At 36.3% G+C, this 57,287-nt stretch carries 65 protein-coding genes and 3 other annotated features (1 of these 68 running past the window's edge); of the genes, 17 read left to right on the top strand and 48 right to left on the bottom strand.

The features are described from left to right. Positions 1-1,247: the 5' portion of an oxaloacetate-decarboxylating malate dehydrogenase gene (gene malS, locus BAMA_RS05810; protein ID WP_034637043.1), read on the bottom strand. It extends 466 nt beyond the left edge of the window; the window shows 1,247 of its 1,713 coding nt (coding positions 1-1,247); it begins with the start codon at positions 1,245-1,247; its stop codon lies beyond the left edge, outside the window. 315 nt (positions 1,248-1,562) lie between these two features. On the opposite strand from malS, the gene pgaC reads away from it, so the two are divergent. The 3 genes from pgaC to BAMA_RS05795 are packed head-to-tail and all read left to right on the top strand — an operon-like array spanning position 1,563 to position 4,135. Next, on the top strand, positions 1,563-2,822 hold the full coding sequence (pgaC, locus tag BAMA_RS05805; protein WP_235184416.1) for a poly-beta-1,6-N-acetyl-D-glucosamine synthase: 1,260 nt from the start codon (positions 1,563-1,565) through the stop codon (positions 2,820-2,822). Continuing rightward, on the top strand, positions 2,780-3,262 hold the full coding sequence (gene pgaD / locus BAMA_RS05800; protein ID WP_084157899.1) for a poly-beta-1,6-N-acetyl-D-glucosamine biosynthesis protein PgaD: 483 nt from the start codon (positions 2,780-2,782) through the stop codon (positions 3,260-3,262). Before pgaC ends, pgaD begins: the two co-directional genes overlap by 43 nt. Continuing rightward, positions 3,263-4,135 (top strand): polysaccharide deacetylase family protein, encoded by an 873-nt coding sequence (locus BAMA_RS05795; protein WP_051758872.1) that lies wholly within the window; start codon positions 3,263-3,265, stop codon positions 4,133-4,135. Positions 4,136-4,156: 21 nt separating this feature from the next. Here the strand turns inward: BAMA_RS05795 and BAMA_RS05790 are convergent, their stop codons facing one another. The 7 genes from BAMA_RS05790 to BAMA_RS05760 form a co-directional block, all read right to left on the bottom strand. Beyond that, positions 4,157-5,365 (bottom strand): phospholipase D-like domain-containing protein, encoded by a 1,209-nt coding sequence (locus BAMA_RS05790; RefSeq protein ID WP_034637041.1) that lies wholly within the window; start codon positions 5,363-5,365, stop codon positions 4,157-4,159. A gap of 76 nt (positions 5,366-5,441) precedes the next feature. After that, positions 5,442-6,140 carry a prolipoprotein diacylglyceryl transferase family protein gene (locus tag BAMA_RS05785; RefSeq protein ID WP_034637039.1) on the bottom strand — a complete coding sequence of 233 codons (699 nt, stop codon included), beginning with the start codon at positions 6,138-6,140 and terminating at the stop codon, positions 5,442-5,444. Between the two features lie 6 nt (positions 6,141-6,146). Continuing rightward, positions 6,147-6,710: a TlpA family protein disulfide reductase gene (locus BAMA_RS05780; protein ID WP_034637168.1), complete on the bottom strand. Its 564-nt coding sequence runs from the start codon at positions 6,708-6,710 to the stop codon at positions 6,147-6,149. 26 nt (positions 6,711-6,736) lie between these two features. Beyond that, the gene (locus BAMA_RS05775) at positions 6,737-7,450 is read right to left on the bottom strand and encodes a cytochrome c biogenesis CcdA family protein (RefSeq protein WP_034637037.1); all 714 of its coding nucleotides are present in this window, start codon (positions 7,448-7,450) and stop codon (positions 6,737-6,739) included. 58 nt (positions 7,451-7,508) lie between these two features. After that, positions 7,509-8,321 carry a M56 family metallopeptidase gene (locus tag BAMA_RS05770; protein ID WP_034637035.1) on the bottom strand — a complete coding sequence of 271 codons (813 nt, stop codon included), beginning with the start codon at positions 8,319-8,321 and terminating at the stop codon, positions 7,509-7,511. A 4-nt stretch (positions 8,322-8,325) separates the two neighbouring features. Beyond that, entirely contained in the window at positions 8,326-8,739 is a 414-nt protein-coding gene (locus BAMA_RS05765; RefSeq protein ID WP_034637034.1) for a BlaI/MecI/CopY family transcriptional regulator, read from the bottom strand. Between the two features lie 246 nt (positions 8,740-8,985). After that, positions 8,986-9,909 carry an NAD(P)-dependent alcohol dehydrogenase gene (locus BAMA_RS05760; RefSeq protein WP_034637033.1) on the bottom strand — a complete coding sequence of 308 codons (924 nt, stop codon included), beginning with the start codon at positions 9,907-9,909 and terminating at the stop codon, positions 8,986-8,988. 386 nt (positions 9,910-10,295) lie between these two features. On the opposite strand from BAMA_RS05760, the gene BAMA_RS05755 reads away from it, so the two are divergent. Continuing rightward, positions 10,296-10,625: a class I SAM-dependent methyltransferase gene (locus BAMA_RS05755; RefSeq protein ID WP_051758871.1), complete on the top strand. Its 330-nt coding sequence runs from the start codon at positions 10,296-10,298 to the stop codon at positions 10,623-10,625. A gap of 100 nt (positions 10,626-10,725) precedes the next feature. Then, a complete protein-coding gene (locus tag BAMA_RS05750) occupies positions 10,726-10,989 on the top strand; it encodes a methyltransferase domain-containing protein (protein WP_051758870.1) in 264 nt (87 codons plus the stop codon). A 253-nt stretch (positions 10,990-11,242) separates the two neighbouring features. Here BAMA_RS05750 and mqo read toward each other — a convergent pair whose 3' ends face one another. The 8 genes from mqo to BAMA_RS05710 form a co-directional block, all read right to left on the bottom strand. Further along, positions 11,243-12,745: a malate dehydrogenase (quinone) gene (gene mqo / locus BAMA_RS05745; protein ID WP_034637032.1), complete on the bottom strand. Its 1,503-nt coding sequence runs from the start codon at positions 12,743-12,745 to the stop codon at positions 11,243-11,245. 281 nt (positions 12,746-13,026) lie between these two features. Further along, positions 13,027-14,322 (bottom strand): 3-phosphoshikimate 1-carboxyvinyltransferase, encoded by a 1,296-nt coding sequence (aroA, locus tag BAMA_RS05740; protein WP_034637029.1) that lies wholly within the window; start codon positions 14,320-14,322, stop codon positions 13,027-13,029. Between the two features lie 19 nt (positions 14,323-14,341). Beyond that, complete coding sequence (locus BAMA_RS05735) at positions 14,342-15,442, bottom strand: prephenate dehydrogenase (protein ID WP_034637027.1); 1,101 nt, start codon at positions 15,440-15,442, stop codon at positions 14,342-14,344. Continuing rightward, positions 15,435-16,535 carry a histidinol-phosphate transaminase gene (gene hisC / locus BAMA_RS05730; protein WP_034637025.1) on the bottom strand — a complete coding sequence of 367 codons (1,101 nt, stop codon included), beginning with the start codon at positions 16,533-16,535 and terminating at the stop codon, positions 15,435-15,437. The genes BAMA_RS05735 and hisC overlap by 8 nt, the downstream gene beginning before the upstream one ends. Positions 16,536-16,550: 15 nt before the next feature. Continuing rightward, complete coding sequence (gene aroC / locus BAMA_RS05725) at positions 16,551-17,723, bottom strand: chorismate synthase (protein ID WP_034637023.1); 1,173 nt, start codon at positions 17,721-17,723, stop codon at positions 16,551-16,553. Between the two features lie 52 nt (positions 17,724-17,775). After that, positions 17,776-18,009, bottom strand: a binding site (T-box leader). 9 nt (positions 18,010-18,018) lie between these two features. Beyond that, positions 18,019-19,095, bottom strand: a complete 1,077-nt coding sequence (locus tag BAMA_RS05720; RefSeq protein ID WP_034637021.1) for a bifunctional 3-deoxy-7-phosphoheptulonate synthase/chorismate mutase — start codon at positions 19,093-19,095, stop codon at positions 18,019-18,021. Between the two features lie 127 nt (positions 19,096-19,222). Then, positions 19,223-19,457: a binding site (T-box leader), on the bottom strand. A gap of 55 nt (positions 19,458-19,512) precedes the next feature. Further along, positions 19,513-19,746: a binding site (T-box leader), on the bottom strand. A gap of 109 nt (positions 19,747-19,855) precedes the next feature. Beyond that, positions 19,856-20,197 carry a GIY-YIG nuclease family protein gene (locus BAMA_RS05715; protein WP_034637019.1) on the bottom strand — a complete coding sequence of 114 codons (342 nt, stop codon included), beginning with the start codon at positions 20,195-20,197 and terminating at the stop codon, positions 19,856-19,858. Between the two features lie 84 nt (positions 20,198-20,281). Next, positions 20,282-21,046, bottom strand: a complete 765-nt coding sequence (locus BAMA_RS05710) for a DUF2087 domain-containing protein (protein WP_034637017.1) — start codon at positions 21,044-21,046, stop codon at positions 20,282-20,284. Positions 21,047-21,250: 204 nt separating this feature from the next. Here BAMA_RS05710 and BAMA_RS05705 point away from each other — a divergent pair, with 204 nt between their 5' ends. Further along, positions 21,251-21,871 carry a hypothetical protein gene (locus BAMA_RS05705; RefSeq protein WP_034637015.1) on the top strand — a complete coding sequence of 207 codons (621 nt, stop codon included), beginning with the start codon at positions 21,251-21,253 and terminating at the stop codon, positions 21,869-21,871. Positions 21,872-22,033: 162 nt separating this feature from the next. On the opposite strand, the gene BAMA_RS05700 is transcribed toward BAMA_RS05705, so the two are convergent. From BAMA_RS05700 to BAMA_RS05655, 10 genes are all read right to left on the bottom strand, one after another. Further along, positions 22,034-22,480 (bottom strand): GNAT family N-acetyltransferase, encoded by a 447-nt coding sequence (locus tag BAMA_RS05700; protein WP_034637012.1) that lies wholly within the window; start codon positions 22,478-22,480, stop codon positions 22,034-22,036. A 28-nt stretch (positions 22,481-22,508) separates the two neighbouring features. Then, positions 22,509-23,243 carry a UMP kinase gene (gene pyrH, locus BAMA_RS05695; RefSeq protein WP_034637011.1) on the bottom strand — a complete coding sequence of 245 codons (735 nt, stop codon included), beginning with the start codon at positions 23,241-23,243 and terminating at the stop codon, positions 22,509-22,511. A gap of 219 nt (positions 23,244-23,462) precedes the next feature. Beyond that, positions 23,463-24,851, bottom strand: a complete 1,389-nt coding sequence (fumC, locus tag BAMA_RS05690; protein WP_034637010.1) for a class II fumarate hydratase — start codon at positions 24,849-24,851, stop codon at positions 23,463-23,465. Between the two features lie 178 nt (positions 24,852-25,029). Then, positions 25,030-25,533, bottom strand: a complete 504-nt coding sequence (locus tag BAMA_RS05685) for an NUDIX hydrolase (protein WP_034637009.1) — start codon at positions 25,531-25,533, stop codon at positions 25,030-25,032. Between the two features lie 57 nt (positions 25,534-25,590). Then, positions 25,591-25,860, bottom strand: coding sequence for a hypothetical protein (locus tag BAMA_RS05680; protein WP_034637008.1), 270 nt, complete (start codon positions 25,858-25,860; stop codon positions 25,591-25,593). Between the two features lie 317 nt (positions 25,861-26,177). Beyond that, positions 26,178-27,578, bottom strand: coding sequence for a Na+/H+ antiporter NhaC (gene nhaC, locus BAMA_RS05675; RefSeq protein ID WP_034637007.1), 1,401 nt, complete (start codon positions 27,576-27,578; stop codon positions 26,178-26,180). Positions 27,579-27,772: 194 nt separating this feature from the next. Further along, on the bottom strand, positions 27,773-28,525 hold the full coding sequence (locus BAMA_RS05670) for a TIGR03943 family putative permease subunit (protein WP_415782933.1): 753 nt from the start codon (positions 28,523-28,525) through the stop codon (positions 27,773-27,775). A gap of 65 nt (positions 28,526-28,590) precedes the next feature. Next, complete coding sequence (locus BAMA_RS05665) at positions 28,591-29,571, bottom strand: permease (RefSeq protein ID WP_034637006.1); 981 nt, start codon at positions 29,569-29,571, stop codon at positions 28,591-28,593. Between the two features lie 247 nt (positions 29,572-29,818). Further along, positions 29,819-29,983, bottom strand: a complete 165-nt coding sequence (locus BAMA_RS05660; RefSeq protein ID WP_034636998.1) for a Fur-regulated basic protein FbpA — start codon at positions 29,981-29,983, stop codon at positions 29,819-29,821. Between the two features lie 219 nt (positions 29,984-30,202). Next, positions 30,203-30,751 (bottom strand): GNAT family N-acetyltransferase, encoded by a 549-nt coding sequence (locus BAMA_RS05655; RefSeq protein WP_034636996.1) that lies wholly within the window; start codon positions 30,749-30,751, stop codon positions 30,203-30,205. 163 nt (positions 30,752-30,914) lie between these two features. Here BAMA_RS05655 and BAMA_RS05650 point away from each other — a divergent pair, with 163 nt between their 5' ends. From BAMA_RS05650 to BAMA_RS05640, 3 genes are read left to right on the top strand one after another with little or no spacing between them, the layout of a single operon-like run. Then, the gene (locus BAMA_RS05650) at positions 30,915-31,325 is read left to right on the top strand and encodes a MarR family winged helix-turn-helix transcriptional regulator (RefSeq protein ID WP_034636994.1); all 411 of its coding nucleotides are present in this window, start codon (positions 30,915-30,917) and stop codon (positions 31,323-31,325) included. Then, positions 31,309-31,638, top strand: a complete 330-nt coding sequence (locus tag BAMA_RS05645) for a DUF3147 family protein (protein ID WP_034636992.1) — start codon at positions 31,309-31,311, stop codon at positions 31,636-31,638. The genes BAMA_RS05650 and BAMA_RS05645 overlap by 17 nt, the downstream gene beginning before the upstream one ends. A gap of 12 nt (positions 31,639-31,650) precedes the next feature. Next, entirely contained in the window at positions 31,651-32,541 is an 891-nt protein-coding gene (locus BAMA_RS05640) for an alpha/beta fold hydrolase (protein WP_034636991.1), read from the top strand. 3 nt (positions 32,542-32,544) lie between these two features. On the opposite strand, the gene BAMA_RS05635 is transcribed toward BAMA_RS05640, so the two are convergent. The 5 genes from BAMA_RS05635 to BAMA_RS05615 all read right to left on the bottom strand — a co-directional run bounded on the left by BAMA_RS05635 (position 32,545) and on the right by BAMA_RS05615 (position 37,118). After that, positions 32,545-33,489 (bottom strand): MBL fold metallo-hydrolase, encoded by a 945-nt coding sequence (locus BAMA_RS05635; protein WP_034636990.1) that lies wholly within the window; start codon positions 33,487-33,489, stop codon positions 32,545-32,547. Positions 33,490-33,559: 70 nt separating this feature from the next. Beyond that, positions 33,560-33,928 (bottom strand): hypothetical protein, encoded by a 369-nt coding sequence (locus BAMA_RS05630; RefSeq protein WP_034636989.1) that lies wholly within the window; start codon positions 33,926-33,928, stop codon positions 33,560-33,562. Positions 33,929-34,016: 88 nt separating this feature from the next. Beyond that, positions 34,017-34,580 (bottom strand): histidine phosphatase family protein, encoded by a 564-nt coding sequence (locus BAMA_RS05625; protein WP_034636985.1) that lies wholly within the window; start codon positions 34,578-34,580, stop codon positions 34,017-34,019. A gap of 99 nt (positions 34,581-34,679) precedes the next feature. After that, positions 34,680-35,759: a serine hydrolase gene (locus BAMA_RS05620; RefSeq protein ID WP_034636975.1), complete on the bottom strand. Its 1,080-nt coding sequence runs from the start codon at positions 35,757-35,759 to the stop codon at positions 34,680-34,682. Between the two features lie 99 nt (positions 35,760-35,858). Next, a complete protein-coding gene (locus BAMA_RS05615) occupies positions 35,859-37,118 on the bottom strand; it encodes an MFS transporter (RefSeq protein WP_034636972.1) in 1,260 nt (419 codons plus the stop codon). A 264-nt stretch (positions 37,119-37,382) separates the two neighbouring features. Here BAMA_RS05615 and BAMA_RS05610 point away from each other — a divergent pair, with 264 nt between their 5' ends. The 4 genes from BAMA_RS05610 (at position 37,383) to BAMA_RS05595 (ending at position 40,842) form a co-directional block, all read left to right on the top strand. After that, positions 37,383-38,582 carry a helix-turn-helix domain-containing protein gene (locus BAMA_RS05610; RefSeq protein ID WP_034636971.1) on the top strand — a complete coding sequence of 400 codons (1,200 nt, stop codon included), beginning with the start codon at positions 37,383-37,385 and terminating at the stop codon, positions 38,580-38,582. Positions 38,583-38,636: 54 nt separating this feature from the next. Then, positions 38,637-38,816: an H-type small acid-soluble spore protein gene (locus BAMA_RS05605; RefSeq protein WP_034636970.1), complete on the top strand. Its 180-nt coding sequence runs from the start codon at positions 38,637-38,639 to the stop codon at positions 38,814-38,816. A gap of 138 nt (positions 38,817-38,954) precedes the next feature. Then, on the top strand, positions 38,955-40,088 hold the full coding sequence (locus BAMA_RS05600; RefSeq protein ID WP_034636968.1) for a helix-turn-helix domain-containing protein: 1,134 nt from the start codon (positions 38,955-38,957) through the stop codon (positions 40,086-40,088). After that, the gene (locus tag BAMA_RS05595) at positions 40,072-40,842 is read left to right on the top strand and encodes a CPBP family glutamic-type intramembrane protease (protein WP_084157897.1); all 771 of its coding nucleotides are present in this window, start codon (positions 40,072-40,074) and stop codon (positions 40,840-40,842) included. Before BAMA_RS05600 ends, BAMA_RS05595 begins: the two co-directional genes overlap by 17 nt. A 64-nt stretch (positions 40,843-40,906) precedes the next feature. Here the strand turns inward: BAMA_RS05595 and BAMA_RS05590 are convergent, their stop codons facing one another. After that, positions 40,907-41,656, bottom strand: coding sequence for a hypothetical protein (locus BAMA_RS05590; protein WP_034636967.1), 750 nt, complete (start codon positions 41,654-41,656; stop codon positions 40,907-40,909). A gap of 172 nt (positions 41,657-41,828) precedes the next feature. Between BAMA_RS05590 and BAMA_RS05585 the strand changes: the two genes are divergently transcribed. From BAMA_RS05585 to BAMA_RS05575, 3 genes are read left to right on the top strand one after another with little or no spacing between them, the layout of a single operon-like run. Next, positions 41,829-42,149 (top strand): antibiotic biosynthesis monooxygenase family protein, encoded by a 321-nt coding sequence (locus BAMA_RS05585; protein ID WP_034636966.1) that lies wholly within the window; start codon positions 41,829-41,831, stop codon positions 42,147-42,149. Positions 42,150-42,152: 3 nt separating this feature from the next. Further along, positions 42,153-42,740 (top strand): dienelactone hydrolase family protein, encoded by a 588-nt coding sequence (locus BAMA_RS05580; RefSeq protein WP_034636964.1) that lies wholly within the window; start codon positions 42,153-42,155, stop codon positions 42,738-42,740. A 13-nt stretch (positions 42,741-42,753) separates the two neighbouring features. After that, entirely contained in the window at positions 42,754-43,113 is a 360-nt protein-coding gene (locus BAMA_RS05575; RefSeq protein ID WP_034636962.1) for a hypothetical protein, read from the top strand. 49 nt (positions 43,114-43,162) lie between these two features. Here BAMA_RS05575 and BAMA_RS23810 read toward each other — a convergent pair whose 3' ends face one another. The 15 genes from BAMA_RS23810 to BAMA_RS05505 form a co-directional block, all read right to left on the bottom strand. Beyond that, complete coding sequence (locus BAMA_RS23810) at positions 43,163-43,333, bottom strand: DUF3951 domain-containing protein (RefSeq protein WP_084157895.1); 171 nt, start codon at positions 43,331-43,333, stop codon at positions 43,163-43,165. 84 nt (positions 43,334-43,417) lie between these two features. Then, the gene (locus tag BAMA_RS05570; RefSeq protein ID WP_034636960.1) at positions 43,418-43,729 is read right to left on the bottom strand and encodes an AzlD domain-containing protein; all 312 of its coding nucleotides are present in this window, start codon (positions 43,727-43,729) and stop codon (positions 43,418-43,420) included. Further along, positions 43,714-44,445, bottom strand: coding sequence for an AzlC family ABC transporter permease (locus tag BAMA_RS05565; protein ID WP_034636958.1), 732 nt, complete (start codon positions 44,443-44,445; stop codon positions 43,714-43,716). The genes BAMA_RS05570 and BAMA_RS05565 overlap by 16 nt, the downstream gene beginning before the upstream one ends. A 15-nt stretch (positions 44,446-44,460) precedes the next feature. Further along, on the bottom strand, positions 44,461-45,273 hold the full coding sequence (locus BAMA_RS05560; RefSeq protein WP_034636955.1) for a TrmB family transcriptional regulator: 813 nt from the start codon (positions 45,271-45,273) through the stop codon (positions 44,461-44,463). A 138-nt stretch (positions 45,274-45,411) separates the two neighbouring features. Continuing rightward, a complete protein-coding gene (locus tag BAMA_RS05555) occupies positions 45,412-46,221 on the bottom strand; it encodes a flagellar hook-basal body complex protein (protein ID WP_034636952.1) in 810 nt (269 codons plus the stop codon). A gap of 42 nt (positions 46,222-46,263) precedes the next feature. Next, complete coding sequence (locus BAMA_RS05550) at positions 46,264-47,562, bottom strand: AAA family ATPase (protein WP_034636949.1); 1,299 nt, start codon at positions 47,560-47,562, stop codon at positions 46,264-46,266. Between the two features lie 15 nt (positions 47,563-47,577). Next, a complete protein-coding gene (locus BAMA_RS05545; RefSeq protein WP_034636946.1) occupies positions 47,578-49,644 on the bottom strand; it encodes a flagellar biosynthesis protein FlhA in 2,067 nt (688 codons plus the stop codon). Between the two features lie 21 nt (positions 49,645-49,665). Further along, entirely contained in the window at positions 49,666-50,712 is a 1,047-nt protein-coding gene (gene flhB / locus BAMA_RS05540) for a flagellar type III secretion system protein FlhB (protein ID WP_034636944.1), read from the bottom strand. Between the two features lie 10 nt (positions 50,713-50,722). After that, positions 50,723-51,484 carry a flagellar biosynthetic protein FliR gene (locus BAMA_RS05535; RefSeq protein ID WP_034636942.1) on the bottom strand — a complete coding sequence of 254 codons (762 nt, stop codon included), beginning with the start codon at positions 51,482-51,484 and terminating at the stop codon, positions 50,723-50,725. A gap of 15 nt (positions 51,485-51,499) precedes the next feature. Next, positions 51,500-52,204, bottom strand: coding sequence for a flagellar biosynthetic protein FliQ (locus tag BAMA_RS25365; protein WP_034636939.1), 705 nt, complete (start codon positions 52,202-52,204; stop codon positions 51,500-51,502). Then, positions 52,201-52,521: a hypothetical protein gene (locus tag BAMA_RS05525; RefSeq protein WP_034636937.1), complete on the bottom strand. Its 321-nt coding sequence runs from the start codon at positions 52,519-52,521 to the stop codon at positions 52,201-52,203. The genes BAMA_RS25365 and BAMA_RS05525 overlap by 4 nt, the downstream gene beginning before the upstream one ends. Positions 52,522-52,533: 12 nt before the next feature. Beyond that, positions 52,534-52,887 carry a FliM/FliN family flagellar motor switch protein gene (locus BAMA_RS05520; protein ID WP_034636936.1) on the bottom strand — a complete coding sequence of 118 codons (354 nt, stop codon included), beginning with the start codon at positions 52,885-52,887 and terminating at the stop codon, positions 52,534-52,536. Positions 52,888-52,903: 16 nt separating this feature from the next. Next, positions 52,904-53,890: a flagellar motor switch protein FliM gene (gene fliM / locus BAMA_RS05515; protein ID WP_034636933.1), complete on the bottom strand. Its 987-nt coding sequence runs from the start codon at positions 53,888-53,890 to the stop codon at positions 52,904-52,906. 14 nt (positions 53,891-53,904) lie between these two features. Then, a complete protein-coding gene (locus BAMA_RS05510) occupies positions 53,905-54,129 on the bottom strand; it encodes a flagellar motor switch protein FliN (RefSeq protein ID WP_034636930.1) in 225 nt (74 codons plus the stop codon). 63 nt (positions 54,130-54,192) lie between these two features. Next, positions 54,193-54,906, bottom strand: coding sequence for a lytic transglycosylase domain-containing protein (locus tag BAMA_RS05505; RefSeq protein WP_034636928.1), 714 nt, complete (start codon positions 54,904-54,906; stop codon positions 54,193-54,195). A gap of 379 nt (positions 54,907-55,285) precedes the next feature. Here BAMA_RS05505 and BAMA_RS05500 point away from each other — a divergent pair, with 379 nt between their 5' ends. After that, the gene (locus BAMA_RS05500) at positions 55,286-56,098 is read left to right on the top strand and encodes a flagellin N-terminal helical domain-containing protein (RefSeq protein WP_034636927.1); all 813 of its coding nucleotides are present in this window, start codon (positions 55,286-55,288) and stop codon (positions 56,096-56,098) included. Between the two features lie 148 nt (positions 56,099-56,246). Here the strand turns inward: BAMA_RS05500 and BAMA_RS05495 are convergent, their stop codons facing one another. Next, on the bottom strand, positions 56,247-57,197 hold the full coding sequence (locus BAMA_RS05495; protein WP_034636925.1) for a glycosyltransferase family 2 protein: 951 nt from the start codon (positions 57,195-57,197) through the stop codon (positions 56,247-56,249). Between the last annotated feature and the right edge of the window lie 90 nt (positions 57,198-57,287).

The following is a 57,287-nucleotide window of genomic DNA, read 5'->3' as shown; positions in this document are numbered from 1 at the left end:
AAAATAATTGGGCGCTCTACATGCGAAGCCATTTCTTTCACAATCTCTTCACTGAACGCACCTGCTACTGTTGATGTACCAATTAAAATGGTTGGTTTCACATGCTTTACAACATCAGCAAGCCCAATTGTACCGTTTTGCTTCCAATCTTCTACTTCACTTACTTTACGTGCATATGGAACTTGGAAGTTCAATAAGTTATCCATATCATCTGTTAATAAACCAGGACGATCAATGCACCAGAAACGTCCGTTTGCTTCTTCCTCTGTTAAACCATCACGCACCATTGCATCACGTACTTGATCTGCAATTCCAATTCCAGCTGTACCAGCGCCAAATACAACAACGCGGTGTTCACATAATGGCATACCTGAAGCTTTTACCGCAGATAATACAGCCGCAAGTGAAACAGCTCCAGTTCCTTGAATATCATCGTTAAACGTACATACTTCATCACGATATTTATCTAAAATTCTACGTGCATTTTGAGAGCTAAAATCCTCCCAATGAAGCATTGCATTTGGAAACTTGTTACATACTGTTTTCACAAACTTATCGATGAAATCATCGTACATTTCACCCGTTACACGTGGGTGGCGATTTCCAATATAGAACGGGTTCGTTAATAGATCTTCACGGTTCGTACCAACATCTAAGATTACTGGTAATACGCGGCTTGGATCGATTCCAACTGCTGCCGTGTACACTGCTAATTTTCCAATCGCGATGTTAATACCACCAACACCCCAGTCACCAATTCCTAAAATCCCTTCACCATCTGTCACAACAATTAAATCTGTATTGTCAGTAGTTGCACCAATGTTCGCAAACGCTTCCTCAATACCGTTTGGATCATCAATTGATAAATAAACTCCACGAGGTTTACGATATTCATGACTATAACGTTGAATTGCTGTCCCAACAGTTGGCGTATATACAATCGGAAGCATTTCACGTAAATGATCCGTCAGCAAACGATAAAATAATACTTCGTTACGATCATGTAACGCTGTTAAGTATACATTCTTTAATAAATCGTCTGGCTGTGAGCAAAATTGCTTATACGCACGGCGCGCTTGCTCATCAAGTGTTAATACTGCAGGTGGCAATAGTCCTTTTAAGCCTAATGCTTTTCTCTCTTCTTCTGTAAAGGCAACTCCTTTATTTAGAAGCGGTGTTCCTAATATTTCTGCTCCCCTTAATGTTGTTTCTAAATCCCCATTAGGAGACACTGTAAACTTGGTCATACTATCCCTACCCCTATTTATATATATTTTGTTTCTATAATTATAACAAAAAGAAGAGGAAAGTCCTCTTACTTTTCAGTTTTTCTAAAAAAATTTTATGACCAAAACAATTCACGTCCTCTAACTTTCATTTATACAATCGATAACTCACATTACTATACAACAAACTTAATATTTATAAATTAGTCGATTCAATAATTAACCTCTTTCAAGTAACACTAATAATTCCCTTTATGCTGTTAAAAGATATTACTAAAACTATTTCATTTCTATTTTTGTAATACACATTTCAAAAGTTAAAAAGGACTGGTCAAATTGGAATTTTACCTTTTAGAATTTAACCCTTGGATTGAACCACTTGCACAGTTTGTTTTTTGGTATCCATTTATTATGGCTTTATTTTGGATTGCTGGTGCTTTTATTTTTAGTTTGACGCGAGAAAAACAAGAGAAGCTGACGTATAACGAAAGAGATTGGCCATTAATCAGCGTTTTAATCCCTTGTTACAACGAAGAAGAAACAATTGCCGAAACAATTAAATACTTAGATCGACTTCATTATCCTCATTTAGAAATTATCGCTGTTAATGATGGCAGTCATGATAAAACGGGTGAAATTTTAATAGCTCTCGCCTCTACGTATGAACGTCTACGTGTCATTGATTGTCGTGAGAACCGAGGAAAAGCGAATGCATTGCATATAGCTGCACACGCCGCAAAGTCAGAATATCTACTTTGCGTTGACTCAGATGCTTTTTTAGACCAAGATGCTCCTTATTACTTAATGCGCCACTTTTTAATGCGAGGTGAACGTCTTGGTGCGGTAACTGGAAATCCGCGCATTCGAAACCGTGACACTCTTCTAAGTCGGATGCAGTTAGTTGAATATTCCTCTATTATCGGTTCCATTAAACGAACGCAGCGTATTATAGGAAAAATCATGACGGTTTCTGGTGTCATCGTCATGTTCCGTAAAAAAGCTCTTATTTCTGTTGGACTATGGGACCGAGACATGATTACAGAAGACATTGCAGTTTCTTGGAAACTACAAAAAAAATTTTGGGATATTCGCTACGAACCACGTGCTATATGCTGGATGTTAGTACCTGAATCGTTATCAGGAATCTGGAACCAACGTGTACGTTGGTCTCAAGGTGGACAAGAAGCGATATTACGTCATTTTGATATTTTTACCGATTGGCGTCAGCGTCGGATTTGGCCTATCTATATAGAACAAGTCATTAGTGTCATTTGGGCATATGCTTGGCTCATTGTAACAATTTACTTGTTGATTACCGCTGATAAAATCCAAAAAATGTTAATCTGGTTCACTTACAACTCGTTTGCATTAGTACTTATTAGTCATGTTCAGTTACTTATTTCGTTATGGAACGATGCAAGATATGATAAAGTGCTACGTTACTATATTTGGGCAGCTTGGTACCCTGCAATGTATTGGATGATTAACACATTTGTAGTCATTGCAGCTACTCCAAAAGCCATTTCTTCACGTTTGAAAGGAGGATATGCAACATGGAGTTCACCAGACAGAGGAAGCAGAAAGAGCAACCCGTAACAAATTCATGCGATTTTGAAGACGAAATTCTTGTAAAAACAAAGCATAGCTTAATTCGAAAAATCATCGCTATCGTGTTAACTGTAATTTTTTGGCTGTACACAATCGTTATTGTATGGTTCTTCTTAAGTGCCATGTTAAATATCAATGATCAATATATCGCTATTGTAAAAATTGCTTTTAATGTTACAAATTCAGATATTCGTCAGCTCATTTTTCTTAGTTTCCTTTTACTTATTTTATTAACAGCATTACTCTTTATATGGCGCACATATAATAAGCAAAGATTTGGTTCATTAACACGAAGAAAAACGCCACCTCACACAACAATGAAAGATTGGTTGGCGTTAGATTTAATGGAAGAATCCGATATACAACAACTTCAAGAAAACAAAGTAACTGTATTCCATACAAATCCAGTAAAGGAACTAAAAAAATAGATGAAAAATAAAATAATAAAGTGGCTAATATTATTAACTCTACTAATCGGATTATCATGGAAAATATGGAGTCTACCTAGCGAAACAAATATAGATATGCCTAATTATACAGAGCTCCCAAAAGAAAATATTTGCCTTGGATTAAATTATCATCGTATTCATTCGCCTAGCCTTTGGAATAAAACAGTAGAATTTCTCACCGGCACAAAGGAGTTAACTACTTATAATGTTTATGCGGATGAATTTGCGAAACAAATGAGATGGCTAAAAAAACAACAAGTATTTTTAGCAACTCAAAATGATTTATATGAATTTAGACAAGGAAGGGAAATCCCTAACAATTGTGTTTGGATTTCATTTGATGATGGTGATGAAAGTATATACAATAATGCTTTTCCAGTTCTAAAACAATATGACATTCCATTTACAATGTATTTGATTACTGGGCACGTTGGTGAAGCATTTCAAAACTTCAATTTAGCCACATGGGATCAGTTAAGATCGATGCAAAAAAGTGGTTTAGTTGACTTTGGAAGCCATACACACGACATGCATTATACAAAGAATGGAAAAGCCGTATTTTTAAATGAAGGATACGCAGAGTCATTTCGGATTGATTTACAAAGGAGTAAGCAAACAATGGAACAGGAACTTGGGGTCAACATTTCTACCATCGCTTATCCATTTGGTGAAACAAACAAAACCGTTACAGAAATTGTACAACAGGAAGGTTTTAAACAGGCTTTTATTTTAAGTCCAAATCCAATCTCGCAACGTAACACACTTTTCTATACGAACCGTTATTTGCTAGATCAAAATGTATTTAATCAATTTGTTAAACCTTATATCCAACAACAAAATGAAAAAAGGTAGAAGATGATGTTCTTCTACCTTTTATAAATAATAATGAAACAACGACGCAACCTTCTCCTTGCAACGTCCCCAAAACGATAACTTTTCAAAATACGATGCCGTCATCTTTTTTGAATCTTGTATATCTTTCATCATAGTTGTTTCTAACTCTTTAGCAATATCCCCGCCAGTTATATAAAAATCCATTTCATCATTCAAATGAAAGCTACGTGATGTAAAATTCATTGTTCCTATCACTGTTGTTTTTTTATCAATTAACACCGCTTTTCCATGAAACATTCCTTTTTTATAGCCATATACATCTATCCCATGTTTTAAAGATTTGCGTATATATGGGTATGCCGCTTCTTTTATAAGCGGAATATCTGGCTTGAGTGACCATATTACTTTTACGGATACCCCTCGCTTTCGTGCTGCAATTAATGCATCCATCACACCGTTATCGTACGGAGTAAAATATGGTGTCGCAATGACAATTGATTGCTTTGCTCCTTTTATAAGCTGAATATACTTTTTTGTAACGTGATGACCATTATAACTTACCATCGTATGTAACGTGTTTCCTTTTTCAACTGGCTGTATATTTCTTTTGATTGTTTCTCCTGTATCCCGCTTCCAATCTAATGTAAACTGTTCTTCTAAATCATGTACCCCTTCTCCTTGCACACGTACATGATAATCTCGCCAATATCCAAAAGGTCCTTTTCCTAAATACTCATTTCCAATATTAAAACCACCTGTATATCCTACCTTATCATCTACCGTTGTAATACGGCGATGATTCCGATGATGTACAGAATAAAAAAAGAACGGTAATTCCGGCTTCCTACTATAAGTAAAATGAGCACCGCTTTCTTTTAATTCTTTTTCAGCTTTCTTTTTAAAAGAAGTATCATTAATCCAATCTACTGACACATACACCTTTACTCCTGCTCGTGCCCTTTCTTTCAATATGTTTAAAAAAGTATGGCTACTTTTATCATCTGAAATGATGAAAAAGTACGTATAAATCGATTGTTTAGCCCCTTTTAAATCCGAAAACAACTGCTTATACAATTCCTTTCCATCATCATATAATTGAAAATCACTATAGTGAGGCGCATATTGTTTCGGCTGGTTATACTTTGCCTCTACCTTTCGTCCAAGCGTCACGTCCCAATGCATCCAAAATAGAAACAACACAACGATACTAGTGGTAATCAAGAAGATTCGAATTGCCTTTTTCATCATTTTTTGCTTCCTTCCGTTCAAAATGATTGTCTGTCGGTAGTATGGCAATTCGCTCTTATTTTATGTAAAAAACCTTTCACGTGAGATGTGAAAGGTTTTTTTGATTCATTAAAATCCCTACGCTTATCATAATAAATCCTAACAGTTGACTAAATGAGACCCCTAAAAAATACGGATGTTGCTCGATAAAAAACGAAAGGAAAATACGTGCGCTTCCTTCTCCAATAAGAAAATAACGAATATATTTCCCACTACCAAGCTTCTCTTTTCGCAACCATAACCACGCTAGTAAGAAAGTGGCTATCAATATTTCATACAAATGGATTGGATGATAGGCAAATTTCGAATCGTATACGTGCATGCCCCATGGCAATTCTGTTTGAAATCCGTACACTGGGTTCAATATATAATACACGATAAGCGCACTACTAATTCCAAACGGAAGTATGTCGAGCAAAACAGAAAATGAAAACGACTCTTTCTTCCATTTCCATACTATATAACTAACAGCAATCAAACAGCCGATTATGACGTGTTTCATACTGCCAGCCGTTAACAACGCAGCCATTGGTGAAGCAATGGCCCAGCTCGGATTCAAAATAGCCGGTGCAAACTTCCATGTAAATAATATAATAAGCAATGCGTTTGTTAACATATCAAGTAGTCTTTCATATGGTATATGATGCTTCTTCATTACTTGCTTCATCATAATAAGTCCAAGTAAACTACCTAATATCGGAGCAGCTAACTGTAATTTCAGCATCCAACTCTCCATGTGTAATTAACCTTCAATTAATTGCTGGAACTTCTTTTCTAACTCTTCTGGTGGTAACACACCAATTACACGATCAACAATCACACCATCTTTATCTACAAAATATGTCGTTGGCAAGGAAACCACTTTATAAGCCACTCCAGCAACACCATCCATATCTAGTAATACAGGGAATTGAAACTTATGACGCTCTGCAAATTGTTTTGCTCCTTCAACAGAATCACCAAGCGTTGCATTCACCGCAAAGATTTCAATTTGCCCGTTATATTTTTCATATAAATGAACTAAATCAGGAGCTTCTACTTCACACGGACCACACCATGATGCCCAAAAATTAATAATATACGGCTTCCCTTTTGCATCACTTAAAGAATGTACTGTTCCATTAAAGTCTTTCAATGTAATGTTTGGTGCTTTAAACCCTGGTTCTGGCACCGCTTCTAGTTTTTTATCTTTTTCTTTTACCGTTTTTTCTTCTTTTAATTTTTTCACTTCTTGTTGTGAGTTGTAAAAGTTAATACCCGTCCATACAAGGGCACCGACTAATACAACCATAATCAATTTTTTTATCATATTTTGATCCTCCTATGTATATACTAAAATCCTGTAAATCCACCAAATAATTTAATAAGAAACGCAGTAATTTTCGTCATTTGATTTGTGTAAAGTAATATACCCGTTACAATCAACATGACGCCACCAATCTTCATCATAACATTTGCATATTTGACAATCCACCTTACTTTCCCAATAAAGAAAGCCATAACGAAAAATGGGATGGCAAAACCTAATATATATGCTGCAATGTAAATGAGCGCTTGGTCTGGATTTGTTGCCCCAAGCATTAATACAGCTGTAAAAATTGGTCCAATGCACGGCGTCCATCCTGCTGCATATGTAATCCCAACAAGCAAAGAGCGCATATACCCTGTTGATTTGCTTTTAAACTGTAGTTTCTTTTCACCCATTAACCATTTTGGCTGGAATATTCCCACCATAAATAATCCCATAACAACAATGAAAATGCCACCAATTTGCTGAATAAGGCGCTGATGAGAGGCAAATGCCACACCAATCCAACTAAATGAAAATCCTAAAGCGAAAAATATAACGGAAAATCCAATAATAAAAAACAACGTATGCATAAGAGCAGAGCGCTGCATCATCCCTCGGTTTTCCTGTAAGTCTTTAATTGATACGCCCGTAATATACGATAAATACGACGGATAAAGGGGTAAAGAGCATGGTGAAACAAATGATAAAATCCCCGCTCCTAATACGAGCCATATCGTTAAATCTGCTGCATTCATTTTACTTCCTCCTACTTTACCACTACACAACGTAGTGTTACTATCCAAAAAAAGTGAGCTACATACACTCACCCATAATAAATACGGCGAACGTGAGAAATAGCCCCGCGGTCATATAAACCGCATTTGCATGTAACGGGATCTTTTCTATTACAGACAACGGGTTAATAATTTGCTGCATACGTAAATTAATTGCCGTTTTTGCAAACGGTGCGGTTACAAATTCATTTGAGCGTTGCTTTATCCCGATAAATTTCAGTAACGCACTTCCAAGTCCAAGAGGTGACTTCATATGCCTTATTACATACTGATCGGCTAGCAACTCTTTATAGGTGCTATAACGTTTTAACATCTCTTTTAAGACTGGAATATATGCCATACTCGCTGCTACTGTTGTAAAAACAAACAATTTTAACGGATCGTAGTTTTTTTGATGAAATTCTTCATGTAACACAATTGCATCAATTTCAGCTTCCATAAATGATTGAAAGAGTCCTTCAGATAAAACAATTTTCGGTTTCAAAAATCCAGTTGTAAATGCAACAACTTCTTCCGTCGGCAATATATACAATTGCTTTTCTTTACGTACGATAAGATGTAGTTGTTTCTGTAGTTTCCGGCTATATTTATACTGCTTCCGTAACTTATTACATACAACAACGAATGTGTAGATTAACAACCCACTTAGCATCATGCGAAACATCGATAACTCTTTCATATGCTGCTCCAGCTTAAACAAACAAAATGGAGAGAGCGAAAAACCACTGTTTGCAAATAAAAATGGATATGTAATATAGTAAACTAGCATGCTTAAAAATAAGACACTAACACTAATAGCCAAAAACAGAACTTTTTTTGCTTGCCACCTCACTATACTACTCCCCTTTTTTTAGTTGCTGTAATTTTTCTTCTAACTTTTTGATAAGCGTTGGATCGACTTGGTCAAGCTCATCTAACATATGACTGACAACGAAATCTCCAAACTCTCCCATTAATTCCTGCGTCATTTTCTTCGTTTGGTTGGATAAAAACTGCTCTTTCGTTTGAACAGCGCTATATATTCCTGTTCGTTTTACCGTCTGCTTTTGTAAGTGACCTTTTTCTACCAATCGGTTCATTATCGTCATAACTGTATTAAAATTCACAGGCGATTCGTCTTCTAGTTTTTGCTGCACATCTTTAATCGTAATCCCTTCTGTATTCCAAACAACTTCCATCACTTTCGCTTCAAGCGGACCGAAAAAATGATTTAATCCTTCTTCATTTAACTTGTAGTTTTGGCTGAACATACACGTCCTCCTTTACACTACACATTGTAGTATAAAATGAAAATAAGGTCAATTTATAAAGTGAAACTTTAATCAGTGGGGCTTTTCTCCATCCCCACTGATTATTAGCCCGACCAATCGGGCTTTTACGTGCTGTTTATCTCCCACCTAAACTTCTTCGTTTTCTCTCAAGTTTTGAGGTGAGAGTATTACAGCACGTTAATGCGGGATAAATGAACCTGCACCATAAAGCACAGGTTCATTTATTTATTCATTACTATTATCGTTAAAGAGAATTACTACATTCCCTTTCTTATGGCCTTTCTCAACATACGCATGAGCTTCTACAATTTGTTCCATCGAATAACATCTATCGATAACTGGTTTAATATTCCCCTTCTCAACAAGTTGTTTAAGAAATAATATATCTTCAACACGCTCCTTTGCGATCCCACTATTCACAGAAACATATTTTCCGCTTGAAGCTAGTACTTTCTTGCAATTCGATTTTGACTGTTTCCCAACTGCATCGAAAATCAGATCATATCGTTCTGCTTTTTCCGTAAAATCTTCCTTTATATAATCAAATACTTGATCTGCTCCTAGCGATTTTACTAACTCGACATTTGCCGTACTACATACCGCCGTAACGTCTGCACCAAAATATTTAGCAAGCTGCACAGCAGCAGTTCCTACAGATCCAGAAGCCCCGTAAATAAGTACTTTTTGCCCGCTCTCAATCTTTCCCTTTCTAAGAAAATGTAATGCTGAAGTGCCGCCAAAAGAAATAGCTGCTGCCTCTTCATACGTTATATTTTCTGGTTTTATCGCGATCATTCTATCTTCATCTAAACAGATGTACTCCGCATGAGCACCAAGGTTCATCCCCGTAAACGCAAACACTCGATTCCCTTTTTGAAACTTTGTTACTCTTTCTCCTACCTCTTCAATTTCTCCAGACAATTCTGTTCCGAGTATAGCTTTTCTTGGTTTTCTGAATCCAAGTATCATTCTCATAGGAATCCAGTACAAAAGCGGACTATCAAATCCTCGAATTCTACAATCCCCAGATGCTACAGTTGTCGCGTGAACTTTCACTAATATTTCGTTATCTTTCGGCTTAGGTTTTTCTATTTCTTTTATTTGAAGAACATTTGGCGATCCATATTTTGTACATATTATCGCTTTCATCATTTATCCCTCCCACCCTTTTTCACCACTTTCATTTTATGAAATGAAGTACAGAAAAATAGCAGGAAACTTGCAATCTTATTTTGTAGTTATAAAAGTGTTCCTCTGTTAACATAGAGTGAAACTTCAATCAGTGGGGGTTTCTTCATCCCCCACTGATTGTTAGTTGAACCAATCGGGCTTTTACGGGCTGTTTATCTCCCACCTAAACTCCTCTGAATCCTCTAAGTTTTGAGGTGGGAGTCTTACAGCCCGCAAATAGCGGGATAAATATTAGAATAATCTTCCAAGTAAATACTTCATTCAAAGGAGGTTATCGAAAAATGAATATATTAAATAAATTAATCCAATAAGCCAAAAAGCCACATGGTACAATTGGCTCACTCATGTTAAAAATTATGAATTCTGCTCATAGCGGTATGAACAAATGGGCATTAGGCAAACTCTGTATTCATGGAAACGAAATCCTTTTGGATATTGGTTGCGGCGGCGGAAACACGATCAAGTGTTTATCAGAATTTATTAAAGATGGTAAAATATACGGCATTGACTATTCTGAACAAGCTGTAAAAGAATCAATTCAAAAGAACATACAGGAGATTAATAGAAGAAAAGTACATATTTCTCGAGCAGATGTTACAAATATTCCATTTCCAGAGCAAACACTTGATAAAGTGAAACTTCACTCAGTGGGGGTTTTCTTCATCCCCCACTGAGTGTTAGTTGAACCAATCGGGCTTTTACGGGCTGTTAATCTCCCACCTAAACTTCTTTGCTTTTTCTTAAGTTTTGAGGTGGGAGTCTTACAGCCCGTTAATGCGGGATAAAATCACCGCTTTTCAAACTCATTATTTTTGGCCTAATCTTGAAGATGCAATGAAAGAGACATTTAGAGTACTAAAACAAGGCGGAGAATTTTTTATCATTGCGGAAACTTACAAAATTAATTATCATATGACAGCCTATAAAACACATGATGCTTTAAGGAAACTATTCAAGGAAACTGGATTTGAGAAAATCGAGTTTTTTGAGAATAAGAGTAAAGGATGGATTTGTGTGAAAGGATGTAAAAAGCAGTAATTCTTTTGCATATATAGACTAGTTAGAGCCTAATTTACTTAAAAAATCCTTTCAGAATAAAACTGAAAGGATTTTTGCTTACTCAAATATAAAGTGAAACTTTACTCAGTGGGGGTTTTCTCCATCCCCCACTGAGTGTAAGTCTCCCACCTAAATTTCTCTGAATCCTCTAAGTTTTGAGGTGGGAGTCTTATAGCCCCGCAAATAGCGGGATAGAAAAGTATTTAATTTGATTAAATACTTTTCTATAAACTTAACTATAAAGTGCTTCTTTTTCGCCAAGACCAAGTGTCTTCGCTGTTGAAGTATGAATTTCCTCGAAAAGCTTATGATTTTCTAATAGCGATATACCGTAAGAAGGAATCATTTCTTTTATTTTTGGTTCCCACTCTTTCATGCGGTGTGAGAAGCATTTCTCTAATAATTCAAGCATAACATGGACAGCAGTAGAAGCGCCTGGAGAAGCACCAAGTAATGCGGCTACTGAGCCATCTGCTGCACTCACAATTTCTGTACCAAATTGAAGTGTTCCTTTACCGCCAGCATCTGTATCTTTAATAACTTGCACACGCTGTCCTGCTACTACTACATCCCAATCTTCACTTTTTGCATTTGGAATAAATTCACGTAATTCTTCCATGCGCTTTTCATTTGATAACATAACTTGCTGAATCAAATATTTTGTCAGTGACATTTCTTTTACACCTGCTGCCAGCATAGTCACAACATTATTTGGTTTTACGGAGCCAATTAAGTCAAGATTTGAACCCGTTTTTAAAAACTTTGGTGAGAAACCAGCAAACGGTCCAAACAGCAATGTTTTTTTATTATCGATATATCTTGTATCAAGATGTGGAACCGACATTGGCGGAGCGCCAACCTTTGCTTTTCCGTATACTTTGGCATGATGCTTTTCTACAACTTTCGGATTATTACATACTAAAAATAATCCACTTACCGGGAATCCTCCAATTTGCTTTGATTCAGGAATACCCGTTTTTTGTAATAATGGTAGACTTCCGCCTCCACAGCCAATAAAGACAAATTTGGCAGTATGATATTCTGTTTTACCACTAGCCATGTCATGCACTTTAACTTCCCATGCCCCATTATCTGTACGTTTAATTCCATCAACACTATGTTTATAGTTTATTTCAACGTTTTTCTTCTGTAAGTGTTCAAATAACATACGCGTTAAAGCACCAAAATTGACATCCGTTCCAGAATCAATTTTTGTCGCCGCCATCGGTTCATTTAATGTACGTCCTTCCATAATAAGCGGCATCCATTCCGTCAGCTTTTCTGGATTATCGGAAAACTCCATCCCTTGAAACAGATGGCTCTTTGTAAGCGCTTCAAAACGTTTTTTCAAAAACGTTACATTTTTCTCCCCTTGCACTAAACTCATATGAGGTATCGGCATAATAAAGTCTTGTGGATTACGAATCAAATCGCTACTTACAAGATAAGACCAAAACTGTCTTGAAATTTGAAACTGTTCATTTATTTTTAGCGCTTTATTAACATCTATAGATCCATCGGTTTTTTCGGACGTATAGTTAAGCTCACACAATGCAGCATGACCTGTACCCGCATTATTCCATTCATTCGAACTTTCTTCCCCTGCTTTTGCGAGTTTCTCAAACACTTTAATTTCTAGTTCAGGTGCTAACTCTTTCAGTAAAGACCCCAACGTTGCGCTCATAACTCCAGCACCAACTAAAATAACGTCTGTTTTTTTCTGTACGTTGCTCATTATAACCTTCCCCATCCCCTAAATTTGTAAAAAAGTGTGAGCGCTCCTGCTTATATATAAGAAAAAGCAAAGCGCTACCTAGGCCCCACCTAGACACACATCTCTTTTTTCTAAATTATAACCGTATCATACTCTATTATAATGATTTATATACTAAAATTTCTACTATTATCTGATAATTTTAAACTATTTAGCGTAAATTAAAAAGTAAAAAGTTCTAAAAAAAGGGGGGAATCGTGTTAAAAAAGAAAAAAGAAGGAGCTTAAACATTAAGCCCCTTCTCATCTCACGTCCATACTAAGTCTTCTTAACTCATCAAAAAATTTCGGATACGACACTCCCACTGCTGCAGCATCTTCAATCATTGTCTCTCCTTCAGCTAAAGAACCGGCAATTGCTAACATCATACCAATTCGATGATCTCCATGACTACTTACCTTACTCCCTTTTAACTTTGACTTCCCATAAATAATCATTCCATCATCTGTCGCTTCAATACGTGCTCCTAACTTGTTTAATTCATTTACAACTGTATCAATACGATTTGTTTCCTTTACCTTCAGCTCCTGTGCATCTTTAATCACTGTAATTCCTTCTGCTTGCGTTGCCATAAACGCGATAATTGGAATTTCATCAATCAATCTCGGGATCATATCTCCACCAACCTCGATTCCTTGCAGACTTGATGTTTCAATTGTAATATCAGCAGCTGGCTCTAATGAACGATTATGAATTGGCGTAATTTCTAAGTTTGCTCCCATCTTTATTAGTACATCTATGATTCCTGTGCGAGTCGGATTCATTCCAACATTTTGTAAGACTAGTTTACTATTAGGAATGATAGAACCCGCTGCTAAGAAAAATGCTGCAGATGAAACATCTCCCGGTACTTGTACATCCGTTCCTGTTAATCTTTGTCCCCCAGCTATTTTTACAGTTTTACCTTCACGAGTAACCGTTACACCAAACGCTTCAAGCATTCTTTCTGTATGATCACGCGAAACATACGGCTCTGTAACAGTTGTTACACCTTCTGCACCAAGCCCTGCTAGTAAAATAGCAGATTTTACTTGAGCACTTGCGACAGGTGAAGAATAATCAATTGCTTGTAAATTCCCACCTCGAATTGTAAGTGGAGTAAACGTACCTTCTTTTCTGCCATCTATCTTTGCTCCCATTAGACTAAGCGGGTTGGTCACACGTTTCATCGGCCGCTTTCCAATCGAAGCATCTCCTTGCACACAAGAATGAAACGAAGTATTAGCAAGGATCCCTAACATTAAACGTATCGTTGTTCCAGAATTCCCAACATCCAATACATTTTTCGGTTCTTGTAATCCCTCAATCCCTTTTCCATTCACTGTAACCTCATCATCTTGTTGTAAAATTTCTACTCCCATCTCGCGGAAACAAGAAATGGTACTTAAACAATCTGCGCCAGGTAAAAACCCTTGAATCGTTGTGTTTCCATGTGCAATTGCTCCAAACATGACCGCGCGGTGTGAAATAGATTTATCACCAGGAATTGAAATCCTTCCTTGAAGCCCATTCTTTGCATGTTGTATCGTTTTGTTCATTACACTATTTCCCTCCTTGTTACATCGTTTCATATGTTGCGTATTGTTCTTTTTGCAAAGCTAGCGCTGCTTTATGACGATCTTCTTCTCTTTGGAAGCTAATACGAAGAACCCCTAACAACCCTTCCCTCGATTCCAATATTTGTAAATTTGTAATACTAATTTCCCGCTGTGCAAGAATATTTGTAATATGAGCGAGCGCTCCCACTTTATCTAAAACGTCTACATATAAATCATGATAAGCTGGGATTGCTCCGCTTTTTCGAACAGGCAATGAATCACGGTACTGCTTTGCATTTGCAAAATAGTCGTGCAATTCAACTTCATCTCCTTTTGCAACGACGCTGCGCAGCTTTTCCATTTCTAAAATCCATTCTTCAAGTAACTGCAATAAATTGTCTTGATTTTGTTTTACAATGTCGCTCCACATTTTTGGACTACTAGATGCTATGCGGGTAATATCTTTAAATCCACCTGCTGCAAGCTGATGAATGTGCGAATTCATTCCAGCATGTTTCTCCACTTGTTTTACTAAGCCCGCTGCAATTAAGTGTGGAAAGTGGCTTACAATTCCTGTTACATAATCATGTTCCTCTGTATTTAATAAGAGAAAGTGTGAACGTGTCCCTTTTAACCACACTTTCAGCTCTTCCACTCTTTCAATTGCTACATCCTTCATCGGCGTTAAAACATAAAAGGCGTTTTCAAATAAATGCGCTTTTGCACTTTCCACCCCTGTTTTATGAGATCCTGCCATCGGATGCCCGCCAATAAACACGACGCCTTTCGGTAATAATCGTTCAGCTTCACTCATAATCATACCTTTTGTGCTACCTACGTCTGTGACGATAACACGTTCCTTTAGCTTATAAGTAGAGAGCTTTTGTAATAGTTTTTTTGTTTCTTCAACTGGTGATGCAAATATAATAAGCTCAGCTTCCTCACAAGCCTTCTGTAAATCTGTTACAACTTCATCAATCACATGCAATTCTTTTGCCCGCTCTGCTTGTTCTATATGAATATCGTATCCAATCATTTTCACATCATGTTCTTTCTGAATTGCTAAAGCTAGTGAACCACCAATTAACCCTGTTCCGATTAATACAACGTTTTTACACATGATCCTCATCTCGAAACTTATTTTTTTTATTTATAAAATGTTGTTTTAACACAGAAATCACTCCTTCATTTTGTTCGTGCGTTCCAATTGTAATGCGTATGCCGTATGGAAACGGTCGAATGATAAATCCGTTATGTGCACATACTTCATAAACTTCCTGCGGATCCTTTACTTGTAAGAAGATAAAGTTTGTTTGTGATGGATAGAAAGGTATCTCATACTCTTTACAAAAGTCCTCATATTGCTCTAATCCTTCTCGGTTTACACGAACGATATTTTCAATAAATTGTCCGTCACCATACGCAATTGTTGCTGCTTGTTGTGCAAGCGAAGAAACATTAAATGGTAAGCGAACAATATTTAACGTTTCAATCAATTCTCCTCGTCCAATGGCATATCCTACGCGAAATGAAGCTAAACCATATGCTTTTGAAAATGTTCGTAATATAAGGAGGTTTTTATGCTTTTGCAAAAGCGGTACCGTTTCTGGGAAGTCTTTCGCTGTTACATATTCATAGTACGCCTCATCTATTACAATTACCGTAGAAGAATTTACACCCCTAATAAATTCACTTAATCTTCGGTCATTTATATATGTGCCCGTCGGATTATTTGGATTACAAATCCATATAAGTTTTGTCTTTTCGTCTACAACGGCGCGCATTTCTTCTAAATCATATGCACCATTTTGTAATGGAACTTCTCTTACTTCACATTCTTCAATAATTGCATGATGGCGATATTGCGGAAATGTTTCACCTGCTGTTACGACGTTATCCCCTTTACATAGAAACGTACGACTTATCATTTGAATAACTTCGTCTAGCCCACTTCCACATATAATTTGTTCTTTTTGAACTTGTAATTTCTCTGCAATAACTCGGCGAAGTTCGACTGCTCCTCCATCTGGATATAACGCATGCTCATTCCAGGCTGTTTGCAATTCTTCCATCACACGTGGAGAACAGCCAAATGGATTTTCATTGGATGCTAACTTTACAAATACATGATCTCCATATATTTCTTTCATTTGCTGCGGTGATTTCCCTGGTTTATATGGCTGCAATGATGATAGTTGTTCTTTTCCCTTCATACGTTATCCCCCCTTTTAAAATTCTTTTGCATATTTGTTATGCTGCGCTATATTTTGCGCAATCAGTTCCATACGGTCTTTCCCGAATTGTTCGACTAATGCATCCGCAAGCTCCCATGCTACAACTGCTTCTGCTACAACACTTGCTGCTGGAACTGCGCAGCTATCAGATCTCTCAATGCTTGCCTGGAATGCTTCTTTCGTCTCAATATCTACACTTGCGAGCGGTTTATATAATGTCGGAATCGGCTTCATCACACCTTTTACAACAACTGGCATTCCAGTAGTCATACCCCCTTCAAATCCACCTGCGTTGTTCGTTGTTCGCATATAGCCTTTTTCTTCATTCCAAACAATTTCATCATGGACGAAACTTCCTGGTCTTCTTGCCGCCTCAAATCCAATTCCAATTTCAACACCTTTAAAAGCATTAATGCTCATCATCGCTCCTGCTAGTTTTGCATCTAGTTTATGATCGTAATGTACGTAGCTTCCAACACCAATTGGCATTCCCTCAGCAATAACCTCTACAACCCCGCCAATTGAATCTCCGCTACTTTTCGCTTCATCAATTGCATGCATCATATTTTGCTCGGTCTCTTTATCTAAACAACGAACAGGTGAATGTTCCGTAATCATTTGAATTTCTTCTATCGATAATGGACCGCTATCATTTGCTTTTATACCGCCAATTTCAAGTACATGACCAGCAATCTCAACACCTAACTCTTTTAAAATTTGCTTTGCCACTGCACCAGCTGCTACCCGTACCGTTGTCTCTCTTGCAGAGGAACGCTCTAATACATTTCGTATATCACGGTGTCCATATTTAATTGCGCCATTTAAGTCTGCGTGCCCTGGACGTGGTTTCGTAATGGTACGCTTCATTTCTTTACTTTCTTGCTCTGAAATAGGATCAGCGCCCATAATTTTTGTCCAATGTTTAAAATCATCATTTTTTACGATTAATGTAATCGGCGAGCCAAGTGTCATACCGTGACGAACACCACTAACAATTTCCACCGTATCCATCTCAATTTGCATCCGTCTTCCGCGGCCATGTCCTTTTTGTCGTCTTAATAACTCTTTATTTATATGCTCTGTTGTTAATGCTAATCCTGCAGGTACACCTTCTAAAATAACAGTGAGCTGCGGACCGTGTGATTCTCCAGCTGTTATATATCTCATTTTCCTAACCCCTCTACTATTTTTTATACAAAAAAGTCCCCACTGAGCGCTCAGTAGGGACGATGATTATCGCGGTACCACCCTAATTGTAGACTAAAGTTGCCTACCTCTTCTCATGATTAACGATCGCTATGACCGTCTTTCCCTTCATAAAGACTTTTCGCTTTACTACGAAAAAGATGCTCCAGGGGTGTAATTCATACTTATGTTTGTACTGATTTACACCAACCATCAGCTCTCTGTAACAAAGCCATAAGTACTACTCGCGCCCTTTCTCTGCATGTTTCATATGAAATTAAGATAATCGGTTTTTAAATCCTTTTAGTTCTTCCATAAATTTATGGAACTCTGGAATATCCATTTGCTGTGCTGAGTCAGATAATGCAACTGCTGGATCCGGATGAACTTCTGCCATTACTGCATCTGCTCCAATTGCTAACGCTGCTTTTGCCGTTGGTAATAATAAATCTCTGCGTCCTGTTGAATGTGTTACGTCTACAACTACTGGTAAATGTGTTTCTTTCTTTAAAATCGGTACAGCGGAAATATCTAATGTGTTTCGCGTTGCTCTTTCGTATGTGCGAATACCACGTTCACATAATATGATTTGATCATTTCCCTGCGCCATAATGTACTCTGCTGCATGAACAAATTCATCAATCGTCGCTGCTAAACCACGTTTTAGTAACACAGGTTTATTTACTTTACCTACAGCTCTTAACAGATCAAAGTTTTGCATATTTCTTGCTCCTACTTGAATAACATCAACGTAGTCAAGCGCCATTTCTACATCGTTTGGATTTAAAATCTCACTAATAATTGCTAAGTCGAATTCATCAGCAACTTGGCGTAAAATTTGTAATCCTTCAACACCTAAACCTTGGAAATCGTATGGTGATGTTCTTGGTTTAAATGCACCGCCTCGCATTAATTTTAATCCTTGTTCTTTCATCGCATGCCCAACTTGACGAACTTGTTCTAAACTTTCAACTGCACAAGGTCCCATAATGAATGTTTGTGTTCCATTTCCTAGTAACTCACCTTTTACATCCACAATTGTGTTTTCTTGTTTCTTCTTACGTGAAACAAGTAGTGCCTTGCGATTATCATCTTCTTGTAATTCTAAACTCGCTTTGAAAATTGTTTTGAAAATATGCTGCACTGTTGATGTTTCAAACGGTCCATCGTTATGCTCTGCAATCATATTTAATACTTCGCGCTCACGTACTGGGTCAAAGCGTTTTGTACCTTGTACTTGTTTTTGCTCCCCAATTTTTTGAACGATTCGGCCACGTTCATTTAGTAATTGTAATAACTGTAAATTAATTTCATCCACCTGTTTACGTAATTGTTCTAACTCATGATTTGCCATTGTAAAAGCCTCCTTAAATTTTTAAAAATAGAAAATTACCTTTTTTCTGAAATAAGTCTTTATAACCCTCTACTTGAGAACGATACCATCAATAAAAATGCACAAAAAAGTCCCTACTGATTTACTCAGTAGGGACGATTATTATCGCGGTACCACCCTAGTTGTAGACGACCCTGCGTCTACCTCTCTTCTTTGTTAACGATCATTTGACCGTCTTTTCCTTCATAAAGATATACATCTTTACTACGAAAAAGATGCTCCAGGACTGTAATTCGCACTTGTCTTTGTACTGGTTCACACCAACCACCAGCTCTCTGTTACAGGGAAACAGTTGCTACTCCTTTTCCTTTCATTGCATACATCATTTACTTTTCAATTTGGACCGCTTCTATACAAAAAATCCCTACTGATTTACTCAGTAGGGACGATTATTATCGCGGTACCACCCTAGTTATAGACGACCTTGCGTCTATCTCTCTTCATTGTTAACGATCATTTGACCGTCTTTCCCTTCATAAAGATATACATCTTTACTACGAAAAAGATGCTCCAGGATTGTAATTCATGATTATCTCTGTACTGATTCACACCAACCATCAGCTCTCTGTTACAGGAAGATACCCACTACTGTGATCCCTTCATTGCTTTTATTCAAAATATTTTTTTGATTGAATAAGTATGATTCGTATTATAGATTGCTCCTATAATGACTGTCAATAACTTTTTATTTATTTTTTAAAAATTAAAATACGTTTACGAATTAATTATACCCACGTTCACCGTATGGCTGTAGCTTTTCAACCCATTTTTCTTCTAACTTTTTCAATTCTTCTTTTTCGTTAAAATACGGGTCATCTTTTTTCTTTAATACTTCTAGCACTTCAAACTGAAATGCACTCGCTCCATATTCATTCCACTCCATTTGAAGCGCTCGGTTTGTACAAGAACCAGCATTTAATTCAAATTTTCTACCGCTAATTGTTTTTAAATTTCTCGTACTATCAACATACACTTTATTATTTTTCGTATTTGTAATCGAATAAATCCCTGCTTCTATTTTTATCTCTTTATACAACTGCTTCAGTTCAGCTTTTCTATTCATCTTTTTCACTCCTTATTTATCCCGATCGGTTCAACTAACACTCAGTGGGGGGTGAAGAAAACCCCCACTGAGTGAAGTTTCACTTTATCGCTTCACCCAGTACATACTGCCATCAGCTGTACGGTCTAAAAATCCATATTCAATTAAATATCTTCGTAATGTAACATAATCATCATACGCATTTGCTAATACATCATTCACTTCTTTTTCCGTATATTGCTTTTGATGATCAAAGCGTTTCGTGAGCTGCTTTAAAATAATGAGTTTACGCTTTTGTTTTTTCGGAAAATTACATAATGGCCCATTTAATCCTTCTGGAAAATGTAGTTTTAACACTTCTTCATTTTCCTTTTCTGTAATGTTGTATCGATCGTCAACCATCGTTGCCGTTCTGTGAATTGGTATAAATTTTGTTTGCTTCTCTGCTTTTTTCTCAGATAATTCCATTAAAGCAAGAAACACTTTTGCTTGTTTCATTTTTTCTCGTAAAGTAAAACGATGGTTACGAATTGTTGACGTACTACCACCATCCATTTCTTTCACAATTTCTTTATCATTTAAGCCCATCTGAAAGAACTCCAACATTTTCTTTTGCAAATCCGTTAATCCTGTCAGTTTTTTATCAAAGCTTAATAAGTAATGGAACATAGACGTATGTTCATTTGCGATATGAATTTTTGTAAATTTCTCTGCTTCATATAACACATTGTCTTCCTCGTAAATTACCCCTTTTACAAATGTTTCCCCGCATGCTAAACAAATGAATTCTTCTTTTTCCTCATTCCATACATATCCCTGTTTCAGTTCCTCTACAGAAGCATTCCAAAACCATTCTGAAATATCACTCATACTAAACATTCCTCCAAATCATCTATCTAAAAACTAAACATATTTAACACTCGTTTATTTTCTACATCTTATCACATGAAAACAAACTTTACAACGTGTCGTTTACCTATTTTACAAACACATCTTATTTTTGTTTGTAAAACACCCAAAACTTTCATAACGAAGTGACATATATTAGTTAGTGATGAAGAAAGGAGAATACAAATGGAAAACACTAATAGCACTCCGTATGTAAATACAGAACAAGGAGTCTACACTTCTTCGAAACTACAAGCCATTATGGATCAAGCATTTCGAATTCCAGTATTTTTAAGTACCTCTAATACACTTAATTCTCTTCAGCAGCAATTTTTAGACAGGCTCATTTTAGAAATTGAGAATGCACTCTTCTTCCCTCGTACGATACCTAGAAGCGAATTATATCCTGAAGCACCATTAACTAGTATAAGAAGAATGATTTTATCAAGTTATGGACTAGTGGCAGTAGACTTCGAGCGATTATTTGTAAGATTATTACAAACGAATATTGATCCATCTCCAACACCAACAGAGTTTTGGGAAGGAAGTCCTTTTTCACAAATTGAACCTTCTATGGGGTATCAATACGGCCTCCCTTTATTGTTAATTCGGGAGAACAATACTGACGAAAATAGAGGGATTTGGCAATTAGGAAATGCACCATTCACAATAATAACTTGGAACTCTGCAAGACAATCTGTAGATGCCTTTTTTGCAAGCACTGCATGGAAGCAATTTTTCGCAAATTGGGTTGGACAAGTTCGAAGTGGCTATTCTCTTCAAACTGAACCACAATTTTTATACTAGTTTTTCAACTGAGAATGCTCCCAAAAATAAAATTCACAAAAAAGAATCGGAAGACCAAACCAAGGTCTTCCGATTCTTTTTAAACTGCAATATCCTTCTTTCTATATACTACATAAGCAGTGAGCATACTAATAGATGAATATACACAAAGGCTCTAGAGCACTATACTATTTCCCAATTCACCATCTTCTCCGTTTCACTAACTCGCTTCATTCCAATCTTCTCAAGTACTCGGATTGAAGCCGCATTATCATGGAGTGTTTCTGCAATAACACGAGTGACTTCTTCCTGTCTAAACGCCCAATCTACGAGCGCCCCGACAGACTCCGTTGCATATCCTTTCATTCTAGCACTCTCAAGAAAACCATAACCTACTTCTACTACACCATCTGCATTTGGCTTTCCTTTAAAGCCAATATCTCCAACGAGTATACCATCAACCTTTTCGGTTACAAGCCACACCCCCCAATATAACTGGGATGAATCTTCTTCTAGTCTTTTCATATAGTTTTCTATTTGCGGTCCATCATAGTATTTTTGTTCATTTACAATGTGAATTGTTTCAGGCATACAAGGAATAATTGTTAATCTACTAGTTTCAATAACCATATTAAGTTCCCCTTTTTTAATCTAAAATTTAGCAAAGTGTTGTCTCCTCATTATGAATCAACGTACCAACATGTTCTCCTAAACATATGTCTCTCATGACACCTTCTTTATCAAAGTTAAAGACGTGAACAGGTAGTTTATAATCACGTGCTAAAAGTAACGCTGACTGATCCATGACCTTTATATCATTTTGCACAACATCATCATAATGCAAATAACTATACATTTTCGCATCTTTATCACGCTTCGGATCACTCGTAAATACCCCATCAACTCCTTGCTTTGCTACTAAAATAGCATCACTATTCGTCTCAATTGCACGCTGTACACTCGGATAATCTGTCGTCACAAACGGCTGACCATTTCCACCGCCAAAAATGACAATATAGCCTTTTTCTAAATGATGAATTGCTCTCAAATGAATATACGGCTCAGCAACAGATGTAACCGGCATGGATGTCATCACACGCACTTCTTTCTCTGTCTTACTTTTTAGTACACCCCTTAACATTAAACTGTTCATAATTGTGCCAAGCGTACCAATATTATCAGCTTCTACTCGATCAATTCCCCAGCGGTCCGCTAAACTTCCTCTAAAAATATTTCCGCCACCAACAACAAGCGAAACTTCTACACCTAAATTCACAATCGAAACAATTTCATTTGCAATATGCTCCAATCGTTTTGCATCAAAACTATTTCCATTCCCATCAGAAAGCGCACCACCACTCAGTTTAATTAACACTCGTTTATATTTCAGCATATTAACTCTCCCTTCACATGTTTTTTCCACAAAAAAAGGAGCAAAGGCAAATGCCTTCACTCCTGTAAATAAGAATAGAAAAGAATCGCTGTCTTCATATCATGCATACATGTATTCATACGATTCGCCCCTTCCTATTCTTTCGTTTCAATTCACTTGTTCCATTATACAAAAAAACAAGCTACACTTTCAACTTTTTATTTAAAATTTTCTAACTTTTTATTCTTTTGGCGCAATCATCTTTTTCGGATCTACAATATCATGGAATTGTTCTTCTGTTAATAAACCGGATTGAAGTACCGCTTCTTTTAATGTCAATCCTTCAGTATGAGCATGCTTCGCAATTTTTGCCGCATTTTCATAACCGATATGTGGATTTAGCGCTGTTACAAGCATTAACGAATTGTTTACATGTTTTTCAATAATCTCTTCATTTGCTTCAATACCAACTGCGCATTTATCATTAAACGCAACGATTGCATCTGCTAATAGTCTTGCAGATTGTAAGAAATTATAAGCAATAACAGGCTTAAATACGTTAAGTTCAAAGTTTCCTTGACTTGCCGCAAAGCCAATCGTTGCATCGTTACCCATTACTTGCGCTACAACCATCGTTAATGCTTCACTTTGCGTTGGATTTACTTTCCCTGGCATAATTGAACTTCCTGGCTCATTTGCTGGAATTGTAATTTCACCTAAGCCACTGCGTGGTCCACTCGCAAGCCAACGTACATCATTTGCAATTTTCATCAAATCAGCTGCTAACGCTTTTAAAGCACCGTGCGCAAATACAGCCTCATCATGACTTGTTAAGGCATGAAACTTATTTTCTGCTGATACAAATTGCTTACTAGTAAACCTACTAATTTCCGTTGCAACCATATCGCCAAACTTCGGATGTGCGTTAATACCTGTACCAACCGCTGTTCCACCAATCGCCAGCTCTTTCATATATGTATTACTTTCAGAAATCATACGCTCTGTTTTCTCAAGCATACGATGCCATCCGCTCACTTCTTGCCCTAACGTTAACGGCGTTGCATCTTGTAAGTGCGTACGACCAATTTTAATAATATGTTCGAATTTCTCTACTTTCTCCTGTAGTGTACCTTTTAATTTCGCAACTGCTGGTAACACTTGCTCCTCTACTGCAATGACACACGCAACGTGAAGTGCCGTTGGGAACGTATCATTAGAGCTTTGCGACATATTCACATCATCATTTGGATGAATGCGCGCATCATGACCTTGCTCTGCTAAAATTTCATTACCGCGATTTGCGATCACTTCATTCATATTCATATTCGACTGCGTACCACTACCTGTTTGCCATACTACAAGTGGAAAATGCGCATCCCATTTCCCTTCGATTACTTCATCTGCTGCCTGCACAATCGCATCCGCCTTTTCAGCAGACAACTTTCCTAATTCTTTATTGCTAAGTGCTGCACCCTTCTTCAATAATGCAAACGCCTTCACAATTTCAAACGGCATAAGCTCTATCCCAATCGGAAAATTCTCCTTACTACGCTGCGTCTGTGCTGCCCACAACTTATCAGCTGGAACCTTCATTTCTCCTAGTGTATCTCTTTCAATTCTGTAATCCATGGTTTCATCCCCTTATAATATATAATGGCTACTTTTACATTGTAGCAGAAATTCACAAGAAATGATAATGATTATCATTAATGAAAAGGTGTTTTATTATAATAATAACAAGACTTTATTCTATACTCTGAAATGATAAAGTTGCACCGATTTCACCCTATTCTCCTTTTCATAACACTTATTTACTTAATTTATGTAAAACAAAGTTCTCTCGTTTTATCCATCCATTGTAATGACGTTGCTTCATCGCTTTTTCATTTTGCTCAATCGCGTATTCAATTGATACCCACTCTGGCATAAATTCTTGTTCTAATTCATAATCATCTAATTTTTGGTTAACTTTTATACCATCTATCAATTCACAAAAATAATAATGTGATGTCATTTGAAAATAAGCACCTTCTTCATATTCATCAACATTTCGTTCAATCACAACACCGGCTTTCTCCTTAACGATACAGCGAATATATCCCGTTTCTTCTGCTATCTCACGCAAAAGCGCTTCAGCATGACTTTCATTCTTTTCGACTCCGCCACCAGCAAATTTATAATCTCCCTGATTAGAATGGACAAGCAGAATATTTTCATCTTGAATAATAATAGCTCTGACCGCTTCTCTATAATTTACTTTCACTTCTGTTCCATGGATTTTCTCATCTTCTAATAATTTATTAAACACCATAGCACCTCTTTGTTATCTATAAAAATTTTTGATCTAAGCTCATCCCTTCTACTTACATCATTTTTGACTTAGCATAAAACCTCTCACTATAAAACCAAGTCCATTTGCAAATGTTATTGCACCAAAGGTAAATCCAGCAACTCCTCCTCCAATTCCATCACCACTTGTTACACCAAGCGTATAACCTGTAACCGCTAAAACAAGCGGGGCAATTAATAACATAACAATCCCACCAGAAATGAACCATCGCTTTCGATTTCGTGCTGCAATCATTACAACAGCAACATTTATAATAAGTAAAAACACAAAAAGAAAAAGAAATTCCATTATATATATCCTCTCTTTCACGTATTTTGTACGATAAAGTGAAACTTCACTCAGTGGGGACCCACTGAGTGTCATCCCGACCAATCGGGCTTTTACGGGCTGTTTATCTCCCACCTAAACTTCTTCGTTTTGTCTTAAGTTTTGAGGTGGGAGTCTTACAGCCCGTTAATGCGGGATAAAGGCAATAACATAATGTATGAGATAATGTTACGAATTCAAATTCTATTTTATACATACAACACATGAAATGTCGATTTTTTCTGACTATTAACTTTACAAAAAAACACCCCTCCACCAAAGCAGAGGGGTGTTCAAAATTAAGAAACTTGCGCTTCTTTTTTCTCATCAACTGTCCACATAAACTTACCTGTGTATCCGTAAATCACTGCAAGTGCAAGTGATACGAAGCTCATCCACATAAATGGAACGTATGACATTGTTGCTACTCCTAATGTTGCGGCCATGAAAATACCGTTATCAGACCATGGGACCATACCAGATGTTAATGTTCCACCAACTTCAGAGTTACGCGCCAATACAAGGCGATTTAATCTTAGTTTATCGTAACTTTCTTGCATAATTTTTGGTGTTAAAATAAGTGATACGTACATTGCACAACCAAAAATATTTGCTAAGAATGCTACGATTAACGTTGATACTGTAACATTTCCTGTTGAGTTTAGTTTTTGTTCAAATTTAGAAACAATAACCTTTAATACTCCTAATTTCTCTAACAAGCCACCAAATCCAAGACCGAAAATGATAACAGCTACAGATCCAAGCATGCTTTCAATACCGCCGCGGTTTAATAACTTGTCGATAAATTCAACACCTGAGTCAATTTTAAATCCGTTGTATGCGGTACCAATTGCAGTTCCAAAGTCCATACCTTGGAATAATGCTGCCCAAATCGCTCCAATTAATGCACCCATTGCAATGGTTGGCATGGATGGTCGCTTCATTGCTAATAGTCCGATAACAACTACAGCTGGAACAAGCATCCAAATTTTAATATCAAATTCATTTAATAACGATTGTTTTAAAAACTCTACGCGCTCTAAATCAAAATTGTCTCCGCCATACATAAAGCCTGCAACTGTAAACATGATTCCTGTAATAATATAGGCAGGAACATCTAATACAAGCATGGCACGTACGTGAGCAATTACATCAACTTTCGCCATGGAAGCAGCAAGTACCGTACTATCAGATAATGGTGATAGCTTATCTCCAAAGTATGCTCCGGATAAAACAGCTCCAGCTACTAATGGAAGCGGGAAACCAAGACCTTCACCAATTGCCATCATCGCAACACCAGCTGTACCAACTGTTCCCCATGATGTACCTGTTGCAATCGATGTAATGGAACAAATAATTAACGTCGCTAATAAGAAAATACTTGGATGAATAAATTCTAACCCGTAATAAATAAGTGTTGGCACAACACCGCCCGCAACCCATGTACCGATAAGAGCACCAATTGCAAGTAAAATAAGTACGGCTTCTAATCCATTAGAAATCCCCTTCGTAATCGCATCTTGTAAGTCTTGATAACGAAATCCTAATCGGATACCAAGTCCAATGACAAGGAACCACGAAATAAATAACGCTAATTGAATTGGCAATTCAAAAATCGTTTGAAAGGAAAAGACTATGCCAAGAAACATTAGTAAAAGTACGATGATTTCTGTCATAGATGGTAATCTTACACTTTTCATTTTACTTCTCTCCTTACAAGCTCGTAACATGATGCATATCGTCTATACATTCCCCTTTTGTAAACTTCTAGACAAAACACAATTTTCACATTATTCAAACTTATTATTTCAATATAATAAATATCTACACCTATTTTAAAAGCATCACTCAAATTTCGCAACGGTAATTTTAAAAAATGCGACATTTTCCGACATTATTGATATACATACGGTTGTTTTGGTATTTCAATTTCTTCAATTTCTTTCGCTTTCACAAGTGGTGATAACACTCCTTTATACGTTGTTTCATGTAATACACCCGTGATTTGTACCCATGTTTCGTTACGTACTTTTCCAATATTCTCTCCTGATACGATCATCCCAAAAACAGATGCATCTGCCACGCAGCATGCCATTCCGTAACGGGCAACAATTGCTTTGTCACCTTTCACTTCTTTATCACGATGCACAAAACCTATAAAAGTCACTTCCTTCCCTTTAAATCCAAGCACATCTCGTCCAATAATATCGATTGTCGCCATATAATTCGTATCCTCTATTTTGATATGTTCTTCTTTTAACAAATTTGTTTCTAATTTCTGCATTGCTTCTACCGCATAAGCAGAAAGTGGTGTGTCTTTGTTATGTTCTGCCGATTCTTCTTGTACACTTTGATTCATTCCTCTTTTTGCCGCTACACTGCCATCAATTGTTACATTTGAAAATAAAAAGGCACTCACAATTGGAATGAGAAATAAACAATAAAACAAAAATGAACCCATCCCTGTTTTCGGCAGCGCATGGTCATGACAACAATGACAACCATGTCGCTCTTTCTTTCCGCTATCCCATACTTGTAAACAACCAAGTGCAAACGAAACGAAAAACGCAAAGTAAATAAACTTTATCATCTTTGGTGCAATAAACAGCCCAATATCACCAGTTACAAGTAATTTAAATAGTAACATCGAAAATCCAAGTAAAATAATACCGCGAATATACGTATGAAATCCTTTTTTCTCTCCCACTCTAATCACCTACCCATCGAAAATTGCACGATGATATATACGAGAGCTGTTACAATAAAAATAAATGTAAAGACAAATCTTTTTTTGAAATAAGCAAACAACATAAGTGTATTTTTTAAATCTAACATCGGACCAAATACAAGAAACGCAGTAAGTGCTTTCGCTGAAAAGATTTGACCAAACGATGCCGCAATAAACGCATCTGCCTCAGAACATAATGACAATACGTACGCAAAGCCCATCATGACAACTGGTGAAACTACTTCATTATTTGCGACTACTTCGAGTAACTGCCGATCTAAAAATGTTTGGAATAAACTCGCCAAAAAAGCACCAATTAATAAAAATTTCCCTGTATCAAAAAACTCGTCAGCTGCATGATTTGCAACATCTTTCCAGCTCTTTTTCTGATGCTCTGGCACATGAATATTCTCCTCTTTTAACACATTTTGACCACGGTATAGTACATACATAAAGAAACCAATACATAATGCGACAAGCAAAGCAATTCCAAAACGAGAATATAAAATCGTTTCATTTGTCCGAAAAGCATAGTATGTCGATAGAAAGACAACTGGATTTAAAATAGGAGCGCTCACAAGAATGACCATCGCTACATGAAGTGGTAATCCTTTTTTCATAAGCCTTCTTACAACCGGAATAATGACGCATTCACACATTGGGAAAATAACACCAACAAATGCCGCCGGAATCACTGCCACTACTGGTGATTTCGGTAACACTTTATGAATCATCTCCTCCGTTACAAACACTTGAATGATTGCTGAAATAAACACACCAAGTAAAATAAACGGTACCGCCTCAAAAAAGATACTTAAAAAAATGGTATTTACATTCAGCCACTCACTTGGAACCTTCGCTTGCAATGATGATAAGCTCGTAAAATCAACGAAAAAAAGTAGGAAAACAAACAATCCAACAAGCAACATCCCAATCCATTCCCTAGATAGCCGAACAAACGTCATCTTCTTCCCTCCGTTATAATAATGCTTGTCCTTTTTCTAAACACGCCATATAAGTTATATATAACTGTATGCTGAAATCGTAATGATTATGATTTATAAAATAAAACTTTACGCAGTAGAATTATTAGTTAAACGAATAGGGCTCTCACAGGCTGTTAATGTGTGGTAAACGCAAAAAAACCTTAAAGCAAGCAAGCTCTACATTCTTGTTTGCTTTAAGGCATAATGAATCATCTATGCTCAAGATTTATGCTTTCACACACTCTTTTATATTCTCAAGCTCCCTTTCTAATTCACTTAAAGAGAGTTCGTACAATTGTTTTCCTGGTACTTTATAAATACCCGCACGAATTAATTTATCGATAAGCTGCTTTTTTCTCTCCTCAACAGCAAAACGGAGACGATTCCCCATTCAACACAACACTCCTTTCAAAAATAAATGAAAATGAGAATATTCTCATTTTCATTTACTATTATAAAACAGAATATTCTGTAAGTAAAGTGATATACTTCCATTTTTCCATCCGGACGTTTTGTGGCCACATTATATATGTGTATGATATTTAAATAAAAAACATGACAAAAAAAGAAGAAAGACGTAATACGCTTTCTTCAAAAGTATGGATGAGTGTTATACATCATTAAATCTTCCCATCGCAACCGTATGATAATATCGGCCATCAGAAAGCATTTTATCATTTTCTAAAATGCCTTCTGTTTTAAACCCTAATGTTTCATACAGATAAATTGCTTTTTTATTTTTTTCCAGCACTTGCAGAGTCATTTTTTTAATTCCGTTCGAATCTGCCCAACTAATCGATTGCTGTAAAAGATTTTTCCCCATACCATATCCCCAATAATCTTTTAATACAGCAACGCCAAACCCTACTTTATGAGCAAAGCGTTTTAATACATTCCCTTCACATCGTGAGAATCCAACAATTTTATCATCAACTACAGCAACTAAAAATAAGTTTCTTTCACTCTCTGTATCTACTTTTATTAATTGTTCAAAACCGTGTACATCAATAAAAGCTTCTCCTTTTTCTCTATCCAGATTTTCCGTTTCTCCATCAATTTGCAACCGAATTTCAGACAGTTCCTTTGCGTCTTTTTGCACGGCTGATCTAATTGTATAACAGAGTTCATTCACCTGAAATTGTTGCTCATGTATTTTCATACCATATCCCCCTTCACTCTCTCTATTATCATTATAACTTCTAAGTTCCACTACTTACGTACGTTTATGTTCTTTTGAAAAAATTTTCTGATTAAAAAGGAATTTAATTCTCTCGAGACGAATATATCGTATTATACGATATAAATAAAAAAGGAGATTACAAATGAAACAACTAAACAAACATTGGGAAATAATTTACTACCACCTACGCTATGAATATGAAACAAACTTATCTCACCAATCAATTCGTATTTTACAAATGATTGCAAGGGAAAACGGTTTAACGATTGGGCAAATTGCAGAAGCACTTAGGCTTTCTCCAAATACTGCTTCTGAGCATGTAAAGCGTCTTATTCAAAAGAAACTCATTATGAAGGAACGTAGTAAACAAGATGAACGTATCGTTGTTGTGACGTTAACAACAGCAGGACTAGAAGTATTAACAAAACATACATTACTTGATGCTGAGAAGTTGGCTACATTACAATCCTGTTTTTCAGAAGAAGAGCAACAATTAATTTCATCGGCATTTGAACTACTTGCAAAGGAGGCAAAACATGTTTTTCCTCGTTAAGGTAGTTGTCTCCGCACTAATTATTGGCATTGTTACTGAAATTGCCAAACATACGAGTACACTTGGTGGTTTTATCGCTGCTCTTCCACTCGTAAGTTTACTTAGTTTATTTTGGATTTCTGTTGAAGGCGGGACGAAGCAACAGTTAAGTCAATTTGCATTAGGAGTCTTATATGGATTCCCTGCTTCGGCTTTACTATTATTTATCGTATATATGGGCTTGCGCCATTCTTTCTCTCTTAGCACTTCTATTTTATTTGGAGTTGGTGTATGGTGCATTGCACTTGCTTTTCAAAGAGTACTTCAATCGTAAGGAGGAAACATTTTGCATACGTTCGTAAACGTGTTTAAAAAAGAAATAGAGGTATACATAACCGGAAACGGTCAAAAAACGCTTGTTATTCAAACAGGGATGTCTTGCTCGTTTTATGATTGGATTCCAATCGCGGAACAACTTTCTACTAATTACAAAGTTGTATTATTTCATCGACCAGGATATGGAGCAAGTTTGTATAGCAAAGAAGCACGTACAACAAAACAAGCAGCTGAAGAGCTAGCTGAACTGTTACATGTGTTACATATTAAGGAACCGATTACGTTAGCAGGTCATTCCTACGGAGGCTTATGCGCGCAACAATTTGCTATAAACTATCCTCATAAACTGGAGAATTTAGTACTCATCGACTCTACATCTATGAATCTTCATCGTTTAGATGACTTGCATTTACCGATATCAGATGAAACAGATTCTGATGAAAAATGGTTACAAACATATCGTGATTATGCCGCTATGACGCAGAATGAATTACAGCACATATTACAACCTACATTATCATCTCGTCATAGTAGACTACCAAAAGAAATACAAAGGCACTGCTTACACTTTTCCACTTCACCAACGTTATATAAGGCAGTTCTTTCAGAAATGACAAACTGGAAGCAATGTGCTCTTCAACTAAAAAAAGATTGTAAACTGTTACATGTGCCACTGCTTGTAATTGGGCGCGATGCTAACTATTCAATTCAGCAAATGACCAAAAACGGTATGCCACTTGAAGAAGCAACACTACTTGAAACGTTATGGCAAGAGCTTATCGAAGAACAAACTACACTTTCAACAAATAGCAAAAAAATGATTGCTGAAAGGGCCGGACACTCTATTGAACAAGATCGTCCTGATTTTCTCATAGAAACACTTTCTTCCATTAGCGGGTGATGTTTACCCGCTAATGAATTTGTATACTGTAGTAAGGTTTCCTTTCACTCCATTTACACCTTTCCAATTCATATATTCTGTAGGTACATGAAATCTAGAAATAAACTCATCTAAAGTCAATGAGCTAGCATGTGCTCTTTTCGCTTCTTCGATTAAAAATGAAATATAGTTCTCTAATATCGTACATAACTGCAACGTTCCTACTTCCCCATGACCTGGTACAATTGTTGTAATATCCATGTTGTTCACTTCTCTTAAAATATGTACAAACTGCTCCGGATTATAAATCGGCACGTGTAACTCATCTGTTACAATATCACCCATAAATGCAATTTTATCTTCAGGTATATATAAAAATGTATCACTTATCGTATGCCCACCTCCGAAGCAATGTAGTTCTACTGTTCGTTTTGAGCCACGAATAACATAATACTCTTCAAAAATAAGTGATGGTAACACTATTTTTAAACGTGGTAAATCTGCTAGTATTTTAGACATTTCTCCATATTGCTGACGCAAACTCTCTCGTAAAATATCATTGTTTGTATTCTCTATTTTGTTTCTCAAAGCTTGTAGATATTGAGACATTTCCGCTTGTTCTTTCTCCACATCATCAATCACATTCTTCTCTTTACACCATTTATGAGTCAGTTCTGTAGAGATAATCGTTACATCTTCAAATACTTGATTACCAAAAACGTGATCACCATGATAGTGACTATTTACAACATACTTTACTAGCTTTCCAGTTATCTTTTCTGCCTGCTTTCTCAGTTCCATTGCCGCTGTTGGTGTGCTAAACGTATCAAAGATGAGCAAGTCTTCTCCTAAATCAATAATTCCAGCGTTACTCCATGCTCCTTCACCACTCTTTGCAATCGCTGCATATACGCCATCAGCAAGCTGTTTTACTGTAAAATAGTCAGTTTCTATTTTCATATGTAGCATACTATTATCCAACCTTTCTATACTAAAAAGCACACCAACGATTCAAAATTGGTGTGCCATCTCTATTTTTTTAATGTGTATCTTCTTCAAGCTCATAACCGATATCGTTGCTTACGTAAATCGGTCCATTTGCGACATCAATACGAAGTTCCCACGCCCACGGTATGAGCAAACGCTTATGAAGACCTCTCCAAAACTCCATCGATTTTTTCTCATACTGCTCAAATTCTTGCAGTAATGTTTGATAGGAGGTGCCATCTAATTGAACATTCGCATCCATTAAGCGATTATATGCATGGTGCTGCGCTTCTAGTTCTGCTGCGATTTTCATTTCTTCTTTCGTTGCCATCCCAATTATTGTTCCATCTGCTGGAATTGTTTCGTACACATTGTGCTCTTCAACTAGTCCTTCTGGAATATCTTTTTCTCTTTCGAACATATTAGAGAACCCCCTTTATAAAAAAATTATGTAGCTCTGCTCATACTTCGCTACACCCTTTATTCTTTCCTGCAAATATGGTCATTCTTCACAAACTTTTCATATATTCCATTTTTATTACCGTCTGTAACTTCTTATTACTGAATGTTAATTTATATACATCCGGCATCTCTAGCTCTTTCCAAAATGACATATCATACTTTTCATCAAAATAATTCATAATGAGCACCATAATATTTCCATGTGTTCCAATGACAACACTTTTTCCTTCATACTTCTCTAATATTTGTTTCATACAAGTGACGCCGCGTTTTTGCGCTACCTCATTGGATTCTCCGCCTGGAAATGAAAACATAGGATTTCCCCAAACTTCCATCATTCCTTCCTGAAAATTTTCAAGTGGCTCTACGCTTAAAAGTCTCTCTCTTAAATCTTCCTCTACTAAAATAGGAAACTGAAAATGCGCTGCGATTCCTTCAACAGTTTGAATCGCTCTTTTGTAAGGACTAGATAATACAATATCAATGTCTTCCGTTTTAAATAAATCCGTAACGGCCATTGCATCTTTCCATCCTTTTTCAGATAAAGGACGCTCTCTTTCATCTTTCGTATATGTAGAATGTGCATGTCTTACAAAATATATAGTCGTCATCGTTACACCTCATTTTTTCTAATTATTCTAATAATTAACTTTACAGTATAAACGAACTGCTGTGAAGTTTCCTCCACAGCAGTTGTTTACATAATATCATTACAATGAATTTCGAAATTCTTTATTTGTTAATACTTCCCCTATAAATGGATCGATTTCTTCTGTAATCTTTTCCATATCTTTATCATTTAAATTATTAAACATATAAACAACTTCTATTTTATTTCCGTCTTTATCCGTTCCATAAAAACTATTTGTAAGCACAAATGCAGTTGAACCACCTTTTTGTCCTGCATACTCGTAATGTTCTGCTAAAACTGTTCCTTCAAAAATATTATCAAGTTCATCATACATTTTTTGTGAGAATACTGTTCTACTATTTATCTGTGCTAATAGATGTTGATAGTCCTTTGCAGTTGCAGCCATTAAGCGATCTGACCAAATGCGCTGAAAATCCATATCAATTTTTAACGGAATATTGCGTTTTTTCCATTCTTCTTCATCTTTCATCCATTCATGTATTTGAAACACATGATTTCGATACTCAGCTGGTGACATATCTCGCAAAGTCTTTAATGACTGCTTTTCATCAATTTTAAGCTCTTTCTCTACATAGCCTCTCATATATAAAGCTGATGTAAATGGAGAAAACAAATCGTGTTGCTGTAATCCTAACTCTTGTAAACTTTCATTTAACCGTTTAAATCCTAATCGTTCTTGCAAATATGTTGTATTTGCATTTGAACTAAAATGAATCATTCCCTTTGCAACTTCTTCAAGTGCCACTTGTTCATGTTGAACAAGCCCATTTTCTTTTATATATGTAAGCCAGGAAGGGTGCGCTTCTCCATCTGTTCCCTTTATATAATATTTTTCTAGCTCTTGTAATGGAACTTGTTCTTCTCGTTGTATTTTCCCCTCTGATACTTGTTTTGCAAATTCTACTGCAATTACAAGTTTCGCCATACTTGCTAGTGGTAATTTTTCATATTGATTCACTTCATATAGTATTTCCCCATTTTGTTGAACAAGTAATGAACATGTTTTATCTGCTTCGCATTTGTCTATATAATCAAGTATATAGTCAGAATCTGTCTTCGCTTGCAATATAGTAGTTGCTCCTATCATAAAAGTGACAATTCCTACACAAAGAAAGCTGAATTTCTTCATTACACTCATATTCTCCCTCCCTTTACATAACTTGTATATTATAACATTTAAATACAAAAGAGTAACCTATATAGGTTACTCTTTTTCATATTGTACTATAATTTTTCACTAAGCAGACGCGTTCACTTGTTGTGTTTTCCCCCACTTCCTTGTTCCTACTCCAACAACGGTAAGCACCCCTATTCCCGAGAGAATGATAACTGTAGAAGCTGGAACATAATCTAATAAAATCCCATACAAAATTGTCCCAAGTGGCATAATTGCAGTTGCAACTGTTTCTAACAAGCCAAATACACGACCTAAATAATGCGGAGGTACGGATTTTTGGACAAACACTTGCATTGGTACGTTAACGAAGATAAGTGTCATTCCATTTAAAAGCATCAACCCGATATAATAAATAAAAATCATTGTTTTTGAGAATGATAAAAATAAAGGCAGTGCCATCATAAATAACAATCCAGACCAAGTAAATAAACTATTGCGCATCAGCCCAATTTTATCAGTTACCTCTTTACGAGCAGATAAAATGACTGAGGCCACAATCATTCCCCCTGCAAACATACCCTCTATTATCCCTAATTTTGTTCCAGATAAATGTAATTCTTGTACGATAATATAAGGAAGGATAACCGCAACAGATGCCCCAAAGAAATTTAACCAAAATGCAATTTTTATTACCATATAAATATTTTGTTGACTTTTAATATACGTAAATCCATCTTTAATACTCGTTAAAAATGGTGCTTTTCCTTCTTGCTGCTCCCCTTCATATAAACTAAAAACAATAAACAATTGAACGACAACTGCTAACGAAAAAGCAATTCCATTTAATAAGAAAAAGAATTCAGTGGAAAGAAAACCGTACACAACACCACCAATAATTGGTCCTAATAACGTCGCAAGTGAAGACGCCGTTTGATTTAAAGCGCTTGCCTGCTGGATACGCTCTCCGTTAACTAAACTTGGAATCGATGATGTAAATGCTACACTATAAAAACTAGCACAAATTGATAACAAGGCTGCAGAAACATAGATGAATAATAATGAGATGCTAAATGTAGTAGAAAGAATAAACATCGTAAACATAATGAGGGCACTTAAAATATCAGCTCCAATAACAAGTGCTCTCCGGTTCACACGATCAGCTACCGCCCCTGCAATTGGTCCACATAACATACGTGGAATGGACCCACACACAAGCGTAATCGCAAAACTTGTTGCTGAACCAGTTGTTTTTAATACGTAAAGCCCCATCGCAAACGTATATATGCTCGCTCCAAGTAACGAACTTAACTTTCCAATCATCATCAGGACAATATTTCGGCTTGCAATTTTTAATCTTGGATCATTTGTTACCGTATTCATCTTCTCCCTCTCCCTTTAAAAGTTAAATTGTGTTAAACTTATTATATACTTTATTTTCCAAGATCGACAACAAAAAGTTTAATTGTATTTAACTTTTTGTTTTTCTCCGCATTAACGGCCTATAAGAACCCCGCCTCAAAACTTAAGGGAGCAAAGAAGTTTAGGTGAAAGATAAACAGCCCGTAAATGCCTGATTAGTTCAACTAACATTCAGTGGGGGATGCCCCCCTGAGTGAAGTTTCACTTTATATAGGAGCGATAACGATGACAACACTTGGCGAAAAGATTCGCACATTGCGAAAAGAAAAGAAACTGACACAATCCACACTTGCTGGAGAAGAGCTAACAAAAAGTATGCTGAGCCAAATTGAAAATGGGAAAGCAACTCCGTCGATGAAGACATTGCAATATATAGCTGATAAACTCGGCTGTGAACCGAGCTTTTTATTAGAAGAGGAAGATAGCGAGCTTGCTTCTCTTGTACATGAAATGAAGCAACTCATCCAAAAACGAGAATATAAAAAAGTGTATGAAACGTTACATTCTACTGTCCAGCATGAATTACCAGCAACACTTCATACTGCTCGTATATATCACTTATACATCCAGGCTTCTCTCTTTCAAAAAGAGTATGATGTACGTATATATGTTGAAAAGGCGGTATCTATCTTTAAAAAATATTCTTTACATCAAGAAGGTACAGAAACAGAAATGTCACTTGTACTCGCATTATTTTATAAAAAACAATATAAGGAAAGCTTGCAACTTATCCATTCCATTCGTGATCAATATAAGCAGCAGTTTGAACTTGATACCATTTTACAAATTCAGTTATTGCTATACGAAGCAGTCGTATTTTTAGCAACAGGCGATTATGAAAAATGCCAAACAATTATTTTACAATCCCTTGCTTTTTCAAAAGAGAAACAAGTGTATTACCGAACAGATGAACTATATCGCATTTTGTCTCATCAAGCTGTTTTCTTTAATGATAAAGAAGGTTATTTATATTACTTAAAAAAAGCGGAACAATTCGCCGTATTTATAGAAGACACACTATCAATTGCTGTTCTTGATATATTAAGAGCATATTTTCATAACTCCATGACAAAGCAGTATACAAAAGCACTACAATATGTAGAGGCCTATCAACAATACGATATTGAAGGCGGAGAAGGCTATTATTATCTCGAAAAAGGAAAAGCACTTTATGGACTTCAAAGGTATGAAGAAGCGTTAGAAGCACTGCATAACGTCACAATGCCAACCTATGCCGGTCATCCAGTAGACAAAGCTTGGATTTTAACTGCCGGGGCCTACCGAGCGTTATGTTATATGGCACTCAGTAATAAAGAGCAGGCATTACACGAAGCACAAGCAGCACAAGAGGCTATTCAAGAGTATCACGTACCAATGTTTGTTTCTTTCGTTGAAGAAACGTTACAAAACATAAAAAACATGTAAATGGTATATTATTCCTCCCTCCGTGCAAAATATATATAGATGGGAGGAATGTATATGAACGTTCAGCGTGCAAAAGAAATTTCACAATCAATGGAAACTGTAAACGTTACGTTTCAAGGTATGCCCGTTATGATTCAACATATTGATGAACAAAATGAAACAGCTCGTATATATGATGCAACGAATCCATCACGTGAACTAACGGTTCCGGTAAATAGCTTAGAGGAGCAGTGAGATATGTTTTGTAAAAAGAGCTTGGATATCCAAGCTCTTTTTATTGTTTCTCTACGGTTGATTTTATTAATAAAAGTCAACTGGAAATCCATAGTAGGTATTCAATAAACCTCATATAATAAAACTGAGGTGATGATAATGAAAGAACTTAACATTGCGACAACACTTATCGCAAAACGTAGAGAAAAAGAAATTACGCAAGATGAACTAGCTGCTTATATCGGCGTTACAAAAGCTTCTGTTTCAAAATGGGAACGAGGCCAAAGTTATCCGGATATTACCTTTCTCCCTCAGTTGGCTGCCTATTTTAATATGAGCATCGATGACTTAATTGGATATGCGCCTCAAATGACTGATGAGGATATAAAAAAGTTATATCATCGGCTCGCAACCGATTTTGCTAACAAGCCTTTTGAAGAAGTAATGACTGAGTGTACGCACATCGTCAAGAAATACTATTCCTGTTTTCCACTTCTACTCCAAATGGCATTGCTATTTGCAAACCATCACATGTTAGCATTAACTCCCGAAAGACAGACAAACATACTTGAAGAAGCTGTTAACCTATGCCACCGGGTAAAAATCGAAAGTGAAGATATTTCACTCTCAAAAGAAGCCGTATCGTTAGAAGCTACTTGTTCTTTATTGCTACACAAACCACACGATGTTTTACAATTACTTGGTGACACGATTCGCCCCCATTATCCGGACGATGAAATGATCGCAAAAGCCTATCAAATGATCGGAAATGTAAAAAAAGCAAATGAAGCTATGCAAATTAGTATGTATAAACACCTTATGTTACTCATTTCAGGAATACCGCCTTACGTTATGCTCCATGTGGAAAATGAAGAAAAAACAGACGAGATTTTACACCGGGCATTTACTTTAGCACATACGTATCAACTACAACATTTGCATCCACATATGATGCTGCAGCTATATCTTGCAGCTGCACAAGTATATTGCATCCAAAAAAATCCAGAAAAAGCATTAGATATGTTACAAAACTATTCATCGATCTGCACTTTAAACTTTTCTCTATATAATTTACATGGCGATTCCTATTTTGATGCAATTGACGATTGGTTTGAGGAATTTAAACTCGGCTCGAAAACGGTTCGAAATGAAGAAACAATTAAACTAAGCATGCTACAAGTAATTGTAGAAAATCCAATACTCTCTATGTTAAAAGAACTGCCAAAATATAAAGCTATCGTTTCATCCTTAAAATTCAAATTAGGAGTGAATAACTATGAAAAGCATCTATAAACAGGCCTTTCAATTTTCACTTTGGATGTTACCCATTGGAATCCTTGGTGGTATATTAGTTGGCATAAATAGTTGGTCCATGTTCAATGAAGAAATAAGAAATCAAATTATAGCACAGATGCCAAAAGAAGCATTTATCCTTATTTTAGTTTTGCAAGTGGGACTTTTATATGCTGGTATCATGGGATTTTTCGGTTATATTTTAGCTAGCAAAGTAAATCTATTAAAAAAGCTCACCTTTACAAAGCGTAATATTTTCACTGCACTATTTTCCGGCATACTAGCTGCGCTACTTCTTTTCTTACCGGATTATTTTCTTTTTTCTAATCAACTCCCCGAGGTTGCAGCAGTTTATACAAAGGAAAATTTCTCGCCGCTTAATCTCATAACATCCGTAATTTACGGTGGTATATTAGAAGAAATTATGATGCGATTGTTTGTTATGTCACTGCTTGTTTTTATTTTATGGAAGTTGTTTGCTCGTAGTAAAACGAAAGAACATATTCCAGTTTGGATATTTATAATTGCCAATATTGGAGCAGCACTGTTATTTGCAGCAGGGCATCTCCCAGCAACAGCAATGCTCTTTGGTCATTTAGATACTCTTATTCTCATACGCTGCTTTATTCTTAATAGTATTCCCGGACTCATTTTTGGCTGGCTATATTGGAAACATGGTTTACACTATGCGATGATTGCCCATGCTTTTACACATGTTACGATATATGTTATTCTATACCTCTTTATCTTCTAAAAAACAATAAGCTGTAGTTCGCTGGAATTGGATTCCTACAAACTACAGCGTTACAGATTTCAACTTAATGAGAATCAGGAAATCCAGCTCGGCTCCATAGCCAAAGTGGTGTGTGAATATCAGTTGGTTCTATGTCACTTCCCTCTAATACTTGCTCCCACGTATCTGCTACTAGTTGACGATGATTCGCTGTACCTTCTAACACTTCAGAGGAACATAAACCTAATTTTACCGTGGCTTGTAACACATGAGTATCGGGTGCAATTGTAATAAGGTGCCTTGATTGCCATTTTACATTTGTGTAACTCTCTATGGCATATAACCAATAGTTAAATATTTTAGGACCAGAAAGATACGGGAACTCTGATTTTCTTGTCTTTTGCATGATATCTTTTAAACTCTTGATATCAAATTGCACAGATTTTAATAACCCTAAAACATCACGTGTCTCAGAAGAATTTACAATTCCTTTTGAGACACGCTGCCAAATTTCCGGATGCCGATTTGGCTGTAAAGCAATACGGTGCTTCTGTAATGCATTGCGTAAGTCATCTAACCTACTTTCCCCCGCAATACTTAGATTAAATACCCATCGTACGTCCTCATCACTCCATGCCTTCGCAATCCCTTCCCATAGCTGATATGAATTCCGTTGATAATTTAGTGACATTCCTAGCGTTAATACATTAAGTAACTGGTTCTCTGGGACAACCCCTAGTAAAACATCTTCTGGCATCACTTCTCCACCAAGAACACCATCTTTATGCATTTTTACAATACTTTTTATATCGTTTATAATCAATCCCCTATCCACCCATATTCCCCCTAGTAACCTATTATTCCTATTTTCATTTTAGCATGTATATGTAATATTCTTTTTTCTTTTGTTTCTACATTCTTTCAATACGGTAAATGAAATTATCAATATTTCTTCACAACAAAAAGTAAAATCTTCATGATAAACTATATACAAGGAGGGGACGTTTATGGTATCTAAGCCTTACTATGCTGTTATTTTCACTTCACAGTTATCATCGGATATAGAAGATTATGAGAAAGTTGCACATGAAATGGCACTATTAGCTGAGAAACAACATGGTTATCTCGGCATTGATAGCGTCCGAAATGAAGCTGGATTTGGTATTACAGTTTCATACTGGGAATCACTTGAGGCCATTCAGCAATGGAAAGACCATGCAGCGCATACAATGGCGAAAACACGAGGGAAAGAGCAATGGTATAAGCAGTTTCATACAAAGATTTGTGTTGTTGAAAAAGAATATGGATTTCAGAAAAAAGGTATGTAAATCATGTCACCTAAAATTGCACTTATTGCTGTTCACGAAATATATGGTGTGAATGATTATATGAACGATGTTATTCAAACGTTTTCCTCACAGCAAATTGACGTCTTTTGTCCAAACTTACTGCAAAGAACACATCCCTTTTCTTATGAAGAAGAACAACAAGCATACTCTTATTTTATGAAACATGTTGGCTTTGATGTTGGAAAAGAAAAAATAGAGACTATCGTAACAGAGTTAAAGAAAGAATATACATACGTTGGCATTGTTGGTTTTAACGTAGGTGCCACAATTGCATGGCGGTGCAGTAAAAATACAGAAGTCAATTTCGTTATATGTTGCTACGGATCACGTATAAGAGATTACATAGACGTAAAGCCAGCTTGCCCTGCTTTGTTACTATTCCCAAAAGAAGAGACAAGTTTTTCTGTTACATCTCTTGTTACATATTTAAACGAAAATAATCCATCGCTTCATATTCAACAATTTCAAGGGGAACATGGCTTCTTAAACCGCTTCAATAAAACGTATCATGAACAGTCTGCCAAAGACGCTACTATAATTATACAATCATTTCTACATCATATTTTCTAAAGGAGTACTTCTCATGTCATTTACAATACTTTTCTTGCTATTTATTATTTTTATTGTTCTCCTTACGTTATTTTTTATTTTTGCTACCGTAAAACAGAACAAATATATAAAGAGGCCGCGTAAACAATCCCTTGTTATTGTTTCCATCTATATTGTACATTTAGTGTTAACGTTAACAGGTTTTTACAATGCGTTGCCTCCTTCTATAAGTGAATTTTTATTTTTACCAACTTGGTTCTTTATGTGTATTTTAGGTTGCATTGTTTCCATAAAAGAATGGAAAAACAATCGTATTCTTTCGTTATGTGCCGGATCAATCTCTTTTATTAGTTTTCTATTTGGCTTATTACTTATGGGCATTTCAAATATGTAAAAAAGTTAGACTGTCGTTCTATACAACTGAAGCGGCAGTCTAACTTTTTTCATTTATTTCCTTTATAAAACTCTCCATGACTCTGTGCAGGAATCGAATCAAATGATGTATAGTAAATTTGCGGCGTCGCCCTTTTCGCAAACATCATATATGTCGTAAACCCAATAACAACGGTGAGGAATAGTGTAAATATAATAACAATAATTGTTAAGATAAGCATCGTATCCTTTCCTTTCAGTTGTGATACTACATATTTCGATATACTACATCATATTCCTTGTGACAGAAAAGAAAACTTTTACCTTTATAAAAACATACGAAGAGTAATAACAGCGATAATACCTGTCATAACAGCTCCTAATAAACTACGTGTATAAATTGCAACGAGAAACGTTGGAATGGCCGCCAATATGTAATCGACTTGAAAACTTTCATGCATAAATAAGGAATGAGCAAGTAACGCTGCCATAATCGAAATAGGAATATAGCTGAGCCACTTCATTCCCCATTCAGGAATATTTACCTTACTTAATACAAGGAGTGGTAACACCCTTGGTATAAAAGTAACAACGGCCGCACCAACGATAAGCAACAATACATTTAAGCTGATTTCCATTTTTCAATCACCACCCCAATTGTTGCTGCTGCTAACGTTGCAACGATAATTGCTACACTGCTTGGTAACACAAGATACGAACAAAGCGCGATAATAATTGCTGCACCTGCAACAACGAGATGAATCTTTAACTTCGGTCTTTCACTAACGAGCTGCAAAACGAAAAGTCCAATAAACATCGCTGGAAGTGCGTAGTCCATACCATACGTATACGGGTCTGGTATCCACTCTCCAAAAATACCGCCAATTATATTTGCTAACACCCAGTTTACGTAAGCGGTAACATTTAATCCAAGCATCCATCTTTCACCAATATATCCCTTGCTCGCCATATGCTGCGCCGCAACCCCAAATGTTTCATCTGTAACTTGTGAGCCGATTATCATATTACGCCACATCGGCACTTTTTGTAAATACGGTGCTAACGCTGCACTCATTAAAAGATGTCTTACATTTACAAAGAAAACAGTAAAAATAATAGCAGAAGCTGGTGCACCTGCGGCGAACATACCAGCCATAATAAACTGAGCAGATCCTGCATAGACGAGCATGGAAATTAGTGTGATTTCTACTAAGGAGAAACCCGCCGTTTTTTCAATAATACCAGCAGCAACGCCAATGCTTAAATAACCAAGAACCGTCGGTAAACAGTCTTTCACACCCATCATAAACGTTTCTTCTTGTGGAAACGCCTGCCTTGCTTCTATTCTTTGCATCACTTCTCCCCCTTTTTACTTTACAAACCGCTTTCCAGAAACGACATGTACTAAGTGAGGGTTACTTCTCCACAGTGCATCAAGCTTATCGGATCCATATTCTTTCATCATCTCTTCCATCATAATATCGTGGCGAATATATTCCGTCGCAACTAATACAAGTGCTGGGTCGTGCGTTTTCACAGCCCACGATGTACCCGTCTCGGAAATATTGGCAATAAGCACCTCTTTCCCATCACGAGTAATGACCGTTAAATGTCCGCCCATCCGCTCCGCAACTACATCAGGTATCATATAGTTATGATGAAATGTAGCGCCAAGCTTCACATGCGGTGCACCAAATATAACAGAAAAGATTGGTACATCTTCACGCTCTTTTTTCCGAACACTCTTTTTTATCTTTTCTATCTGTCCTTCCCAAACAGAAATCCATAATTCTTCTTCAGCTCGTTCAATCATCTCAGCCATTTCTTGTACGATCACATCTTCACTACGAATGTGTGAAATTACATCTATTTCACGCTCTTTCTCTAAAGAAGTTAATTGTTTGTCTAGATAATCAAACGATTCTTGAAACTGTTTACGAAGTCTGTTTATTAATTCGGACGCTGCGACAGGAACGTATTTTACCGGTTCTGATGGAACAATATGAACTGCACCTTTGTCAATTAGCTTCCCAAGTACTTCATAAATTGTAGAGCGAGGTACCCCTGTTCCTTTACTAATTTCATAGCCAGTTGCTGGATAATGCTTTAATAACCCGATATATGCTTTACACTCATACTGTGAAAACCCTAGCTTTTGTAACTCTTTTACAATATCATCCATCGGCTTCTCCTTTAGTAGTTATCATCCTACCTACTAATATAAAAAGGAAAAAGATAAACGTCAATAAAATTATGAATATTCTTTTATTTTAAAAAATCTTTATATATAACAAAAAGGATATTCTTTGTAGAATATCCCTTACTTTAATATTTCATTTGCTTCTTTTTCATATACTTTATCAAATGTTGTCATAATACGTTGTGAAGCTTGAATCATTTTTTGATTTGTCATTACGTCTACCATTTCTTTTGACATCTCAACGTTAGAGTTTTCTAACATGTAATTCTGCACGATGCTATTTCCTTCTGGTAAATCTGCAATATCCATGCCATCTATTAAGAAATGACGACTTGCATGCTTTACAAGTCCACCCATATTTTCATTATTGACAGCCCTTGTTTGCAATCGTGCAATTTCAACGGCCACTTCCTCTTCTAGACCCGTTTGCGGATTAACTCGCTTCACCAGTTCATTAATTGTACCATCTTGTTCAACTGATAACTTCGCATTTTGTGGAATTTGAATTCGTTCATTATTCCGATCTAGCACATATGCACCTGATGATGTTTTTAAATATCCTTCCTCATTCACTCCAAAATGTCCGTCTCTCGTTAAACAAACCATTCCATCTTGCTCGACAATGAAAAATGAAGTTTGTCCAGATGTTCCATCATCTAAATAAAAGTCTGTCGCACTTCCCGTAATTTGAAAAGACCCTGGTGTTAAATTCACATGTGTTCCAGACGGGATAACGGTATAATCTAGCGTACCAATCGCTTTCCTTCTTCCATCCTCTTGTCGGTACACTTGATGTGTATCAAACGGTGTAGATGTCATTTTATCGAACTTAAATCCTGTCGTTTGTGCGTTTGCAATATTGTTTGCATGTACATTTACATGTTGCATGTAGTTCATCATACCCATAGAACCAATATATAAACCATTCATATTACAGCGAATAAGACTACCGTCTTACTCTTCACCTCTTTTCTATGATGTTTGTAACATTTGCTTTGCTAAATGCTGCGCCGTTGCAAATTGTATATTTTTCTTCATGTCTTGCCCATCAGTAGTAAAGATAATTGGAGCTGATGAGATTGCTGGAATTTTTAATAGCTCACCACTACTTGCTGTTTCATCAAACTTCGTAAAGATAAAGCCATCAATTCCTGTATCTTTAAAGTTTGTAATGATTTCAATCATATCTTTGCTTTTCATCGACGCTGATAACGTTAAACACATATAATCAGGCTGAATTTGCTGAACCTCTTCTATCATCATCTCAATCGATTCTTTCGTGCGATAGTTTTTACCAGCTGTATCAATTAAAATATAATCAACTGTTTGTTCTTCTTTAAAGTAAGAAAGTGCTCTTTCGATCCCAGCTTTATCCTTGACTGCAAGAACTTCCACACCAATTTTACTTACATATTGCTGAAGCTGCTGCACAGTACCAACTCGTGAATGATCCGTCGTAATGAATCCAACCGTTTTCTTGTGCTGATGAAGTTGCCATGCAATTTTTGCAAGTGTCGTTGTTTTTCCGACACCCGTTGGACCTACTAATGCGATCGTTTGAACATCTTTTTCAAATACATTTTCCGTACGGAAATAATTTCCCATTTCTTCTAAAATAAACGAAATAACTTCTTCCTCTGTAATCATCGCTGCATGTTGAAACTTTTCTGTTAGCTTATTTCGATATACTTGTAAAAAGTGCTCTTCCACTTCGTTTTGCTGAAGCGTGCGAATCATTTTTTCAATAATAAACGGGACAGATTCTGTATGTTTCACTTCTGTTTGACGTACATTTTCTGAGAAATTCTCCCTCGCAATTTGCAAAAGTGGCTTTACTCGTTCATCCTCACTATTTTTCAACGTGACAAATCCTTGCTCAAATAACTGAAGCAACTCTTCTTTTTTCTTTCGTATTTCCTCACTATTCCTGATGCTCTTAACTTCGTCAGAAATCGCACTCGTTTTATTTGCAAGGTTATGCAGCACAAGCTGGACACTATTTTGTGATGTAGTTTCTTTCACTTTCTCTTGAACTGTTCCCATTAGCTTTTCATGGAAGTTTTCATTGCTTTTTGCTGCTACATCGCCTTCTGGAAACGACACGAGCATTTCGTATTTCTTTTTCCAAAAAAACGGGATGCGGCGCTTCACTGTTTCATCAACAACAACGTAATAGTCATTACCGTGCTGTTCAAATAACTTTCTATACAATTCACTTTTAGAAGAAGCTTCAATTTTTTTCATCTGTTCTCGCTTCACTGCCGTTTCCATCTTTTCACCTCTGCTCTATTCAATATATGCAATTTGATCAACCACAATTTCTGGCGCTAGCTCACTAATACATAATACTTTCGCTTCAATTTGATAACGATCTAGTAATCGAACAAGACCAAAGCGGAAGTCTTTTCGTCTCGTTAATAACACTGGCTCACGCCCCATTAAACGAGCTTGCTTGAAAATACGCTGCACTTGTTCAATAACATGTGTTTCAAGTTGTAAATCCCAATTTAATAAATAACCTTGATACGAATTATTGACAACATCAGCATCTAATTCCACATTATCCGCAAACAACGCTGCATAAATTTTTCCGTCTGGGTTCTTCGCATGTTCACAAATGACTTTTGAAATACATTCCCGTACAAATGACGTTACACCGTCAACTTGGTTTTGGTAAATTTCTTTTCCGTCGATAATACCTTCAATAATTGTTGGTAAATCACGAATGGAAATGCCTTCTTTTAACAGCTGTTTAACGACATTTTGAACGAGTGATAAATCAATTTCTTTCTTCTTAATTTCTTCTAACAGTACGCCATGCTCGTTTTCTAACGACTGAATTAAATCTTTCACATGTTGACGTTGCAGCAATTCATGAAGATTACGGCGAAGTACAACATCTAAATGTGTGATTAAAATGCTAAGTGGTTCTAATACTTGATAACCTTTCATTTGCGCATCATTTACCATATGCTCTAAAATCCAGTATCCATCTTCACCGAAAATTGGATCTTTCGCTGGTTCTGCATCTAAATCAGCCATGACATTTGGTGTTTTTAATGCGAGTAAATAACCTGATTTTAGGACACCTTCTGCCACTTTCGCACCTTTTATACGAATCACGTATCGGCCACGCGGTCTAAAGCTCGTATTATCTTTAAAGTTAATACCAGGCACATTAATCCCTAAATCGGTAATAATCGATTTACGCATCAGTACCACTTTATCCCTTGCAGTTTCACCGTTAATCTTTTGCTTCACAAGCGCCGCTAAATCAAGACCAAGCTCAACGATAACTGGATATTTATCCGTAAAGACTCCAAATGAATCTTCAACTTTTTGCAATTGGTCCTCATCGCTTTGAATCATTTCTAACTCTTTTTGTAATTCTTCATCCTTTTCACGCTGCAGTCTTTTCTTATTACGATATCCTAAGAATAGGACTGTCCCACCAACAAGCACAAACGGTATAAGTGGAAGCGGTGTGAAAATACCCATTGCAATAAATAGGCCACCAAGCGCATAAGCAACAATTTCATGTGCCATTAACTCTTTAAAGATACCTTCACTTACTGTATCCGGTGAACCATCAAATACACGTGTTACGATAATCCCTGTCGCAATCGCAATCATTAATGAACCAATTTGGTTTACGATTCCGTCACCAACTGTTAACTGTGTATAATGGTATGCCGCTTCGCCAAAGCTCATTCCTTGCTGCATCATACCAACAATTAAACCGAAAATGATATTCACAAATAAGATAACAATACCGAAAATAACGTCACCTTTAATGAACTTTCCGGCACCATCCATCGCTCCGTAAAAATCTGTTTCCATATTTAACCTTTTACGTTTTGCTTGTGCTTCTTGTTCTGTAATGAGACGCTGATTTAAATCGGCATCAATCGACATTTGTTTTCCAGGTAAAGAATCAAGCGTAAAACGTGCCGCAACTTCAGCAGTACGTGACGCTCCGTTTGCTACGATAAACTGGAAGACAATTAACACAGTAAAAATAACAATACCAATTAATAAATTCCCACCAATAACGAAATGACCGAACTCTTCAATAACACGACCAGCGTCACCTTCTGTTAAGATCGCTCGCGTTGTCGATACGTTAATCGATACGCGGAAAATTCCAATTAACAATAGTAACGTCGGAAATGACTTTAGTTCATCCCATTCTTTAATACTGGTCGCTCGCATATAGACAAGCACCGACAAACTTAATATGAAAACAATAACCATATCAAGTACAAATGGCGGTAATGGGATTAACAGCGCCACAACAAATGACGATGCTAAAAAGATAGAAAAATAGGTTCTTGCTGAATCTATCTTAAACAAAAAATCTCCTCCAAACGCGCTTTAGACTTCAATTTGTTTCGTTTGAATTAAATAGCGCATAACTTCAATAACAGCTACATATAAATCTTCTGGAATGATATCATCTTCTTCCACTTGATAGTAAAGTGACCTTGCAAGCGGACGGTTCTCTACCATCGGAATTTCTTGCTCACGAGCAAGTGAACGGATGTATAACGCCAATTCATCTTCACCCTTTGCAACAACAATGGGCGCATCATCAATCTCTTTGTTATACCGAAGTACAACAGAGATATGCGTCGGGTTGTTTACTACAAACGTTGCTCCATCCATCTTCTTCGCAATCGTTCCTTGTAAGATGGCATGCATAAAGTGTTTTCGTTTCCCTTTCACTTCCGGGTCCCCTTCATTATCTTTATGCTCCCGTTTTACTTCTTCTTTTTTCATCATTAAATCTTGTTCGTACTCCCACTTTTGATATAAAAAATCAGCGATAGAGGTAACGATTAAAATGACTAAAATGACTAAAAAGATAAGCTTTAATTGCTCCATAACCTCAACAAGCGTTGCACCCCAGTTTAAACCAATCATACTGACAAGCGTTTCTAAATTACTTCGGAAGATTACGTACGAAATATATCCAATGAGTACCATATAAAGAAGTGACTTCGTAATATCAACGATACTTCGCCTTCCAAATAATCTTGTAAAATAGCTTTTTGGATTAATACGCGACGCCTTTGGCTTAATTACTTTTGTTGAAAATAAAAAACCAACTTGTAACATGTAGTTTCCGAAGTGAAACAAATATACAAGTATGAGAATTGGTGCTGATATTTTTAAAAGCTGTAATCCCATCAAGTAAAAAAACTCTGTGGAATCCGTGTTCTTTCCAATCTGATCAAACAAAATCGCAACGGAATTTGCAATTTCAGAACCGATAATATCACCTAAAAAGTAAATCACTGCGGCAAGCACAAGAATTGAAAATAAATTGTTTAAATCTTTACTTCTGGCGACATTCCCTTCTTCCCTTGCTTGCTTCCGTTTTTGCGGGGTGGCTTTTTCTGTTTTATTATCCTTTGCCATACGCGCCCCCTTATTTCGTTAAGAGAAAATTAAATAGTTCCGTATATTCTTCAAGTAATACATTTGCGATATTTTTAAACACATAGCCTAGCATCGGCACGCTCATCGCGATAAATAAAAGACCACATGTAATTTTAATAACAAACGCATTCATAAAAATATTTAACTGCGGTGCATTTTTCGCAATTAAAATTAAAATGAAATTAATAATAAACAAACTGCCCATAAGTGGCAAAGCAATTTCAACAGCTGACGTAATCGCAAATAGCAGCGTTGCAAGTAAACTATTTAAAAAGTTTGTTGTCATCAGTAAATAAATCGCTTCTGTATATTGAAACGACTTTAAAATCGTCGCCACAAAATAATCGATGCCGCCAAGCGAAATGAAAATGAGTAGGAAAAAAATATCAAAGATTGTCGAAAGTAATGTCGACTGCGAACCAGCATTCACATCAAACAAACTCGCCTGTGATAAACCGATATCAAAATCTAAAATATGTCCTGCCATTTTTGGGATACTCCAAAGCATTTCTACAATTTTCGCAAGCGAGACACCAATTACAATTTGCAGTCCCGCGTACGCTAATGTATCCCATATCGTCTCCACATGAGAAATATCAATTTGATCCGCTACGACAAATGATAATCCAAGACCAAATGTAATCTTTGCCTTTGACGGAATCGATCGTCCTGAAAGGAACGGTAAAAAATATAAAAAAGAAGTAATGCGGCAAAATGCAAAGAACGTCGCCGCCCATAGTTCCATATTCATTGTTTGTCACCCTTTTCAGTCCGAACGAAGCAACGACGGAATTTTATCGAACAACTCTAAAATAATTGACGTCAATTCCTCAAACATCCACGGACCTAAAATAATAATGACAATGACAATACTCGCCATCTTTGGCAGGAATGTTAACGTTTGTTCTTGAATTTGCGTCAATGTAAATGACGGTACAAGCGTAAATAAAGAAATATCGTCCGTATTTTTCGGCACTTCTTCATCGCGTACTTTTAACATCATTTTCAAATCGTGCTGATATGTATGTTTTGCCATATATTCTTTCAAAATTGGCTCCGCATTTGCGGTCGCTTGACCAACCGTTATTTCTTCTTTCGTCATCGGGTCCCATACATCTTTTTTAAGTTCCCCTAATACGGGCTGCATCGTAAATAATGCTAAGAAGAAGGCTAATCCAACAAGCACTTGGTTTGGTGGTAGGTTCATGACCCCAAGCCCTTGACGTGTAATCCCAAGAACGATCATAAAATATGTAAAATGGGTAAATAACAAAATAATCGACGAAGATAACGACAGAAGCGTTACCATCATAAAAAGCTGTACACTTGAATTGTTCGTAAATTCTTTTCCACTTTCAAAATTAATAAAACCGTTTGTTTCTGCATAAGCGGAATTTGCAAAAATAATAGAAAAACAGACGAAAAATAGAAAAATACGTGCAATAAACCATATTTGTTTCTTTCTAATCATGACGCATCCTCTGCCTTTTTAGTTTGCGCTTCTTGTTTCATCGCATCTTCCAGCGCCTTATGAAATTGTCCATTTGTTAATTGAATAGAATGAACACCGTTTTGATTCATCACAGTAAATACTTGCTTACCTTCGACTTCAAATAAAAAAGCGCTCGTCTGATGGTTTAAATACACACCATCTTTCACATTGATAAATCCATTTTCTCCTTGTTTATGAAACTGATGTTTCTTCGTCTTTTTCGTCATATAATAGGCGCCATAACCAAGCACCCCAAATACTAATACTAGTTGGAATAAGGACATCATATAATCCATATGATACCTCCTCTATTCATTCTCTTGCTGTAACGCTGCTGCTAATACAGCTTTTTTCTTATCTGCATGAATTTCTGAAATAATAATTCCAAAATTCTCATCCATCACAATTGCTTCACCGATGCCAGCTTTCATATCACTTAAATATACATCGACTTTATGTCCTAAATTCTTTTGCACTTCAAGAACATCGCCAACCTTTAAACTTTTTACATCACCGAGCTTTATAGATGCCTTCCCAAGCTTTACACCTAATTCAATGGAAATATCAGATACCGTATCAATGTGTGCCTTCTCTACTGGCTCTCGTTCATTTTGGTACTGTCCTAAATCAACTAACGATACAGGAGATACTTCATGCTTCATCTATTCTCCTCCTCTCTTACTCTACGAAACCTTTAAATAATACCGCTTTCCTTGCTCCGTCCTTACCAATGAAACCGTTAAACTTATGTTTTCCATCTACGTAACAATGTAATTGATCAGTTACCTTCGTATGAAGTGGAATAATATCTCCCTCTTCAACTTTTTCAAGCTCACCAAGTGTCATTCTTTCTTCTCCAACTGAAACAAATACTGGTTTATATACTTTTTGTACTTCATATTCGACTTCTTTCGTATATGTTTTTAGTTTATCCGAAGAATGTTCGACAATATTTTCCGATGTCAATTGATCCATAATATCTTCAACAGATAAAAATGGAATACCCATACGTATCGTTGTATTCCAATAATCGGTTTTCATGTTTACATTTAAAAGCGAAATAATATCACTTGCCGTTGTAATCTTTAACGCATTTGGATCTGTTTCGGTCACGACAAACTTTGGCTGAACTGGAAGCACACTTTCAAACGCTTGCTCTAAATTCTCACAAAGAATCGCAAAAATATTATCCACTGTTAAAAACTCAAACGCTGTTAACGGTCTACGTAGTGAGAAATCGCGTTTTGCCTCAGCACCGAGCCAACATTCATGAATAAAGATAATAAATGCTAAATCCATCTCAATGACAATCTCACCAAGTCCTGGTACTCCGAGGTCAACAACACAATATAAGTAATAATCTTTTGGCATTTTCTCAACATATTCACTCATAAATGGTACTTGTTCAACCGTTGCGGGTTCTAACTCAATTGGAATACGCATTCTCGTCGCCATGGACTGTGACGTGCTTTTTCCAAAATGCGTCGCAATCTTTTGAAGCGTACGTAAATGTTCTACACCGAACTTTTCTGGTCTATTAAAATCGTATTCTTGAAACTTCTCTTTTTTATCAGCCTCTTGTGCAAATGCAGGCATTTCAGACCCATCATTCATTGCCTTTAAAAGCGCATCAATTTGTTCTTGGCTTAATTTATCGCCACTCATGATAATCCCCTTTCCTATCCCTTCAATTCAACAATCTCAACGTACATTTTTCCGTTTTTCGTTAAAATTTTCCCGTGCCCAATCTCTTCATTTTCTAACATTATGCGCACTGTATTTTTCGTTGAATTTTCAAGACGATATAATGTTCCTTTCGTCACATGAAGGAGATCATCAATTTTTTTCTTCGTTCTTCCAATTTCAAAATAAATTGTTAATGGAATATCATCGTGTAATTTCATAATTTTGCCAACTCCCATTTCATGTTCAAAACAGTTTCACTATTTCTTTCTATATGAAACTTTTTATTTTCTAACATCTATATTTAATATTTTCTTAATGTAATTCTCTGTCTCTCGAAACGGTGGCACCCCTCCGTACTTTCTTACATTCCCTTGGCCAGCATTATATGCAGCAAGCGATAAAACAAGGTCCCCATTATACTTCTTTAAATATCCAGTAATTTCTTTTACGCCGCCTTCAATATTATCAGCTGGAGAGAATGGGTCTTTAACTCCTTGTTCCTTCACATTCACAGGCATAAGCTGCATAAGTCCCATCGCCCCTGCATGTGATACAACATTTGGATTAAAATTAGACTCTACTTCAATCATTTTTTGAATTAACGCTTTCGGAACTCCATGCTCAGCGCTCATTCGTTCAATAATATCTGTATACTTCCCTTCATTACTAGAACGAATCGGCTGAATAGTATACTTCTCTGTCAGCCCCCATTTATCATAGTCCTGACTCACATCACTTCCATTTGTCACATCTTGAAAGCGACGATCAAACTCTTGCTGTGAAACTTGCAGCGATTGTACATCTTGTATTTCTTCCGTTTGGATCGCCGCAAATTGTTCCTCTACTTTCGTAGAACTTTTTTCTGCTTGTAACTGCTCAGCTTGAAACGTCTGTTGAAATTTATTATTCATAAACGCTTCTGGACTTTTTAATTTTTCTTGAAACTGCATTTTCCTATAAGAAAGAACTTCTTGAACGATATTTCCACTCATCATAATATCACCTTTTTTATAAACAAAGATAATCTAATATTAGAGTTTTTTAAAAAAGAATGCAATAATCGATTCAAATATAAAAAAAAATACATTCTATAAAACTTTTTAGCTAGAAATAAAAAGTTAGCGGTCCTTTATATTATTTTTCCTATATATATAATATCACTCATTTTCTTAAATATATAGAAAAAAACAACGTAACGATTGAACATATTATTAAATTCATATTTTTTTATATTTAATAATCGCAATTATATGTTGACAGTTAGTATACCAAGGATTACAATTAACTCGAAATTGATTTTTTTGTATATTTACCTTTAACGATTAAAACCCAAAAAAATCAAAAATATCAATATAAAAACGGGAGGTATTAATCATGAGAATTAATACAAACATCAACAGCATGCGTACGCAAGAGTACATGCGTCAAAACCAAGACAAAATGAACACATCTATGAACCGTCTATCTAGCGGTAAACAAATCAACAGTGCATCTGACGACGCTGCAGGTCTTGCTATCGCAACTCGTATGCGTGCAAAAGAAGGCGGCTTAAACGTTGGTGCGAAAAACACACAAGACGGTATGTCTGCATTACGTACAATGGATTCAGCATTAAACTCTGTATCTAACATCTTACTTCGTATGCGTGACCTTGCTACACAATCTGCTACTGGTACAAACCAAGGCAACGACCGTGAATCTTTAGATTTAGAGTTCCAACAGTTAACTGAAGAAATTACTCACATTGCTGAAAAAACAAACTTTAACGGTAACGCATTACTATCTGGATCAGGTTCTGCTATTAATGTTCAACTTTCTGATGCTGCAGAGGACAAGCTAACAATTGCAGCAATCGATGCTACAGCTTCTACATTATTAAAAGGAGCTGTAGACGTTAAAACGGAAGATAAGGCTGATGCAGCAATCACAAAAATTGATCAGGCTATCCAAGATATCGCTGACAACCGCGCAACTTACGGTTCTCAATTAAACCGTTTAGACCATAACTTAAACAACGTAAACAGCCAAGCAACAAACATGGCTGCAGCTGCTTCTCAAATTGAAGATGCGGATATGGCAAAAGAAATGTCTGAAATGACGAAATTCAAGATTTTAAGTGAAGCTGGCGTGAGCATGCTATCTCAAGCAAACCAAACACCACAAATGGTAAGTAAGTTATTACAATAATTCATTTACTAAAAGCCTTCAGTGAACTTTCACTGAAGGCTTTTTTCTTACAAAGGTTTTTGAATGAATGTATGGACACACTCTACAACAAACAGCCATACACTCATTCAAACCTCTTTCCTAAGAGTATGGCTGTTTATCTTCTTTACTATAAAATTTTTTTTAATATTCCTTGCTCATCTAATATCTTAAACATCATCACACATATCGATGGATACTCGTTCTTCAGAAATAATAATATTCTCTTAATAGTCTCAGTGTCATTTCCCTTCAATAAAGCAGGGAACCTCCAGTATACAAAATGAATTATTATTCTTGCTTCTAACCATTTATCTAACTGCACTCTAGTAAATCCATAATCTAACGCTAACTTGTATAGTTCTTCTATTTCTTTAATTGTATCCATATCATCATCTAACGTAGAATTGAATGTAATGCTTTTTTTGTGAACTCTATATACACTAACAATGGAGTCAAAATGTCCAACATCACCAGCAAGCATTAATTTCATAAAAACAATAAAGTCATTAATTGCTGTTTTTTCTTGAAAACATTTTGTTTTAATCGCGCAATCTCTCCGAAATAATGCTGTTAATGATAAAATCCCTGGATAACCATTGTGAGATAACTGATAATTATAAAAATAATCTTTGCCGGGCGTAATTATGTTCTTTGTTGGCTCTATTATATCTTTCACCTCTCCTGTTTCTTGTATTAAGCGTCTATAGTTGGCAAAAACAACTGAAACTTTAGGGTTTTCAACAAGGAATTTAACAGCTCTTGATATGTAATGTGGATCAATAAAATAATCATCGTGATTTAAATATAAAACAAACTCCCCCCTGACATATGAATAAAAAGATTGGCATACATTTCGATTTGCTCCTAAATTCACCTTATTTCGAAAATACTTTATATTAGTGTTTAAAATATACTTCTTCATCATTATATCTGTACCGTCTGTAGAAAAATCATCGGCAATAACCAACTCAATATTTGAGTAATCTTGACTTAGTACACTCTCTATTGCTTCTTCTAAATACTCTTTTTGATTGTATGATGGGATCACTACACTAACTAATGAGGATCTCTCTTTCATTTTTTGTTCCCCTTCCTTATTTTTTTAAAAAACTACGTAACACTTCATAAAAACAATATTGTATAATATAATGAAATAATAATATCAAAA

This window comes from Bacillus manliponensis (genome assembly GCF_000712595.1).
In the GTDB taxonomy this organism is placed as follows: domain Bacteria; phylum Bacillota; class Bacilli; order Bacillales; family Bacillaceae_G; genus Bacillus_A; species Bacillus_A manliponensis.
Note: the sequence above shows the minus strand (reverse complement) of the source record. Positions and strands in the feature narration are given on the sequence as shown.

What these genes read in the sequence shown, in the direction of transcription:
- fliM (WP_034636933.1), bottom strand. Translation starts at nt 53,890, where the DNA reads ATGAGTGGCGATAAATTAAGCCAAGAACAAATTGATGCGCTTTTAAAG.
- BAMA_RS05790 (WP_034637041.1), bottom strand. Translation starts at nt 5,365, where the DNA reads ATGATGAAAAAGGCAATTCGAATCTTCTTGATTACCACTAGTATCGTT.
- flhB (WP_034636944.1), bottom strand. Translation starts at nt 50,712, where the DNA reads ATGGCAAAGGATAATAAAACAGAAAAAGCCACCCCGCAAAAACGGAAG.
- BAMA_RS05620 (WP_034636975.1), bottom strand. Translation starts at nt 35,759, where the DNA reads ATGAGTGTAATGAAGAAATTCAGCTTTCTTTGTGTAGGAATTGTCACT.
- BAMA_RS05605 (WP_034636970.1), top strand. Translation starts at nt 38,637, where the DNA reads ATGAACGTTCAGCGTGCAAAAGAAATTTCACAATCAATGGAAACTGTA.
- BAMA_RS05560 (WP_034636955.1), bottom strand. Translation starts at nt 45,273, where the DNA reads ATGGATGATATTGTAAAAGAGTTACAAAAGCTAGGGTTTTCACAGTAT.
- BAMA_RS05735 (WP_034637027.1), bottom strand. Translation starts at nt 15,442, where the DNA reads ATGTGTAAAAACGTTGTATTAATCGGAACAGGGTTAATTGGTGGTTCA.
- hisC (WP_034637025.1), bottom strand. Translation starts at nt 16,535, where the DNA reads ATGAAGGGAAAAGAACAACTATCATCATTGCAGCCATATAAACCAGGG.
- fumC (WP_034637010.1), bottom strand. Translation starts at nt 24,851, where the DNA reads ATGGATTACAGAATTGAAAGAGATACACTAGGAGAAATGAAGGTTCCA.
- BAMA_RS05580 (WP_034636964.1), top strand. Translation starts at nt 42,153, where the DNA reads ATGTCACCTAAAATTGCACTTATTGCTGTTCACGAAATATATGGTGTG.
- BAMA_RS05625 (WP_034636985.1), bottom strand. Translation starts at nt 34,580, where the DNA reads ATGACGACTATATATTTTGTAAGACATGCACATTCTACATATACGAAA.
- BAMA_RS05720 (WP_034637021.1), bottom strand. Translation starts at nt 19,095, where the DNA reads ATGGCAAATCATGAGTTAGAACAATTACGTAAACAGGTGGATGAAATT.
- BAMA_RS05630 (WP_034636989.1), bottom strand. Translation starts at nt 33,928, where the DNA reads ATGTTCGAAAGAGAAAAAGATATTCCAGAAGGACTAGTTGAAGAGCAC.
- BAMA_RS05595 (WP_084157897.1), top strand. Translation starts at nt 40,072, where the DNA reads ATGAAAAGCATCTATAAACAGGCCTTTCAATTTTCACTTTGGATGTTA.
- BAMA_RS05775 (WP_034637037.1), bottom strand. Translation starts at nt 7,450, where the DNA reads ATGAATGCAGCAGATTTAACGATATGGCTCGTATTAGGAGCGGGGATT.
- BAMA_RS05520 (WP_034636936.1), bottom strand. Translation starts at nt 52,887, where the DNA reads ATGAAGCATGAAGTATCTCCTGTATCGTTAGTTGATTTAGGACAGTAC.
- BAMA_RS05760 (WP_034637033.1), bottom strand. Translation starts at nt 9,909, where the DNA reads ATGAAAGCGATAATATGTACAAAATATGGATCGCCAAATGTTCTTCAA.
- nhaC (WP_034637007.1), bottom strand. Translation starts at nt 27,578, where the DNA reads ATGAAAAGTGTAAGATTACCATCTATGACAGAAATCATCGTACTTTTA.
- BAMA_RS05680 (WP_034637008.1), bottom strand. Translation starts at nt 25,860, where the DNA reads ATGGAATTTCTTTTTCTTTTTGTGTTTTTACTTATTATAAATGTTGCT.
- BAMA_RS05505 (WP_034636928.1), bottom strand. Translation starts at nt 54,906, where the DNA reads ATGATGAGTGGAAATATCGTTCAAGAAGTTCTTTCTTATAGGAAAATG.
- BAMA_RS05755 (WP_051758871.1), top strand. Translation starts at nt 10,296, where the DNA reads ATGTTAAAAATTATGAATTCTGCTCATAGCGGTATGAACAAATGGGCA.
- BAMA_RS05565 (WP_034636958.1), bottom strand. Translation starts at nt 44,445, where the DNA reads ATGCAAAGAATAGAAGCAAGGCAGGCGTTTCCACAAGAAGAAACGTTT.
- BAMA_RS05670 (WP_415782933.1), bottom strand. Translation starts at nt 28,525, where the DNA reads ATGTTACTATTTAAATTACTTGTAACTGGTGATATTGGGCTGTTTATT.
- BAMA_RS05785 (WP_034637039.1), bottom strand. Translation starts at nt 6,140, where the DNA reads ATGGAGAGTTGGATGCTGAAATTACAGTTAGCTGCTCCGATATTAGGT.
- BAMA_RS23810 (WP_084157895.1), bottom strand. Translation starts at nt 43,333, where the DNA reads ATGCTTATCTTAACAATTATTGTTATTATATTTACACTATTCCTCACC.
- BAMA_RS05750 (WP_051758870.1), top strand. Translation starts at nt 10,726, where the DNA reads ATGCGGGATAAAATCACCGCTTTTCAAACTCATTATTTTTGGCCTAAT.
- BAMA_RS05705 (WP_034637015.1), top strand. Translation starts at nt 21,251, where the DNA reads ATGGAAAACACTAATAGCACTCCGTATGTAAATACAGAACAAGGAGTC.
- BAMA_RS05795 (WP_051758872.1), top strand. Translation starts at nt 3,263, where the DNA reads ATGAAAAATAAAATAATAAAGTGGCTAATATTATTAACTCTACTAATC.
- BAMA_RS05665 (WP_034637006.1), bottom strand. Translation starts at nt 29,571, where the DNA reads ATGACGTTTGTTCGGCTATCTAGGGAATGGATTGGGATGTTGCTTGTT.
- pyrH (WP_034637011.1), bottom strand. Translation starts at nt 23,243, where the DNA reads ATGCTGAAATATAAACGAGTGTTAATTAAACTGAGTGGTGGTGCGCTT.
- aroC (WP_034637023.1), bottom strand. Translation starts at nt 17,723, where the DNA reads ATGAGATATATAACAGCTGGAGAATCACACGGTCCGCAGCTCACTGTT.
- BAMA_RS05650 (WP_034636994.1), top strand. Translation starts at nt 30,915, where the DNA reads ATGAAACAACTAAACAAACATTGGGAAATAATTTACTACCACCTACGC.
- BAMA_RS25365 (WP_034636939.1), bottom strand. Translation starts at nt 52,204, where the DNA reads ATGATTAGAAAGAAACAAATATGGTTTATTGCACGTATTTTTCTATTT.
- pgaD (WP_084157899.1), top strand. Translation starts at nt 2,780, where the DNA reads ATGGAGTTCACCAGACAGAGGAAGCAGAAAGAGCAACCCGTAACAAAT.
- BAMA_RS05550 (WP_034636949.1), bottom strand. Translation starts at nt 47,562, where the DNA reads ATGGAAACGGCAGTGAAGCGAGAACAGATGAAAAAAATTGAAGCTTCT.
- BAMA_RS05500 (WP_034636927.1), top strand. Translation starts at nt 55,286, where the DNA reads ATGAGAATTAATACAAACATCAACAGCATGCGTACGCAAGAGTACATG.
- BAMA_RS05710 (WP_034637017.1), bottom strand. Translation starts at nt 21,046, where the DNA reads ATGAGTGATATTTCAGAATGGTTTTGGAATGCTTCTGTAGAGGAACTG.
- BAMA_RS05765 (WP_034637034.1), bottom strand. Translation starts at nt 8,739, where the DNA reads ATGTTCAGCCAAAACTACAAGTTAAATGAAGAAGGATTAAATCATTTT.
- BAMA_RS05685 (WP_034637009.1), bottom strand. Translation starts at nt 25,533, where the DNA reads ATGGTGTTTAATAAATTATTAGAAGATGAGAAAATCCATGGAACAGAA.
- BAMA_RS05555 (WP_034636952.1), bottom strand. Translation starts at nt 46,221, where the DNA reads ATGAATGGTTTATATATTGGTTCTATGGGTATGATGAACTACATGCAA.
- BAMA_RS05525 (WP_034636937.1), bottom strand. Translation starts at nt 52,521, where the DNA reads ATGGATTATATGATGTCCTTATTCCAACTAGTATTAGTATTTGGGGTG.
- BAMA_RS05510 (WP_034636930.1), bottom strand. Translation starts at nt 54,129, where the DNA reads ATGAAATTACACGATGATATTCCATTAACAATTTATTTTGAAATTGGA.
- BAMA_RS05655 (WP_034636996.1), bottom strand. Translation starts at nt 30,751, where the DNA reads ATGAAAATACATGAGCAACAATTTCAGGTGAATGAACTCTGTTATACA.
- BAMA_RS05600 (WP_034636968.1), top strand. Translation starts at nt 38,955, where the DNA reads ATGAAAGAACTTAACATTGCGACAACACTTATCGCAAAACGTAGAGAA.
- BAMA_RS05700 (WP_034637012.1), bottom strand. Translation starts at nt 22,480, where the DNA reads ATGGTTATTGAAACTAGTAGATTAACAATTATTCCTTGTATGCCTGAA.
- BAMA_RS05660 (WP_034636998.1), bottom strand. Translation starts at nt 29,983, where the DNA reads ATGGGGAATCGTCTCCGTTTTGCTGTTGAGGAGAGAAAAAAGCAGCTT.
- BAMA_RS05715 (WP_034637019.1), bottom strand. Translation starts at nt 20,197, where the DNA reads ATGAATAGAAAAGCTGAACTGAAGCAGTTGTATAAAGAGATAAAAATA.
- BAMA_RS05585 (WP_034636966.1), top strand. Translation starts at nt 41,829, where the DNA reads ATGGTATCTAAGCCTTACTATGCTGTTATTTTCACTTCACAGTTATCA.
- BAMA_RS05570 (WP_034636960.1), bottom strand. Translation starts at nt 43,729, where the DNA reads ATGGAAATCAGCTTAAATGTATTGTTGCTTATCGTTGGTGCGGCCGTT.
- aroA (WP_034637029.1), bottom strand. Translation starts at nt 14,322, where the DNA reads ATGAACAAAACGATACAACATGCAAAGAATGGGCTTCAAGGAAGGATT.
- BAMA_RS05645 (WP_034636992.1), top strand. Translation starts at nt 31,309, where the DNA reads ATGTTTTTCCTCGTTAAGGTAGTTGTCTCCGCACTAATTATTGGCATT.
- BAMA_RS05635 (WP_034636990.1), bottom strand. Translation starts at nt 33,489, where the DNA reads ATGCTACATATGAAAATAGAAACTGACTATTTTACAGTAAAACAGCTT.
- BAMA_RS05610 (WP_034636971.1), top strand. Translation starts at nt 37,383, where the DNA reads ATGACAACACTTGGCGAAAAGATTCGCACATTGCGAAAAGAAAAGAAA.
- BAMA_RS05535 (WP_034636942.1), bottom strand. Translation starts at nt 51,484, where the DNA reads ATGAATATGGAACTATGGGCGGCGACGTTCTTTGCATTTTGCCGCATT.
- BAMA_RS05495 (WP_034636925.1), bottom strand. Translation starts at nt 57,197, where the DNA reads ATGAAAGAGAGATCCTCATTAGTTAGTGTAGTGATCCCATCATACAAT.
- BAMA_RS05575 (WP_034636962.1), top strand. Translation starts at nt 42,754, where the DNA reads ATGTCATTTACAATACTTTTCTTGCTATTTATTATTTTTATTGTTCTC.
- mqo (WP_034637032.1), bottom strand. Translation starts at nt 12,745, where the DNA reads ATGAGCAACGTACAGAAAAAAACAGACGTTATTTTAGTTGGTGCTGGA.
- BAMA_RS05615 (WP_034636972.1), bottom strand. Translation starts at nt 37,118, where the DNA reads ATGAATACGGTAACAAATGATCCAAGATTAAAAATTGCAAGCCGAAAT.